The organism is Bradyrhizobium sp. AZCC 2230 (assembly GCF_036924495.1).
In the GTDB taxonomy this organism is placed as follows: domain Bacteria; phylum Pseudomonadota; class Alphaproteobacteria; order Rhizobiales; family Xanthobacteraceae; genus Bradyrhizobium; species Bradyrhizobium rifense.
This window is the reverse complement of the sequence record NZ_JAZHRS010000001.1, coordinates 5348571-5406241: the sequence shown is the minus strand read 5'-3', so window position 1 is coordinate 5406241 and position 57671 is coordinate 5348571. Positions and strand designations below refer to the sequence as shown.

General features: G+C 64.0%; 46 protein-coding genes, 1 tRNA gene and 2 pseudogenes (2 of these 49 cut by a window edge). 23 read left to right on the top strand and 26 right to left on the bottom strand.

Annotated elements, in window-relative coordinates; translation table 11 throughout:
- Positions 1-927, top strand: the 3' portion of a protein-coding gene (locus tag V1280_RS25945; protein ID WP_334530698.1) for a helix-turn-helix transcriptional regulator. Its footprint begins 33 nt before the window's first position; 927 of the gene's 960 nt are visible here — the last part of the coding sequence; the start codon falls outside the window, past its left edge; it ends in the stop codon at positions 925-927.
- Positions 928-1050: 123 nt separating this feature from the next.
- Here the strand turns inward: V1280_RS25945 and V1280_RS25940 are convergent, their stop codons facing one another.
- Positions 1051-2130 carry a hypothetical protein gene (locus tag V1280_RS25940; protein WP_334530695.1) on the bottom strand — a complete coding sequence of 360 codons (1080 nt, stop codon included), beginning with the start codon at positions 2128-2130 and terminating at the stop codon, positions 1051-1053.
- Positions 2131-2263: 133 nt separating this feature from the next.
- Positions 2264-2497, bottom strand: a complete 234-nt coding sequence (locus V1280_RS25935) for a hypothetical protein (protein WP_334530692.1) — start codon at positions 2495-2497, stop codon at positions 2264-2266.
- Between the two features lie 81 nt (positions 2498-2578).
- Here V1280_RS25935 and V1280_RS25930 point away from each other — a divergent pair, with 81 nt between their 5' ends.
- Entirely contained in the window at positions 2579-3040 is a 462-nt protein-coding gene (locus V1280_RS25930; protein ID WP_334530690.1) for a DUF6314 family protein, read from the top strand.
- A 21-nt stretch (positions 3041-3061) separates the two neighbouring features.
- Here the strand turns inward: V1280_RS25930 and V1280_RS25925 are convergent, their stop codons facing one another.
- Both V1280_RS25925 and V1280_RS25920 read right to left on the bottom strand, forming a co-directional pair.
- The gene (locus V1280_RS25925) at positions 3062-3364 is read right to left on the bottom strand and encodes a hypothetical protein (protein WP_334530688.1); all 303 of its coding nucleotides are present in this window, start codon (positions 3362-3364) and stop codon (positions 3062-3064) included.
- Positions 3365-3563: 199 nt separating this feature from the next.
- A tRNA-Leu gene (locus tag V1280_RS25920) sits at positions 3564-3648 on the bottom strand.
- A 157-nt stretch (positions 3649-3805) separates the two neighbouring features.
- Between V1280_RS25920 and V1280_RS25915 the strand changes: the two genes are divergently transcribed.
- Positions 3806-4345: a disulfide bond formation protein B gene (locus V1280_RS25915; RefSeq protein WP_334530687.1), complete on the top strand. Its 540-nt coding sequence runs from the start codon at positions 3806-3808 to the stop codon at positions 4343-4345.
- Here V1280_RS25915 and V1280_RS25910 read toward each other — a convergent pair.
- The 3 genes from V1280_RS25910 to V1280_RS25900 are packed head-to-tail and all read right to left on the bottom strand — an operon-like array spanning position 4342 to position 7887.
- Positions 4342-5073, bottom strand: coding sequence for an ABC transporter ATP-binding protein (locus V1280_RS25910; protein WP_334530685.1), 732 nt, complete (start codon positions 5071-5073; stop codon positions 4342-4344). The genes V1280_RS25915 and V1280_RS25910 overlap by 4 nt on opposite strands.
- Positions 5070-6839 carry a branched-chain amino acid ABC transporter ATP-binding protein/permease gene (locus tag V1280_RS25905; RefSeq protein ID WP_334530682.1) on the bottom strand — a complete coding sequence of 590 codons (1770 nt, stop codon included), beginning with the start codon at positions 6837-6839 and terminating at the stop codon, positions 5070-5072. Before V1280_RS25905 ends, V1280_RS25910 begins: the two co-directional genes overlap by 4 nt.
- Before the next feature lie 7 nt (positions 6840-6846).
- Positions 6847-7887: a branched-chain amino acid ABC transporter permease gene (locus V1280_RS25900; RefSeq protein WP_334530679.1), complete on the bottom strand. Its 1041-nt coding sequence runs from the start codon at positions 7885-7887 to the stop codon at positions 6847-6849.
- A 177-nt stretch (positions 7888-8064) separates the two neighbouring features.
- Here V1280_RS25900 and V1280_RS25895 point away from each other — a divergent pair, with 177 nt between their 5' ends.
- Positions 8065-8598: a MarR family winged helix-turn-helix transcriptional regulator gene (locus V1280_RS25895; protein ID WP_334530676.1), complete on the top strand. Its 534-nt coding sequence runs from the start codon at positions 8065-8067 to the stop codon at positions 8596-8598.
- A 175-nt stretch (positions 8599-8773) separates the two neighbouring features.
- Here V1280_RS25895 and V1280_RS25890 read toward each other — a convergent pair.
- The 10 genes and pseudogenes from V1280_RS25890 to V1280_RS25845 all read right to left on the bottom strand — a co-directional run.
- Positions 8774-10717, bottom strand: a pseudogene (locus V1280_RS25890) (sensor domain-containing protein); the annotation flags it as partial.
- Positions 10718-10966: 249 nt separating this feature from the next.
- Entirely contained in the window at positions 10967-12250 is a 1284-nt protein-coding gene (locus V1280_RS25885) for a glycerate kinase type-2 family protein (protein ID WP_334530673.1), read from the bottom strand.
- A gap of 206 nt (positions 12251-12456) precedes the next feature.
- The gene (locus V1280_RS25880; protein WP_334530669.1) at positions 12457-13686 is read right to left on the bottom strand and encodes an ABC transporter substrate-binding protein; all 1230 of its coding nucleotides are present in this window, start codon (positions 13684-13686) and stop codon (positions 12457-12459) included.
- Between the two features lie 237 nt (positions 13687-13923).
- A complete protein-coding gene (locus tag V1280_RS25875) occupies positions 13924-15150 on the bottom strand; it encodes an ABC transporter substrate-binding protein (RefSeq protein WP_334530666.1) in 1227 nt (408 codons plus the stop codon).
- A gap of 119 nt (positions 15151-15269) precedes the next feature.
- Positions 15270-16499: an ABC transporter substrate-binding protein gene (locus V1280_RS25870; RefSeq protein ID WP_334530663.1), complete on the bottom strand. Its 1230-nt coding sequence runs from the start codon at positions 16497-16499 to the stop codon at positions 15270-15272.
- A gap of 29 nt (positions 16500-16528) precedes the next feature.
- On the bottom strand, positions 16529-17545 hold the full coding sequence (locus tag V1280_RS25865) for a branched-chain amino acid ABC transporter permease (RefSeq protein WP_334530660.1): 1017 nt from the start codon (positions 17543-17545) through the stop codon (positions 16529-16531).
- A gap of 2 nt (positions 17546-17547) precedes the next feature.
- Positions 17548-18426 (bottom strand): branched-chain amino acid ABC transporter permease, encoded by an 879-nt coding sequence (locus V1280_RS25860; RefSeq protein ID WP_334530657.1) that lies wholly within the window; start codon positions 18424-18426, stop codon positions 17548-17550.
- A 243-nt stretch (positions 18427-18669) separates the two neighbouring features.
- Positions 18670-19383, bottom strand: a complete 714-nt coding sequence (locus V1280_RS25855; RefSeq protein ID WP_148773580.1) for an ABC transporter ATP-binding protein — start codon at positions 19381-19383, stop codon at positions 18670-18672.
- On the bottom strand, positions 19380-20177 hold the full coding sequence (locus V1280_RS25850) for an ABC transporter ATP-binding protein (protein ID WP_334530651.1): 798 nt from the start codon (positions 20175-20177) through the stop codon (positions 19380-19382). The genes V1280_RS25855 and V1280_RS25850 overlap by 4 nt, the downstream gene beginning before the upstream one ends.
- A 66-nt stretch (positions 20178-20243) precedes the next feature.
- Entirely contained in the window at positions 20244-21110 is an 867-nt protein-coding gene (locus tag V1280_RS25845) for an IclR family transcriptional regulator (RefSeq protein WP_148773582.1), read from the bottom strand.
- A gap of 128 nt (positions 21111-21238) precedes the next feature.
- Here V1280_RS25845 and V1280_RS25840 point away from each other — a divergent pair, with 128 nt between their 5' ends.
- The 8 genes from V1280_RS25840 (at position 21239) to V1280_RS25805 (ending at position 32487) form a co-directional block, all read left to right on the top strand.
- The gene (locus V1280_RS25840) at positions 21239-23335 is read left to right on the top strand and encodes a 3-hydroxyacyl-CoA dehydrogenase NAD-binding domain-containing protein (RefSeq protein WP_334530646.1); all 2097 of its coding nucleotides are present in this window, start codon (positions 21239-21241) and stop codon (positions 23333-23335) included.
- A gap of 151 nt (positions 23336-23486) precedes the next feature.
- Entirely contained in the window at positions 23487-25169 is a 1683-nt protein-coding gene (gene pimA / locus V1280_RS25835; RefSeq protein ID WP_334530643.1) for a dicarboxylate--CoA ligase PimA, read from the top strand.
- Positions 25166-26353 (top strand): acetyl-CoA C-acyltransferase, encoded by a 1188-nt coding sequence (locus V1280_RS25830; protein WP_334530640.1) that lies wholly within the window; start codon positions 25166-25168, stop codon positions 26351-26353. Before pimA ends, V1280_RS25830 begins: the two co-directional genes overlap by 4 nt.
- A gap of 145 nt (positions 26354-26498) precedes the next feature.
- Positions 26499-27689: a pimeloyl-CoA dehydrogenase large subunit gene (gene pimC / locus V1280_RS25825; RefSeq protein WP_334530637.1), complete on the top strand. Its 1191-nt coding sequence runs from the start codon at positions 26499-26501 to the stop codon at positions 27687-27689.
- Between the two features lie 194 nt (positions 27690-27883).
- On the top strand, positions 27884-29026 hold the full coding sequence (gene pimD, locus V1280_RS25820; protein ID WP_334530634.1) for a pimeloyl-CoA dehydrogenase small subunit: 1143 nt from the start codon (positions 27884-27886) through the stop codon (positions 29024-29026).
- A gap of 153 nt (positions 29027-29179) precedes the next feature.
- Positions 29180-29953, top strand: coding sequence for an SDR family NAD(P)-dependent oxidoreductase (locus V1280_RS25815; protein WP_334530631.1), 774 nt, complete (start codon positions 29180-29182; stop codon positions 29951-29953).
- Between the two features lie 256 nt (positions 29954-30209).
- A complete protein-coding gene (gene glpK / locus V1280_RS25810; protein ID WP_334530628.1) occupies positions 30210-31715 on the top strand; it encodes a glycerol kinase GlpK in 1506 nt (501 codons plus the stop codon).
- Positions 31716-31893: 178 nt separating this feature from the next.
- Positions 31894-32487, top strand: coding sequence for a GNAT family N-acetyltransferase (locus V1280_RS25805; protein ID WP_334530625.1), 594 nt, complete (start codon positions 31894-31896; stop codon positions 32485-32487).
- A gap of 119 nt (positions 32488-32606) precedes the next feature.
- Here the strand turns inward: V1280_RS25805 and V1280_RS25800 are convergent, their stop codons facing one another.
- On the bottom strand, positions 32607-33554 hold the full coding sequence (locus tag V1280_RS25800; protein ID WP_334530622.1) for a threonine/serine dehydratase: 948 nt from the start codon (positions 33552-33554) through the stop codon (positions 32607-32609).
- A 155-nt stretch (positions 33555-33709) separates the two neighbouring features.
- On the opposite strand from V1280_RS25800, the gene V1280_RS25795 reads away from it, so the two are divergent.
- The gene (locus tag V1280_RS25795; RefSeq protein ID WP_334530619.1) at positions 33710-34339 is read left to right on the top strand and encodes a glutathione S-transferase family protein; all 630 of its coding nucleotides are present in this window, start codon (positions 33710-33712) and stop codon (positions 34337-34339) included.
- A gap of 285 nt (positions 34340-34624) precedes the next feature.
- Here the strand turns inward: V1280_RS25795 and metH are convergent.
- Together metH and metF are read right to left on the bottom strand one after the other, a co-directional pair.
- Positions 34625-38477: pseudogene (metH, locus tag V1280_RS25790) on the bottom strand (methionine synthase).
- 6 nt (positions 38478-38483) lie between these two features.
- A complete protein-coding gene (gene metF / locus V1280_RS25785) occupies positions 38484-39410 on the bottom strand; it encodes a methylenetetrahydrofolate reductase [NAD(P)H] (RefSeq protein WP_334530616.1) in 927 nt (308 codons plus the stop codon).
- 400 nt (positions 39411-39810) lie between these two features.
- Between metF and V1280_RS25780 the strand changes: the two genes are divergently transcribed.
- Positions 39811-40827 carry an LLM class flavin-dependent oxidoreductase gene (locus V1280_RS25780; RefSeq protein WP_334530613.1) on the top strand — a complete coding sequence of 339 codons (1017 nt, stop codon included), beginning with the start codon at positions 39811-39813 and terminating at the stop codon, positions 40825-40827.
- 36 nt (positions 40828-40863) lie between these two features.
- Here the strand turns inward: V1280_RS25780 and V1280_RS25775 are convergent, their stop codons facing one another.
- A complete protein-coding gene (locus V1280_RS25775; RefSeq protein WP_334530610.1) occupies positions 40864-41709 on the bottom strand; it encodes a prephenate dehydratase in 846 nt (281 codons plus the stop codon).
- A 21-nt stretch (positions 41710-41730) separates the two neighbouring features.
- Positions 41731-42471, bottom strand: coding sequence for a 3-deoxy-manno-octulosonate cytidylyltransferase (locus V1280_RS25770; protein WP_334530607.1), 741 nt, complete (start codon positions 42469-42471; stop codon positions 41731-41733).
- Between the two features lie 235 nt (positions 42472-42706).
- Here V1280_RS25770 and V1280_RS25765 point away from each other — a divergent pair, with 235 nt between their 5' ends.
- The 6 genes from V1280_RS25765 to V1280_RS25740 all read left to right on the top strand — a co-directional run bounded on the left by V1280_RS25765 (position 42707) and on the right by V1280_RS25740 (position 51208).
- Positions 42707-43261, top strand: a complete 555-nt coding sequence (locus tag V1280_RS25765) for a c-type cytochrome (protein ID WP_148776842.1) — start codon at positions 42707-42709, stop codon at positions 43259-43261.
- Between the two features lie 224 nt (positions 43262-43485).
- Complete coding sequence (locus V1280_RS25760) at positions 43486-45387, top strand: ABC transporter substrate-binding protein (protein ID WP_334530602.1); 1902 nt, start codon at positions 43486-43488, stop codon at positions 45385-45387.
- Positions 45388-45401: 14 nt separating this feature from the next.
- Positions 45402-47273 carry an extracellular solute-binding protein gene (locus tag V1280_RS25755; RefSeq protein ID WP_334530599.1) on the top strand — a complete coding sequence of 624 codons (1872 nt, stop codon included), beginning with the start codon at positions 45402-45404 and terminating at the stop codon, positions 47271-47273.
- Between the two features lie 2 nt (positions 47274-47275).
- Positions 47276-48385: a microcin C ABC transporter permease YejB gene (locus tag V1280_RS25750; protein WP_334530596.1), complete on the top strand. Its 1110-nt coding sequence runs from the start codon at positions 47276-47278 to the stop codon at positions 48383-48385.
- Entirely contained in the window at positions 48385-49563 is a 1179-nt protein-coding gene (locus tag V1280_RS25745) for an ABC transporter permease (protein WP_334530593.1), read from the top strand. The genes V1280_RS25750 and V1280_RS25745 overlap by 1 nt, the downstream gene beginning before the upstream one ends.
- A 7-nt stretch (positions 49564-49570) precedes the next feature.
- Positions 49571-51208, top strand: a complete 1638-nt coding sequence (locus V1280_RS25740; RefSeq protein WP_334530590.1) for an ABC transporter ATP-binding protein — start codon at positions 49571-49573, stop codon at positions 51206-51208.
- A 6-nt stretch (positions 51209-51214) separates the two neighbouring features.
- Here the strand turns inward: V1280_RS25740 and V1280_RS25735 are convergent, their stop codons facing one another.
- Both V1280_RS25735 and V1280_RS25730 read right to left on the bottom strand, forming a co-directional pair.
- On the bottom strand, positions 51215-52069 hold the full coding sequence (locus V1280_RS25735) for a C40 family peptidase (RefSeq protein WP_334530587.1): 855 nt from the start codon (positions 52067-52069) through the stop codon (positions 51215-51217).
- Positions 52062-53435, bottom strand: coding sequence for a leucyl aminopeptidase family protein (locus V1280_RS25730; protein WP_334530585.1), 1374 nt, complete (start codon positions 53433-53435; stop codon positions 52062-52064). Before V1280_RS25730 ends, V1280_RS25735 begins: the two co-directional genes overlap by 8 nt.
- A gap of 191 nt (positions 53436-53626) precedes the next feature.
- Here V1280_RS25730 and V1280_RS25725 point away from each other — a divergent pair, with 191 nt between their 5' ends.
- From V1280_RS25725 to V1280_RS25715, 3 genes are all read left to right on the top strand, one after another.
- Entirely contained in the window at positions 53627-53830 is a 204-nt protein-coding gene (locus tag V1280_RS25725) for a hypothetical protein (protein WP_148776834.1), read from the top strand.
- A gap of 276 nt (positions 53831-54106) precedes the next feature.
- Positions 54107-55615: a metallophosphoesterase family protein gene (locus V1280_RS25720; RefSeq protein WP_334530579.1), complete on the top strand. Its 1509-nt coding sequence runs from the start codon at positions 54107-54109 to the stop codon at positions 55613-55615.
- 71 nt (positions 55616-55686) lie between these two features.
- The gene (locus tag V1280_RS25715) at positions 55687-56499 is read left to right on the top strand and encodes a tetratricopeptide repeat protein (protein ID WP_334530576.1); all 813 of its coding nucleotides are present in this window, start codon (positions 55687-55689) and stop codon (positions 56497-56499) included.
- Between the two features lie 63 nt (positions 56500-56562).
- Here V1280_RS25715 and V1280_RS25710 read toward each other — a convergent pair whose 3' ends face one another.
- Together V1280_RS25710 and V1280_RS25705 are read right to left on the bottom strand one after the other, a co-directional pair.
- Positions 56563-57537, bottom strand: coding sequence for a type II secretion system F family protein (locus V1280_RS25710; RefSeq protein ID WP_334530573.1), 975 nt, complete (start codon positions 57535-57537; stop codon positions 56563-56565).
- Between the two features lie 9 nt (positions 57538-57546).
- Positions 57547-57671, bottom strand: the final stretch of a protein-coding gene (locus V1280_RS25705) for a type II secretion system F family protein (protein ID WP_334530570.1). Its footprint extends 853 nt past the window's final position; only the last 125 of its 978 coding nucleotides appear in the window; its start codon lies off the right edge, out of view — the gene reads right to left on this strand; its stop codon occupies positions 57547-57549.

The following is a 57671-nucleotide window of genomic DNA, read 5'->3' as shown; positions in this document are numbered from 1 at the left end:
ATGCTGCCGCAGGATCTGTCCGACCGGCAGCGCTTCATCCGCTTCGCCGAGCTGTTCGAGCATTTTTCCAACACCGGCGAGCTCGACCCGGCCTCCGACGTGCCGTTTCGCGCCACGATGAACTCGATCCATATCGGTACCACCATGCTCGGCCGCTGCGACGGCAGCTTCGTCACGGTGCGGCGGGAAAAGCGCCAGGTGGTCGAGACCGGCGATGACCGCTTTTGCCTCGTGCGCAACACCGGCGATCGTTCCTCGCAGGTGGTTCATCGCGGCCGCGAATTCACCATGCGGGCGGGATCGATGGTGCTGCTCAAGCTCGACGAGCCGTTCTTCGCCGCCGATGGCGCGAGCCAGAAGCGTTTCACCAACGTGCATCTGCCGGTCGATTCACTGCGTACGATGGTCGCCGATGTCGACGACCTCGTCGGCTGCGAGCTCGAGCCCGGCGGCGCGCTGTCGCTGGTGATGGACTATAGCGACCTGTTGCTTCGTCATCCCGTGGCCGCCGACGAGGCCGGCATGGCGATCGCATCCCATTTGCTCGATCTCGCCGCGATCGGCCTGGGTGCCCGCAGCGACATCGCGGCCGCGGCACGGCGCCGGGGTCTGCGCGCGGTGCGGCTGAAAGCCGTGCTGTCGATCCTCGAGGTGCGCTTCCACGAGCCGGACTTTTCCGCGCAAAAGCTCGCCACGGCCGCCGGTCTTTCCGAGCGCTATGTCAACGAGCTCTTGTTCGAGGCGGGCGCGAGCTTCACCACCCGCCTGACCGAGCTGCGCCTGCGCAAGGCGGCCGATTTGCTCGCCCATCGCGAAGGCCGCATCAGCGACATCGCCTTCGCCTGCGGCTTCAACGATCTCTCTTACTTCAATCGCTGCTTTCGCCGCAGGTTCGGCCTGACGCCGACCGCGGCGCGGGGCAGGTGAGGGATCTCTTCCGCCGCGGTGAATGACCCCAGCTGGGTCGCGCCTCGCGCGACCGCGCGGCCAACCCATCCAATGAAATGTTCACCCGTAGCGATCGCCGTGCCAGTCGTAACTGGCGCAGACTCAGGTGGCACGGAGGAAGAATGTTGTTGGGCTTTTCCCGCCCTTGCCACTAGCCCACCGAAAATGTGGTGCCTGCGCCTGGTTGTCGGCGATCAGCATTTCGTCTGAATTGACGGGCTTGAGAACGAGATAAATGTGATCCGTTCCATGATGCGGCGTTGGTCCGCAAGTCGAGCCGACATCGCCGGCTTGCTGTCCTCCGACCGGAACTACGGTCCAGCCTCTTCCCTTCAGCTTGTTGCCGAGATCGAAGGCCAAGTACGTGTCGGCGATATTGATCTGCGCCTTCTGGAGCAGAACAGAAAGAGTGATGGCGCAACCATCCGATGGATAGATTTCGCCGTCAAAATTCAGCAAGCGCTGCGCCGCCGTGGCTTGCGCGGCGTTTAGGCTGCTGATGTCCGACCCCAGAGCAATCAGATTTGCGATCGCGTCCTTGTCTTGCGACGGTGCTGCCGCCTGAATGCCCGCATTGGCTTCGAGGGCAGCGGCCGGAGCCAAAGCGTTTGCCGCACGTGCCAACATTGCGGTGGGCCCGAAATTCCCTGCATAGCTGGGAGGGTGTTGCTGGAAGAAGCCGGTGTAGTACGCCTCCATGTCGCTGATCGATGTGTCGCCCAGAAATCGGGCCTGCTTTGAGAGCGTCGATGGTACGGAATAGTCGCCCTGCCCGAAAGCCTTCTTCCATTTTACCCCGTTTGGGGAGAATTGCACGGCTTGCAAGACGGCCGCCTGTCTCGCGATCGGTTGTGCGGCTACGTTCATACTGTATCGCGTCATTTGCTGGGAGTAGTTGTAATAAGCAAGCCATCTCCCGTAGTCGTTGATCTGATCCGCGGCACCCAGATTCAAGAAGGCACTCGTATCAAGGCCGAGCGACTCGACGAAATCGGGGCCGACTTGCGTAAGGCCGATATAGCTTCCGGTCACGCAGCGCGTGTCCCAGACCGACTCCGAGTGAATGATCGCCGCAATTGCCGCGGGATCGACTGCGAACTTCTGGGCGACATTGTTGAGCGCGGCAAGAATGTCGGCATTATTTCGTTCAGGGACGCTGGCACCCGCGACAAGCTGGTTCATGTGTGTTCTCGTGATGAAATGAACATTCAATGCGAAAATTCAACTTTAGAGTGAAGTTTTCGAAAAGACAATATGATGTCTCAGCTGGGAAGCTTGGCGAGGACGGGTGCTTTCCTTCGGAGACCTGACCGGCCTATGCGCCATTCCCGTCGACGCGCGGTGGCGGATATCGCCGCGCCAGCATCGCCAGCGGCAGGCGGCGCTCATCTGCCGGCAGCTCCAGCCAGGCCAGCACCAGCGGCCGCTTCCAGTCGCCGACGCCGAATTCCATGTCGACCCATTTCTGCGGCTCGGGCCCGTCGAGGCCGCGGACCCAGACGAAATAGCGGGGCAGGTCGTCGGTGTCCGTCGCGGGTCTCCTGGCCATCACTTGCTCACTGCCTCGACACGCATTGTCGACAGGATATAGGTAGCGGCGCGGCAAAGTCGAACTCAAGTCCAGAGGGACATGAACGGAACAGTGATCGATAGTTGGGGTGACGCCTCGGACGTCGTGACGAGGCTGGCCGGCGCCTGGTCGTTCGACCGGGTCATCGAGGGTCAAGCGAGCATGCAGGGCCTTGCGACCTTCGCGCCATTGGACGCGGAGTGCCTCGCCTATCGCGAGCAGGGACGCTTGACGCTCCAGAACGGCACCGAGCTTGAAACGGAGCGAGAGTACGTCTTCCGCAAGCGCGACCGGGGATTCGACGTCTTCTTCAAGGAGACTCCGCCACGGCTATTCCACGCGATCGAACTCGCTGCATCCGATGGCGGCGTCCTGAGCGGAAGCGCCGGCCATCTCTGCAATCTCGATCATTACCAGTCGACCTACACCTTCCGCGGAGATGGTGGCTTTGTCATTCGTCACATCGTGTCGGGTCCGCGCAAGGATTACGTGATGATCACGACCTACACGCGGATGCGGTGAGGCGCGCGGCGGACCGCGCCGTCACTGCCAAAGCTCGCAGGTCGCCACCCGGTTGATATCAGCCAGCCGCCGCTCGGCATCGCCGCGGAGGTCGAGGCTTGCCAGCAGCGTCAGCAGGCGCTGATAGGTACTCTCGGCGACTGCGACCGGCAGCGGTGCCTCGTCAAACGCCTCGACATAGCTGCCGACCAGATTGCTGAGGAGACGGCACAAGCCGCGCTGGGCGGGATCGTCCCGACCGAGCGTTTCGAGTTTATGCTGAAAGATCCGGAAGGTCCGCAAACCGTCGTGCTGTTCGGAAAGCCACGCGTGCAGGTCGTTCATATGAGCTCCTTCGAGGAAGAGGAAGAAGCTACCGGTTTATACAGGGAGGATGTGACGTTTGGGAGGGGCAGGGCGAGATGCTGCTATGCGGAGGCAGTCCGCCTTCGCCAAGGCTTCGGCGGGACAGCCTTCGCCCGCTTCGCTTTTGATGGATTTGTGCCTGGCTCGCCTAGCCGTAGCTCGCGAAGCGAGCGAAGGCTGGTGCCCCTGGCCGGAATCGAACCAGCACTCCTTGCGGAACTCGATTTTGAGTCGAGCGCGTCTACCAGTTCCGCCACAGGGGCCCTCGGTCGGTCCCGGGAAGGAGCCTCGCGAAGCCGGCGGACTATAGCCATGGAAAAAGCGGGGTCAACCCGCGCCAAAGTGATCCCTGGCGTTCTCGACAGGGGCCTGGGCGGGGGTTAGAGCCTTGAAGCCAAGCCTGATCCGAAAGAGGCCGCCGTGACGACCCAGAGTGCTGCAATACCCGCATTTCGACCGGCCGCGAGTAGCCCTGCGCTGACCGCCTCGCTGGCCGTCACCCTGATCGCGGCAGCGACGATCGCGGGGGCCTGGTTCTTCCAGCTCGTGCTGGAAATCCTGCCCTGTCCGCTCTGCCTCGAGCAGCGCTATGCCTATTATCTCGCGATCCCGCTTGGTGCGCTCACGGTTCTTGCGGCGCGGAGCGGCGCGCCGCGACCGCTGCTGCTGGCAGGGCTCGCGATCCTCGCGCTGGCGGCGCTCGCCAATGCCAGCCTCGGCACCTACCATTCGGGCGTCGAATGGGGGTTCTGGAAGGGGCCGACCGATTGCAGCGGGCCGGTGGTCAATCTCGGCAGCGCCGGCGATCTGCTGTCGCGGCTCGACACCGTCAAGGTGGTGCGCTGCGACGAGGTGCAGTGGCGCTTCCTCGGCCTGTCGCTGGCCGGCTACAATGTGCTGATCTCGCTGCTGATGGCTGTGATCGCCGCCTGGGGTTTTGTGCGGACGGCGAGCCGCTAGATTGCGCTCTCGCCTTCGTGCTGGAAGCCGAGATAGCTGGCCGCCACCGCCTCGTTCGCCGCGATATCGCTGGCCTTGCCGCTGAGCACGAACTCGCCGAGCTCCATCACATAGGCCTGGTCGGCGATCTTCAGCGCGGCCTGTGCGTTCTGCTCGACCAGCAGCACGGAGACGCCGCTGGCGCGCAGCTCGGTGATGATGCGGAAAATGTCGGCGACGATGATCGGTGCGAGGCCGAGGCTCGGCTCGTCCAGCATCAGGAGTTTCGGCGCGCCCATCAGCGCGCGGCCCATGGCGAGCATCTGCTGCTCGCCGCCGGACAGCGTTCCGGCGAGCTGCTTGCGCCGCTCCTTCAGCCGCGGAAACAGCGCATAGACCTGCTCCATCGAGGCCTTTGCCTTGCTTCTCTCGATACGGAAGGCGCCGAGCTCGAGATTGTCCTCGACATTCATGGTCACGAACAATTCGCGGTGCTCGGGCACGAGGCCGAGCCCCATCGCGACGCGGTCCTCGATGTCGAGCCGGGCGAGATCCTGCCCGGCAAAGGCGACACGGCCCTTCAATGGCAGGATGCCCATGATGGCCGACAGCAGCGTGGTCTTGCCGGCGCCGTTGGCGCCGACGATGGTGACGATCTGGTTCTCGCCGACGTCGAGCCCGACCGAGCGCACGGCCTCGACCTTGCCATAGGCGACATGCGCATCGGTGACGGACAACAGCGCGCTCATGCCGCCACTCCGAGATAGGCCTTGATCACTTCGGGATTGGTCTTGATCGTGGCAGGCGTGCCTTCCGCGATCTTGGTGCCGAAATCCAGCACCACGATGCGGTCGGCGAGATTCATCACGAAGCCCATGTCGTGCTCGACCAGCAGCACGCTCATGCCGCCGTCGCGCAGATCGCGCAGCAGTTTCGCAAGCTGCTGCTTTTCCATGTGGCGCAGGCCGGCCGCGGGCTCGTCGAGCAGCAGCAGCATCGGATCGACGCACAGCGCGCGGGCGATCTCGACGATACGCTGCTGTCCGAGCGACAGCGAGCCCGCGAGTTGATGCATCTGGTCGGCGAGGCCGACGCGCTCGATCTGGCGGGCGGCTTCCGCCAGCAGTTTTGCCTCATCGGCGCGGTCGAGACGCAGCATCGAGGCGAGCGGCCCGGAATGGCCGCGCAGATGTGCGCCGATCGCGACGTTCTCCAGCACGGTCATATCAGGCACGAGCTTGACGTGCTGGAAGGTCCTGCTGATGCCGAGCTTGACGATCTCCTGCGGCGGCGCGCGATCCACTTTCTTGCCGAGCACCGAGATCGAGCCAGATGTGGCCGACAGCACGCCGGTGATCAGGTTGAAGGTGGTGCTCTTGCCGGCGCCGTTGGGCCCGATCAGCGCGACGATCTCGCGGGCCTGGACGTCGAAGGAGACGTTGTTGACGGCGATCACGCCGCCGAATTGTTTGCGCGCCTTCTCGACCTGAAGCAGGACGCGGGATTGGCCGGCCGCGCGGGTACGCGACTCGAGCTTCAGCGAGGTGTCCGGCTTCTTGCCACCCGTGCGCTCGGGCAGGAACGACATCAGCCAGGGCCAGACGCCGCCGGGCGCAAGTTGCAGCAGCGCCACCAGCATGATGCCGAACACGATGGTCTCGACCTGGCCGGAGCCGGGCAGGAGCAGCGGCAGATAGCTTTGCAGCACCTCTTTCAGGATCACGACGATGGCCGCGCCCAACACGCCGCCCCAGACATAGCCGGCGCCGCCGACCACCGCGATGAAGAGATATTCGATGCCGGCCTGCGCGCCGAACGGCGTCGGGTTCACCGCGCGCTGGAGATGGGCGTAGAGCCAGCCGGAGAGGCCGGCGAGCACGGCGGCGTGGATGAATACCAGGAGCTTGGCGCGCGGCGTGTGCACGCCGAACGCTTCGGCCGCGACATGGCCGCGCCGCAGCGCGCGGATGGCGCGGCCGGTGCGGGAATCCAGCAGGTTCATCGTGAGCAGGGCCGAGAGGATCACGGCGACCCAGATCGCGTAATAGATCGATCCGGGTGAGAGCATCTTGAACGAGCCGATCGACAACGGCGGGATCGCCGAGATGCCGTCATTGCGACCCAAAAATTCCAGCTTGCTGAAAAGATAAAACAGCCCGAGTCCCCAGGCCAGCGTGCCGAGCGGCAGATAGTGGCCGGAGAGGCGGACCGTGACGAGACCGAGCAGCACCGCGAGCAATCCGCTGACCAGCAGCGACAGCGGCAGGGTCAACCAGGGCGACAGGCCGTAAGCCGTCGTCAGCACCGCCGTGGTGTAAGCGCCAAAGCCGACGAAGGCCGCCTGTCCGAACGAGGTCAGGCCACCGACACCGGTGAGCAGCACCAGGCCCATCGCGACCAGGGCGGTGAGGCCGATATTGTCGAGCAGCACGATCCAGAACGGCGGCATGCCTGGGACGAACGGGATCGCCGCCATCACGAGCGCGAAGATGAGAATGGGAAGCCGGCTCTGCATCTCAGCCTCAGTCCTTCTCTTCTTCGACGGCGGGTGCTGCGAGTGAGCGCAGCAGCAGCACGGGGATCAGGAGCATGAATACGATCACCTCCTTGTAGTTGGAGGCATAGAAGGACGAGAACGCTTCGACGATGCCGACGAAGAGGGCTGCGACCGCCGTGAGGGGATAGCTGACGAGGCCGCCGATGATTGCGGCGACAAAGCCCTTCAGGCCGATCAGGAAGCCCGAGTCGTAATAGAGCGTGGTGATCGGTACGATCATGATGCCCGAGATCGCGCCGATGACGGAGGCCAGCAGGAAGGCGATCTGGCCCGACAGCGTGGTGCGGATGCCGGCAAGGCGCGCGCCGAGCCGGTTGACGGCGGTGGCGCGCAGCGCCTTGCCGTAGAGCGTCAGCCCGAAGAACAGCCACAGACCGACGATGAAGGCGATGGTGATGCCATAGACCGTGAGGCTCTGGCCGGTGAAGCGCAGCGAGCCCGCGGTGAAGGCGCCGGAGAGCACCGCCGGACCGCGCTGGCCCTCGGCGCCGAAGAACAGCAGGCCCAGCCCCTGGAGCGCCAGATGGACGCCGACCGAGGCAATCAGCAGCACCAGCACCGAGGTGTGCGCCAGCGGCTGGAACGCAATCCGATACAGAAACAGGCCGATCATCGCGACGATCAGCAGCGACAGCGCGATGCAGACCGCGACCGGCGGCTTCTGGCCGGCGAAATAGAGTGTCACTGCCAGCACGATGGCCGGCAGCACGATGTTGGTGAGGACGCTGCGGACGATCAGCCGGCCATGCAGCGCCTTGCGGGCCACGAACAGGTCGAACGCGAAGGCGACGATGCCCATGGCCAGCGCAAGCTTGGCCGTGCCCGGCATCTGGCCCGAGGCCAGCGAGGCATAGGTCAGCGCGCCATAGGTGACGAATTCGCCCTGGGGGATCAGAATGACGCGGGTGACGGCGAACACCAGCACCAGCGCCAAGCCGAGCAGCGCATAGATCGCGCCATTGGTAATGCCGTCCTGCAGCAGGAACAGCATGATGGTGGTGTTCAAGACCGGACGCTCCCCCTCAACGATCCGGACCGGTCTCCGCGGTTGCGGTGGATGGTCCGTTCACAGCCATTGAAATACGCTGACGATATTTGATATAGTCCATAACAATTATCAAATATAATCTCAAGGGCGGCAAACGACCCGACCCGAATTTAGCGGGATTGCGAGCATGAGGCGATGACCGTTTCCAAAACCGCTGAAAAGTCAGCTGAAAAAGCCGCGGACGCGACCAAGAGCCGCAAGGATGCGCCCGAGGGGCAAAGCCAAGGTCTTGCCGAAGCCCTCCAGCTCGGCGAGCTCTCTGAGCAGCTCGGCTACGTATTGAAGCGGGCACAGCTCAAGGTGTTCGAGAACTTCCTGCGCTGCATGGCCTCGCTCCAGCTGACGCCGGCGCAGTTCTCGGTGCTGCTGCTGGTGGAGAAGAACCCGGGCCGTAACCAGACCGAGATCGCCTCCACCCTCGGCATCCTCAGGCCGAACTTCGTCGCCCTGCTCGACAATCTCGAGAGCCGCGACCTCTGCGCCCGGATCCGCTCCACCAACGACCGCCGATCGCACATCCTGGTTTTGACCGACAAGGGCAAGGCCGTGCTGACGCGCGCCAAGAAGCTCGTCGCCACCAAGCACGAGTCACGGTTGAACGAGCTGCTGGGGCAGGCCAACCGCGAAGCCCTGCTCGAGATGCTGTCGAAGATCGCCAACGAGTTTTGAGGGGAGCGCTCCCGTAGGAGATCAGGCGGCGGCGAACCGGTCGCGCAGCGCGGGTGCCTCGAGGGAGAGGAAGCGGCGCTCGATTTCGGCCGCGGGCAAAGGACGGCTGAACAGGTAGCCCTGCAATTTCCGTGCACCCCTCCGCGGCGATCCGCTCGAGTTGCTCGCGCGTTTCGACGCCCTCGGCTGTCGCCGTCATTCCCATCCCGCTCGCGAGTGCGGCAATCGCCCGCACGATGTTGAGCGATCCGGCATCGGTCGCGACGTCGCGCACGAAGGAACGGTCGATCTTGATCTTGTCGAACGGGAAACACTGCAGATAGGTCAGCGACGAATAGCCGGTGCCGAAATCGTCCAAGGCGATCCGGACCCCGAGCTCACGCAGCCGGTGCAGGATGGCGAGCGTCCCCTCCTTGTCCTGCAAGAGGACGCTCTCCGTAATCTCGATTTCGAGCCGGCTTGCGTCCAGCCCGGCGGATGCGAGGGCGCCGACAATGACCTCGGCGAGGCCGGCGTAGCGGAACTGCGCAGCAGAGATGTTGACGGCGACATGGAGGTGTTTCGGCCATTGGCTCGCGGTCCGGCAGGCCTGCCGAATGACCCATTCGCCGATCGGTACGATGAGGCCGATTTCCTCCGCGAGCGGAATGAAGCTGCCCGGCGCGATCAGCCCGTGCTTCGGATGCTGCCAGCGGATCAGGGCCTCGAAGCCGCTGATCTCGCCGCTCTCTGTCCTGACCAGCGGCTGGTAGTGAAGCTCGAATTCGCCGCCAGCGAGTGCCTTGCGCAGGTCGAGCTCCAATGCGCGGCGGCTTTGCACCTCTTCGTCCATGGCAGGTTCGAACAGGCGGTACGTGCCCCTGCCGTCGCTCTTGGCCCGGTAGAGCGCAAGGTCCGCATTGCGCAGCAATTGCTCCGGCGTTGTGCCGTCGGCCGGTGCCATCGCGATGCCGACGCTTGCCCCTGCGATGGTCTGCTGTTCGTCGATTTCGAACGGCGCGGCCATCTGCTCGATGATGCGCTGCGCAAGTGCGCCCGCTTCGCTCCGGTCACCGATCGGGATTTGCAGGACGACGAATTCGTCACCGCCCATGCGGGCGATCGTGTCGCTCGGACGGACGAGGCGGCCCAGACGCTCGCTGACGCCCCTCAGAAGGGCATCGCCGGCGTGATGTCCCAACGTGTCGTTCACCGATTTAAACTTGTCGAGATCGATATGATGCACGGCGAACGTCTGGTTTGACGCGAATGCCTGCGCGAGCCGCTGGTTGAGCAAGGTGCGATTGGCAAGGTCGGTCAGCGCATCGTGATGCGCCATATGCGCGATCTTCAGCTCGGCCCGGCGTTGCTCGGTGATGTCTTCGTGGGTCGCCACCCAGCCAAGATCCGGCATCGGTCGATGGCGGACCTTGAAGGTGCGTCCGTTACGCATCTCCATGATGCTGTCGACGGGCTCGGCCGAGACGACGACGCCGGTTCGCCACTTCATGAATTCGTCCCGCGTCATCGCGGGCACGCTGCCGGCTTCGAAGCGCATGTCGACGATTTCCGACAGCGGCATGCCGGGACGGACGCGCTCGGGCGGCAGCCCGTACATGTCGATGAAGTCCCTGTTGCACACGATCAGCCGGTGATCGGCATCGAAGAAGCACAGCCCGTGCGACATGTTGTTGATCGCGATATCGAACTGCAAGTTGCGCTGTTGCAGCCGCGCGCTGAGCTCCTCGCGCTCGCTGATGTCCTCATGGGTCGCCATGCCGCCGCCATTCGGCAGAGGGTGGACGGTATAGGCGATGATCCGCCCGTCCGCGAATTCCTGGACGGTTCGTTCGCTCATGACCGAGCCCTCCGTTCGGGCGCGGATATAGGCATCGGCCTCGCCGCGGATCTTCAGCCCCAGCGTGAGCCGATGCTTGATCAGATCACTGACCGGCGTGCCCGGTTGCACCTGCTCCGGCGAAAGGCGGAACAAGTCCATGTAGCGCTGGTTGCAGTAGACGACCTCACGCCTCTGGTTGAAAAGGATGATGCCGAGCCAAAGGTTGTTGACGGCCTGCTCGAGCAGCCCGCCAAGGACGAGCTGGTCGATCTCGCCGACCTGCCTGTCATGATCGTCCATGAGTCCTTGCCCTCCCTCAAGCGCGGCAGCATTAGAGCAGAATCCGGTGAATCATCGCCATGATCTGCCTCATGCGCAGGCAGCTTCCCGAAATTGCAACGAATTTCACGTTAAGAAATCTGGCGCTATCCGGGCCGGACCGCGCTTGCGTACACTTTTCGTTAAGCATACGGGGTCGGGGGCCCCAGGTTCGACAGGCGAGGAGGGTTTTGCGGCCCGGTCCCAACGCCCCGCGGAGCGGTGGTTGTCTCAGTCGACCAAAATCACGCGAATATCGTTCACGTTGGTCAGCGTCGGTCCCGGCTGCAGAAGATCGCCCGTTGCCTCGAAGAACGTCGTCGCGTCGTTGTTGTCCAGATAGGCCTGCGGCTGAAGCGCCAGCGCCTTCATCTTCGCAAAGGTCGCCGCGTCGATCAGCGCGCCGGCGGGATCGGTGGGGTGGCCGGCGCCGCCATCGGCGCCGTCGGTGTCGCCGGCGAGTGCCGCGATGTCCGGCGTGTCCTTCAACAACGAGGCTAGCGCCAGCGCGTATTCCTGGTTGGGGCCGCCGCGGCCATTGCCGCGCACGGTCACCGTGAGCTCGCCGCCGGAGAGGATCGCGACGCGCTTGCCTTGCGCGCGGGCTGCGAGAGCGAGTTTTGCGTGATCGGCGGCAACCTCGCGGGCCTCGCCTTCGAGATCGGCGCCGAGATCGATGGTCTCGTAGCCGGCGTCCTTGGCAAGCTTCACGGCGGCGTCGAGCGACTGCTTCGGGCGCGCGATCAATTCGAAATGCGCGCGCGCAAAGGCGGCGTCGCCCGGCTTGGCGCTTTCGTTGGCGGGATCGTCGAGCGCGCGGCGCACGGCATCGTCGATGGCGAGCTTGTATTTCGCGACGATCGCGCGTGCGTCCGCAAGCGTGGTCGGATCGGGCACGGTCGGGCCCGAAGCGATCGCGGACGGATCGTCGTGCGGCACGTCGGAGATCGCGAGCGTCACGATCTCGGCGGCGTTCTGGCCGGCGCGCGCCAGTCGTCCGCCCTTGATGCGCGAGAGATGTTTTCGCACGATGTTCATCTCGCCGATCGGTGCGCCCGAGCGTAAGAGCGCCTTGTTGACGGCCTGCTTCTGCGCGAAGCTGATGCCGTCGACGGGTGCGATCCAGTTCGCTGAGCCGCCGCCGGTGAGCAGCACCAGCAGCAGATCGTCAGGCCCGGCCGCGCCCGCGAGCGCGAGCGTGTCGGCGGCGCCCTTGAGGCCAGCCTCGTCAGGCACGGGATGGCCGGCCTCGACCACGCGGATGCGGCGCGTCGGCACGCCGTACCCGTGGCGCGTGGTGGCGATGCCGACGAGGCGCTCCGGTGCGAGCTTGAGCGTGTCGAGATAATGCCGTTCCGCAGCCGCTGCCATCGCGGCCGCGCCCTTGCCGGCGGCGAGGCAGATCACGCGGCCTTTGGGTACGGGCCGCAGATGCGGCGCCAGGATCGTGTTCGGATGGGCGGCGGCAACGGCGGCGTCGTAGAGCGCGCGGAGCAGGGGGCGTCGGTCGGTCATGACGATGGCCTTCGGCAAACTCGTGAGCAGACTAAGGCGACGGAGACGATGTCGCCATTGCTCTGCCTACCGCATCAGACGCCAAAGCGTAAGCAGACTTTACCATCATTCGATTGTGCAATCGCGTGATCATAATCGGCCTATGGCAAGAAAGCCCCCTGCGATCATCTCGCAGGGGGCTTGTTGTCCCCGCACAGGAATATGGGCTAGCCGCCGACGTCGGCGCTGATCACGTCGCCGAACAACTCAAACTTCTCGCCCTTGAACTTCTCAAGCTGAAGCTGGCTGATCGGCGCGAAATCGGTTGGCGAGGTGTTGATCTTCACGCCCGGCAGCAGCGCCTCGGTGCGGAAGTCCTTCAGGTTCGCCGCCTGCTTCATGATGTTCTCGCGCGTGAGATCATCACCGCACTGCTTCAGAACCTGGACCAGCGTCTGCGCCACGGCATAGCCGACGATGGTGCCCTTATCGAGCTTGTCGCCGTCGGGGAAGTATTTGCCCATGAACGCCAGGAATTCTTTCATGCCGGCATCATTGGCCCATGCGGGATCCGACACGTCCTTCAGATAATCCGCGGAGATGACATCCTGACCGTTTTCGAAGCCGGCCGGCTTCATCACGCTGCCGACGGAGGCCGAGACGTTGTTGAGGAAGTGCAGCGGTTTCCAGCCGACCTCGGCGACCTTCTTGATCGCCTGGGCTGCGAATTTCGGCGTCGTGATGTTCATGAAAACGTCGGCGCCGGTCGATTTCAGCTTCACGATATGGTTGTCGATGGTCGGTTCGGAGGTCTCGTAGCTCTCTTCCGCAACGATCATCGAGGACGCCTTGGCGCCGAGACCGTCCTTCAGGCCCTTGACGTAGTCCTTGCCGTAATCGTCGTTCTGAAAGAGCACGGCGATCTTGGCGTCGGGCTTGTTCTTCAGCAGCCACTTCGCATAGATCTGTGTCTCGCTCTGGTAGTTGGGCTGCCAGCCCATGGTCCAGGGGAAGTTCTGCGGATCGTTCCACTTGGTGGCGCCGGTCGCGACGAACAGCTGCGGCACCTTCTTCGAGTTCATGTATTTGTGGATCGCCGAGTTCGGCGGCGTGCCGAGCGAATTGAAGATGAACAGCACTTCGTCGCTCTCGACCAGCTTGCGCGCCTGCTCGACCGTCTTCGGCGGCGAGTAGGCGTCGTCATAGCTGATGTAGTTGATCTTGCGGCCGTTGATGCCGCCTTCCTCGTTGATCTTCTTGAAATAGGCGGCCTCTGTTCGCCCGATGATGCCGTAGGCGGAGGCCGGACCGCTGTAGGGCATGATGTTGCCGATCTTGATCTCGGTGTCGGTCGCGCCGGTATCGTATTTCTTCTGGGCCGATGCGGTGGAGGTCGCGGCTGCAATGAGCGCGAGCGCCAGTGACGCGGCCGCAAGCTTGCCGGTGACAGCGGGCATTCCAATCTCCCTATTTTCTTGGTGTGTGCGCTCCTTTTTTTGCCCTGATTGTTTTTGGCGACGCGGCTGCAATTCAATACGATTTACCTGATGGCTTCAACAGAAAGCCCCTGCGATGGCGTCGCAGGGGCTGCTCCTTTAGTAGTCAGGGCCGCCGCAGATTGTCATGTGCGACTGCGAGAAGGTGCGACCGCCTGAAATTGCTTTCATGTCTCGCAGCTATTTTGAGTTGATTGCCTAATGACCGAGGTCACTTGAGATGATTTCGCCGAACAATTCCCAGGTCTTGCCCTTGAACCGCATCATCTGGAGCTGCTCGATCGGTGCGAAATTGTCGGGCGCGGTGTTGATCTTGATGCCGGGCAGCAGCGTGTCCGGCGCGAAGTCCTTCAGGGACGCTGCCTGCTTCATGATGTTGTCGCGGGTGAGGTTGTCGCCGCACATCTGCAGCACCTTCACCATGGTCTGGGCTGCGGCATAGCCGAACACCACGCCGGCATCGAGCTTGTTGGCCTTCGGATCGAACTGCGCGAGGAAATTATAGAACCTCTTCATGCCCTCATCGGCGTTCCATTGCGGGTCGGAGCCGTCCTTGGTGTAGCTCGCCGACAAAATGCCCTGCGAGATCTCGAAGCCCGCCGGCTCGATCACGCCGCCGACGGAGGCCGAGACATTGGAGATGATGTGCATCGGGTGCCAGTTGATCTCGGCCGCCTTCTTGATCGCCTGCGCCGCGAATTTCGGCGTGGTGATGCTGATGAAGATTTCGGCGCCCGCGGCCTTCAGCTTCACGACGTGCTCGTCGATTGCGGGCTCAGAGGTGTCGTAAGGCTCCTCCATCACGATCATCGAGGCCTTGTCGCCGAGCCCGTCCTTCAGCCCCCTCAGATAGTCCTTGCCGAAATCGTCGTTCTGGTAGAGCACGCCGATCTTGCCATCCGGCTTTTCCTTCAAAATGTACTTGGCGTAGATCCTGGCTTCGCTGGCGTAGCTGGGCTGCCAGCCCATCGTCCACGGGAAGTTCTTCGGATCGTTCCACTTCGAGGCGCCGCTCGCCACGAACAATTGCGGCACCTTCTTCTCGTTCATGTATTTGCGGATGGCGCCGTTGGTGGAGGTGCCGAGCGAGCCGAAGATCAAGAGCACATTGTCGCTCTCGACCAGCTTGCGCGCGTGTTCCACCGTCTTCGGCGGCGAATAGGCATCGTCATACGAGATGAACTTGATCTTGCGGCCGTTGACGCCGCCCTCGGCATTGACCTTGTTGAAATAGGCTTCCTCGGCCTTGCCGATCACGGCGTAGGCCGAGGCCGGGCCGCTATAGGGCATGATGTTGCCGATCCTGATTTCAGTATCGGAAGCGCCGTTGTCGTAGGACCTCTGTGCCAGCACGGGATTGCTCATCGCAGTGCACAACGCGAATGCGGCCGAAAGCACCGCAACCTGAAATCGAACGACAGCCATTTTTCTCCTGCCTCAACTGGATCGGCGTCGCATTGAACAAGATTGATGCACGACGTCAACAAAAAGCCCCCGCGATTGCGCGCGGGGGCTTTTCGACCTTGGACTCTGGCGTCAGCGCGTCACTCGGGGGCGACGTCGCCGTTCAGGATGTCGCCGAACTGTTCCCACTTCTCGCCCTTGAACCGCTGCATCTGCAGCTGGCTGATCGGGGCGAAGTCGTTCGGTCCGGTGTTGATCTTGACGCCGGGCAGCAGCGTGTCCGGCGTAAAGTCCTTCAGGCTCGCGGCCTGCTTCATCAGGTTGGCGCGGGTGAGATCGTCGCCGCACTGCTCCAGCGCCTTGGCCAGCGTCTGCGCGGCACCGTAGCCGTAGACGACGCTGGAATCGGTCTTGTCGGCGCCGGGCATGTACTTGTCGAGGAATTCCACCCACTTCTTCATGGCGGCATCGTCAGCCCAGCGCGGATCCGCGCCGTCCTTGGCATAGGCCGCAGACAGCACGCCTTGGGAAGCCTCGAAGCCCGCCGGCTTCATCACGCTGCCGACCGAAGCCGACACGTTGGTGATGATCTGCAGCGGCTTCCAGCCGAGCTCGGCGGTCTTCTTGATGGTTTGGGCGCCGAACTTCGGCGTCGTGTAGATCAGCAGCACGTCGGGATTGGCGGCCTTGATCTTGACGATGTGACCGTCGATCGACGGCTCGGAGACCTCGTAGCTCTCTTCCAGGATGATCGCGGACGACGCCTTGGCGCCAAAGCCGTCCTTGGTGCCCTTGAGGTAGTCTTTGCCGAAATCGTCGTTCTGATAGAGGATCGCGACCTTGGCGTCTGGCTTCTCCTTGAGCAGCCACTTCGCGTAGATCTGCGCTTCGCTCTGGTAGGAGGGCTGCCAGCCCATGGTCCAGGGGAAGTTCTTCGGGTCGTTCCACTTGGTCGCGCCGGTGGCGACGAACAGCTGCGGGATCTTCTTGGCGTTGAGATATTTCTGGATCGCGCTGTTCGAGGGCGTGCCGAGCGGGTTGAACACGGCGAGCACCTCGTCGCTCTCGACGAGCTTGCGGACCTGCTCGACGGCCTTGGGCGGCGAATAGCCATCGTCATAGGTGACGTAGACGATCTTGCGGCCGTTGATGCCGCCCTTGTCGTTGATCATCTTGAAGTAGGCTTCTTCGGTCTTGCCGATGACGCCATAGGCCGACGCCGGGCCGCTGTACGGCATGATGTTGCCGATCTTGATCTCGGTATCGGAGGCGCCGGTGTCGTATGTCTTCTGAGCGAGTGCTGCGCCGGAGGTGAGGGTCGCGACCGCCGTTACGAGTGCGGTGGTTCGCAGTGTTCTTCCGAAAAACAAATTTGGTCTCCTTCTTTAATTGAACGGTTTCAGTTTTTTCTGAGCTTACCGGCGAGTTGCTGGCCCAGGATCGCGACTTGCCTTGCGCCATGCGGCACCAGGTAGATGACGAGGAACAGGAGCACGCCGAACACGGCGCCGGAGAGGCCCTTGGAGATGCCCTCCGCGATGTTCGGCACGAAGATGATGAAGGCGGCGCCGACGATCGAGCCGGGCAGCCAGCCGACGCCGCCGACGACCATGCCGAGGAACAGCTGGATCGCGAGCGTGATGGTGAAGCTGTCGGGCGCGACGAATTGCACCGCGATGGCGCTCAGGCCGCCGGCGACGCCGGTGATGGCCGCGGAGACGCCGAAGGCCAGCGTCTTGTACAGCGCGACGTTGACGCCCATGGCGGAGGCCGCGATCTCGTTGTCGCGGATCGCCATGAAGGCGCGGCCCGAGCGCGAGCGCAGCAGGTTGACCGAGAAGATATAGATCGCGAGCACGACCACGAGCGTGAAGTAATACAGCCACATGTCCTGCGACATCGGCAGGCCGAACGGCGCGTCGGGCTTGGTGACGACGAGGCCCTGCACGCCGCCGGTCCACTTCTCGAGGAAGTTCAGCTTGAGCAGCTGCGGCATCGCGGTGGCGAGCGCGAAGGTCGCAAGCGCGAGGTAGACGCCGGAGAGCCGCAGCGCCGGCTGGCCGAACAGGAAGCCCGCGCCGAAGCAGACCACGGCCGCGACCGGCAGGCAGAGGAAGTACGGGATGTTGAACTGCTCCATCATGACCGCGGTGACGTAGGCGCCGATGCCGTAGAACGCGCTCTGGCCGAGCGAGAACTGGCCGCTTCCGCCGGTCAGGATGTTCAGCGCCAGCACGGCGAGGCCCAGATACAGGAGCTGGGTCAGCTGGAAGATCACGAAGTTCTTGGCGAACACCGGAACGGCGATGAGAAGCAACAGCACCACCACCGAGGTGCCCGTGCCCAGCGTCATGGCCCGCTTCGGAACCGCCTCGACGGCCGGGGCTTCCGTGACGACGTCTTCTACAGCGCTCATGATCAAACTCGCTTGACGATGTGCCGGCCGAACAGACCAGCGGGTTTGACGACCAGGACGGAGATGATCAGCGCGAGCGCGATCGGAAGTTTCAGCTCGTTACCGACGCCGGGGATGTAGGTGCCGGCGAGGTTCTCGAAGATGCCGACCAGGAAGCCGCCGACCACCGCGCCGAACGGGCTGGTCAGTCCGCCGAGCACGGCCGCGGCGAAGCCGTAGATCAGCACGCCGCCCATCATGTTGGGCTCGAGGAATACGACCGGGGCAATCAGCATGCCGGCGATGGCGCCGATGGCGGACGCCATGCCCCAGCCCAGCGCAATCATCCAGGAGGTGTTGATGCCGACCAGGCGTGCCGATTCAGGCACCGATGCGGCCGCCCGCATCGCGAGGCCGATCCGCGTGTACTGGAAGAAGAAGTAGAGCCCGATCAGCAGCAGCACGGTGACGCCGATCATGCCGGCCTGGTGGGTCGAGATCAGCTGGCTGCCGAGGAACGGCGAGGAGCCGAACGGGGTCGGATATTGCTTGATGGTGAAGTCCCAGATCAGCCCGGCCGAGGAGTTGATGATGGCGTAGAGCGCGATGAAGCCGGCGACGTTGGTCAGGACCGGTGCCTTGGCCAGCGGCTTGAACAGGATCCGCTCGATCGCGATGCCGCCGACGAAGGAGAGCGCCAGCGCAATGATGAATGCGCCCCAATAGGGAATGCCCCATTGCATCAATTGCCAGGAGATGAAGGTCGAGAACATCGCCATCTCGCCCTGCGCGAAGTTGAGATGGTCGATCGCCTGGTAGATCATGACCACCGCGAGCGCCATGCAGGCGTAGATGGCGCCCGTGGCAATCCCGGCCAGCACCTGGTTGGTGAAAAGCTCCATCGTGCCGGCTCCTAGAGTATGACGGCTTCGGGTTGAACTGCGGCGGCGTCGGCGGTCCACCTCTCCCTTTGGGAGAGGTCGCGCCGTAGGCGCGGGTGAGGGGTTAGGGTCTCACGGCGGAGCTGCGGCCCCTCACCCGGATTGCACTGGACGATGCTTCGCATCGCCAGGCGCAATCCGACCTCTCCCCGCTGGGGAGAGGTGGAGCGAGCGCGTGGATACATCGTTGCCATCATCCGCTCCTCAGTAACCAAGATAGGATTTGCGGATTTCTTCGTTGTTCGCGATGTCCTTGGCATTGCCCGACATCACGATACGGCCGGTCTCGATCACATATGCCTGGTCGGCGAGCTCGAGTGCGAGCTGGGCGTTCTGCTCGACCACCAGGATCGACACCTTGTCCTCGCGGTTGATCTTGCCGAGGATGCCGAACAGGTCGCGCACCACCAGCGGCGCGAGGCCGAAGGACGGCTCGTCGAGCAGCATCAATCGCGGCCGCAGCATCAGCGCGCGCGCAACCGCGAGCATCTGCTGCTCGCCGCCGGAGAGCGTGCCGGCCTGCTGGGTGTGGCGCTGCTTCAGAACCGGGAAATGCGCATACATGCGCTCGATGTCGGAGACGATGCCGGCATTGTCCTTGCGGGTAATGGCGCCGAGCTGGAGGTTCTCCTCCACCGTCATGGTGGTGAAGGTGCCGCGGCCCTGCGGCACATGGGCGATGCCGAAGCGCACGATGCTCTCGGTCGATTTGTTGTTCAGCGGCTTGCCGTCGAACTCGATGCCGCCGGTGGAGCGCACCATGTTGCAGATCGCGCGCAGCGTCGTGGTCTTGCCGGCGCCGTTGGCACCTAACAGCGTCGTCAGCGAGCCTTCGCTGAGCGAGAAGGACAGGCCATGGAGCGCCTGGACCTGGCCGTAATAGGCGCGCAGGTCCTTGACGTTGAGCAGCGTCGTCATTGGTCCTTGCTCCCGAGATAGGCCTTGATGACGTCGGGATCCGCCTGCACCTGGGCGGGCGTGCCTTCCGCGAGCTTCTTGCCGAAATTCAGCGCGACGACGTGGTCGGCGATCGACATCACGAGGCCCATGTGGTGCTCGACCAGCAGCACCGTCATGTGGCGCTCATCCCGGATTTTGCGGATGAGGTCGCCGAGGACGTAGACCTCTTCGTGATTGAGACCACCTGCGGGTTCGTCGAGCAGCAGGATCTTCGGGTCCGCCGCCAGCGCCCGCGCCAGTTCGACGCGCTTCTGTGTGCCGAAGGGCAGGCCGGAGACGATGGTATGGGCGACGTCCTCGAGGTCGAGATAGGCGAGGATTTCGTGCACCTTCTTGTTCACGCCGGTTTCGCTGCGACGAATCCAGGCCAGCCGCAGCGAGTCGCTGATGATGTCGCTGGAAGTGCGGGCATGCGTGCCGACGCGGACATTGTCCATGACCGACAAATTCGGAAACAGCGCCACGTTCTGGAAGGTGCGGCCGATGCCGATCTCGGCGATCCGGTGCGGCGGCCGCGTCAGGATGCTCGCGCCTTCCATCAGGATGTCGCCGGACGACGGCTGGTAGAGGCGGGAGAGGCAGTTGAAGAGCGTGGTCTTGCCGGCGCCGTTGGGGCCGATCAATCCGAGGATCTGGCCCTTGTGCATGTCGAAGGACACACCATTGAGCGCGACGATGCCGCCGAACACGACGCTGACGTCGCGAACGGCGAGCAGGGGCGATGTCCCCTGCGCGAGCTGTGCCTGCGTCATGTCGTCTCGCCCACGGACGTCAGTGGGCAATGGTGCGATGCGAACCGCTCCCGATGATGACTAAGGCTATCTGAATCCCTCGGCCACACGCGCAACTTTTCCTCCTGATTTCAGCTTTTTGCTGACTTCTTTTTTGGATTGCGGCATCAGACCCCCAAGTGCCGCTTCGATGTTCCTTACCATCGCCAGCAGTCGCGGTCCAATGTCGTTGATCAAACGCTCTTCCGTGAAGCGGAATGCGGGTGCACCGCAATTGAATGCGTAGGGACCGGTTCCGTCGTTGAGCTTGAGCGCGACGCCGGCGGCGCCGATGTCGTCGTGCCAGTCGCCGACGGACAGCGCGAAACCGTATTTCGCGACCGTCTCGCCCGAACGTTCCAGTCCGTCGCGCATCTTGGGCCAGCGGCTGCCGTAATGTTCGCGCAGGATGCGCGTCACTTCAGCGCGATCCTCGTCGCCCAGCGCCCAGAAATACGCGCGACCCATCGCGCTGGTTGCAATCGGCACGCGGGAGCCGACGTCGAGTTGAACGCCGACCGTCTCGCTGCCACGGCTTTGCCCGAAATAGATCATGCTGTGGCGGTCGCGGCCGCCGATTGCGACGGCGCCGCCGGTCGCGCGCATCATTTCCTCGCGAAACGGCTCGGACAAATGCCGAACGCCGAGATTGGCCAGCGCCGCGTATCCGAGCGCCATCGCGGCCGGCGCCAGCTGGTACTTCTCGAAACGGGGAACCGGCGTCAGATAGCCGAGCTTCGTCAGCGTGTAGGTCAGCCGCGAAACCGTCGGCTTCGGCAGGTTGGTGCGGGAGGCAATCTCCTGATTGCCGAGAAGTCCGTCGCTGGGTTGGAATGCTCGCAATACGTCAAGCCCGCGGGAAAGCGCGACGACGAAATTCCGATCGGTCGCGGTCTTCTTTCCTGTACGCTTCATCCCTGATCTGCTCTTGCGCGGAGTCGTTGACAAGCCACGTGCTTCAAAATAACCCTGCCGTCAAGATGCGGAATTAAATTCCGCACCGCGAAATCGAACAAAAGTAAATCCCACCAAGGAGGGAAACCGTGAGCGAAGTGGTCAAGCTTGAGCGTCATGACGAAGTCGGGATCGTCACGGTCAATAGCCCTCCGGTCAATGCGCTGAGTGCCGCAGTCCGCGGCGGTATCCTGGAGTGCATCAAGGCCGCCATCGCCGATCCCGCGATCAAGGGCATCGTTCTGACCTGCGCCGGCCGCACCTTCATTGCCGGCGCCGACATCACCGAATTCGGCAAGCCGCCGAAGTCGCCGGGCCTCAATGAGGTGCTCGCCGAGATCGAGAACTCGCCGAAGCCGGTCGTGGCCGCGATCCACGGCACCGCGCTCGGCGGCGGCCTCGAGGTCACGCTGGCCTGTCATTTCCGCGTGGCTGTCAAAGAGGCAAAGCTCGGCCTGCCCGAGGTGAAGCTCGGCCTTTTGCCCGGCGCCGGTGGCACCCAGCGGCTGCCGCGTGCGGTCGGGCCGGAGCTTGCGGTCAAGATGATCGTCGGCGGTGATCCGATTTCCGCTGCCGAAGCGCTCAAGAACGGCCTGATCGAGGAGATCGTGGAAGGTCCCGCCTCCGGCGGCGAAGCCTTCGTCCGCAAATTGCTGGCCGAGAAGCGCCCGCTGCGTCGCCTCCGCGACGACGATTCCAAGATCGCGGCCGCCAAGGCCGATCGTTCGATCTTCACCAATGCCGTTGCCGCCATGACCAAGAAGTCGCGCGGCCTGGAAGCGCCGTTCGCGGCGGCCGATGCCGTGGGTGCAGCGATCGACCTGCCGTTCGATGAAGGTCTGAAGAAGGAGCGCGAGGGCTTCCTCAAGCTCGTCGCCAGCGACCAGTCCAAGGCGCAGCGCTACGCCTTCTTCGCCGAGCGCGAAGCCGCCAAGATCGCGGGCGTGCCGGAAGGCACCAAGTCGCGCCCCGTTAACCGTGTTGCCATTCTCGGCGCCGGCACCATGGGTGGCGGCATCGCGATGTCGTTTGCCAATGCCGGCGTTCCCGTCACCCTGATCGAGACCGGCGAGGAGCAGCTCAAGCGTGGCCTCGGCATCATGCAGAAGAACTGGGAGGCGACCGCCGCGCGCGGCGGCATCCCGGCGGATGCGCCGGCCAAGCGCATGGCGCTGATCAACGGCGTGGTCGGCATCGAGAACGTCGGCGACGCCGATCTCGTCATCGAAGCCGTGTTCGAGACCATGGCGGTGAAGCAGGAAGTGTTCGGCAAGCTCGACCAGTACGTCAAGCCGGGCGCCGTGCTCGCCTCCAACACCTCGTACCTGAACATCGACGAGATCGCGAAGGCGACCAAGCGTCCGCAGGACGTGCTCGGCATGCACTTCTTTTCGCCGGCCAATGTCATGAAGCTGTGCGAGATCGTGCGCGCCGACAAGACCGCGCCGGATGCGCTGGTGACTGCGGTGAATATCGCCCGCAAGATCGCAAAGGTGCCGGCCGTGGTCGGCGTCTGCGACGGCTTCGTCGGCAACCGCATGCTGGCCCAGCGCGGCAAGCAGTCTGAAAAGCTTTTGTTCGAAGGCGCGCTGCCGCAGCAGGTGGACGCTGTGGTGACGAAGTTCGGCATGCCGATGGGTCCGTTCGCGATGGGCGATCTCGCCGGCCTCGACATCGGCTGGCGCTCGCGCAAGGACCGCGGCATCAAGTCGGAGATTGCGGACGCGCTCTGCGAGGCCGGCCGCTTCGGCCAGAAGACCGGCAAGGGCTACTACAAGTATGAAGCCGGCTCCCGTTCGGCGCTGCCGGATCCGGAGGTCGAGAAGCTGATCGACGAGACGCTGCTGCGTCTCGGCCGCAAGAAGCGAATCGTCAGCGACGACGAGATCCTCGAGCGCATGATGTACCCGATGATCAACGAGGGCGCGAAGATCCTCGAAGAGGGCATCGCGGCGCGCCCGTCCGACATCGACGTGGTCTGGCTCTACGGCTATGGCTGGCCGATCTATCGCGGTGGCCCGATGTTCTGGGCCGACACCGTCGGTCTCAAGCACATCGCCGACCGTCTCGCCTTCTACGCCAAGGAGACCAACGACCCGAGCCTCGAGCCCGCGCCGCTGCTGAAGAAGCTCGCGGCCGAAGGTAAGACGTTCGCCTCGCTCGCTGCGGCGTCGAAGGCGGCTTGATGGCCGCTGGCGCGTCTATGGGTGTCATTCCGGGATGGCCTGAAGGGCCAGGCCCGGAATCCATTTCACCTTTGAACGTGCCGCCCGATGGATTCCGGGCTCGCGACTTCGTCGCGCCCCGGAATGACGGCTAACTTGGTTTAAGGAAGCAATGACCCATCCCGGCGAACAGTTTTACCCCGAGGGCGTGCATTGGGACGACACCATCGTCCAGGGCACGCTGCCTGACCTGCTCTCGACGGCCGCCGCGACTTACGGCCCGCGGACCGCGCTGGAATTTCGCGATCGTCCGATCACCTATACCGAGCTCGCCGCCATGGCCGAGCGCGCGGCGGCTGCGTTCCTGCGTGCGGGCTGCGGCAAGAACACTTCCGTTGCGCTGTTCCTCGGCAATACGCCGGATCATCCCGTCAATTTCTTCGGTGCGTTGAAGGCCGGCGCCCGCGTCGCGCATCTCTCGCCGCTCGACGGCGAGATCGCGCTGACACACAAGGTCTCGGACTCCGGCTCGCGCCTGCTGGTCACCTCGAACCTCCAGGCCCTGTTGCCGACCGCGCTGAAATTTCTGGAGGAGGGGCTGATCGATCGCCTGGTCGTCTGCGAGGACGACAATTGGGGTAAGGTCGGCACGCCGCAGGCGGCAATCCCTGATGATCCCCGCATCGTCACCTTCAAGGCCTTCGTCGAGGGCGCGCCGCTGCCGGCGCAATGGCCCGCTGTTGCGGTCGATGACGTCGCGCTGCTGCAATATACCGGCGGCACCACCGGTCTGCCAAAAGGTGCCATGCTGACGCACGGCAATCTCACCTCGGCGGTCTCGATCTACGACGTCTGGGGCAAGCCGGCACGTGCGGCGCGCGGCGACGCCGTCGAGCGCGTGATCTGCGTGCTGCCGCTGTTTCATATCTATGCACTCACCGTCGTGCTGCTGTCCTCGCTCAGCCGCGGCAATCTGATCTCGCTCCATCAGCGTTTCGATGTCGAAGCCGTGATGCGCGACATCGAGGTCAAGCGCGCGACCTATTTTCCGGGCGTGCCGACGATGTGGATCGCGATCGCTGCACTTCCCGATCTCGACAAACGCGACTTCTCCTCGCTTGCCGCCATCGGCTCCGGCGGCGCGCCGCTGCCGGTCGAGGTCGCGAGCTTCTTCGAGCGCAAGGTCGGCAAGAAGCTCAAGAGCGGCTGGGGCATGACCGAGACCTGCTCGCCCGGCACCGGCCATCCGCCTGTCGGTCCCGACAAGCCCGGCTCGATCGGCCTGATGCTGCCCGGCATCGAGCTCGACGTCGTCTCGCTGGACGATCCGGCCAAGGTGTTGCCGCCAGGCGAAGTCGGCGAGATCCGCATCAAGGGCCCGAACGTCACCAAGGGCTATTGGAACAAGCAGAAGGAAGTCGCGGAGTATTTCTCCGACGGCCGCTTCCTCACCGGCGACATCGGCTATGTCGACATCGACGGCTATTTCTTCCTGGTCGATCGCAAGAAGGACATGATCATCTCCGGCGGCTTCAACGTCTATCCGCAGATGATCGAGCAGGCGATCTACACCGTTCCAGGCGTGCACGAGGTGATCGTGCTCGGCATTCCCGATCAGTATCGCGGCGAGGCCGCAAAGGCCTTCATCAAGCTGAAGCCGGAGGCAAAACCGTTCTCGCTCGGCGAGCTGCGCGCGCAGCTCGCCGGCAAGGTCGGCAAGCACGAATTGCCGGCGGAGGTCGAGTTCGTCGATGATCTGCCGCGCACGCCGGTCGGAAAGCTGTCGCGCCACGAATTGCGCCAGCAGCAGAAACCATCGCAATCCACCCAACACGCATCAGGAGGTCGCTCTTGACCGACGCCGTCATCGTTTCCACCGCCCGTACGCCGATCGGCAAGGCCTATCGCGGCATGCTCAACGCCACCGAGGGCGCGACTCTGCTCGGCCATGCCATCGGCGAGGCCGTTGCGCGCGCAAAAGTCGATCCGAAGGAGATCGAGGACGTCGTGATGGGCGCAGCGCTGCAGCAGGGCGCGACCGGCGGCAACATCGCGCGCAAGGCGCTGCTCCGTGCCGGTCTGCCCGTCACCGTCGCCGGCACCACCATCGACCGGCAGTGCGCCTCGGGCCTGCAGGCGATCGCGCTTGCCGCGCGTTCGGTGATCTTCGACGGTGTCGAGGTCGCGGTCGGTGGCGGTGGCGAGTCAATCAGCCTCGTGCAGAACGACAAGATGAACGGTTTTCACGCCCAGGACCCGGCGCTGCTCAAGATCAAGTGCGAGGTCTACATGCCCATGATCGACACCGCCGAGATCGTTGCCAAGCGCTACGGCATCTCGCGCGAGAAGCAGGACGAATATTCGCTCGAGAGCCAGCGCCGCACCGCCGCTGCCCAGCAGGGTGGCAAGTTCAAGGACGAGCTCGCGCCGATCACCACGCAGATGGCGGTCACCGACAAGGCGACGGGCGCCGTCTCCTTCAAGGAGGTGACCTTGTCGCAGGACGAGGGCCCGCGTCCCGAGACGACCGCCGAAGGCCTCGCCGGGCTGAAGGCTGTTCGCGGCGAAGGTTTTTCCGTCACCGCCGGCAACGCCAGCCAGCTCTCCGACGGCGCCAGCGCTAGCGTGATCATGAGCGACAAGGAAGCGTCCAGGCGCGGCCTCAAGCCGCTTGGCGTCTTCCGCGGCTTCGTCTCCGCCGGCTGCGAGCCGGACGAGATGGGCATCGGCCCGGTCTTCGCCGTGCCGCGCCTGCTCAAGCGTCATGGCTTGAAGGTCGACGATATCGATCTCTGGGAGCTCAACGAAGCTTTTGCCGTGCAGGTGCTGTATTGCCGCGACAAGCTCGGCATCGACCCTGAAAAGATCAACGTCGACGGCGGCGCGATCGCGGTCGGCCATCCCTACGGCATGTCGGGCGCGCGCCTGACCGGCCACGCTTTGATCGAAGGCCGCCGCCGCAAGGCCAAATATGCGGTCGTCACCATGTGCGTCGGCGGCGGCATGGGCGCTGCCGGCTTGTTCGAGGTTTTGCAGTAGTAGTTCACCGTCGTCCTGGCGAAAGCCAGGACCCATACTCCGCAGCCGGAGTTTTGGGCACACACGGAAATTGCCTTCGCAAAACGAAGGCCGGTGGTAATGGGTCCTGGCTTTCGCCAGGACGACGAGGAAACAGGAGGATCCGATGGATCTCGCATTCACGAAGGAAGAGCAGGCGTTTCGCGAGGAAGTGCGTTCATTCTTCCGCGACAACGTGCCGCCGGACACGCGGCGCAAGCTGGTCGAGGGCCGCCACCTCTCGAAGGACGAGATGGTGACTTGGTGGCGTATCCTCAACAAGAAGGGCTGGGGCACCAGCCACTGGCCGACGCAGTATGGCGGCACCGGGTGGACCTCCGTGCAGCATTACATCTTCAACGAGGAGCTGCAGTCCTATCCGGCGCCGCAGCCGCTCGCCTTCGGCGTCAGCATGGTCGGCCCGGTCATCTACACCTTCGGCAATGAAGAGCAGAAGAAGAAGTACCTGCCGCGCATCGCCAATGTCGACGATTGGTGGTGTCAGGGCTTCTCTGAGCCCGGCTCCGGCTCCGACCTCGCCTCGCTCAAGACCAAAGCCGAGCGCAAGGGCGACAAGTGGATCATCAACGGCCAGAAGACCTGGACCACGCTCGCCCAGCACGCCGACATGATCTTCTGCCTCTGCCGCACCGACAATAATGCCAAGAAGCAGATGGGCATCTCCTTCATCGTGTTCTCGATGAAGTCGAAGGGCGTCACCGTGCGCCCGATCCAGACCATCGACGGCGGCGTCGAGGTCAACGAAGTCTTCTTCGATGACGTCGAGGTGCCGGTCGAGAACCTGATCGGCGAGGAGAACAAGGGTTGGGATTACGCAAAATTCCTGCTCGGCAATGAGCGCACCGGCATTGCGCGGGTCGGCGTCTCCAAGGAGCGGCTCCGCCGTATCCGCGATCTGGCCTCCAAGGTTGAATCCGGCGGCAAGCCGATCATCCAGGATGCTGCGTTCCGCGAGAAGCTGGCCGCCTGTGAGATCGAGCTGAAGGCGCTCGAGCTGACGCAGCTGCGCGTCGTCGCCGACGAAGGCAAGCACGGCAAGGGCAAGCCCAATCCGGCCTCCTCGGTGCTGAAGATCAAGGGCTCCGAGATCCAGCAGACCACCACCGAGCTGCTGATGGAAGTGATCGGCCCGTTCGCGGCTCCTTACGATGTGCATGGCGATGACGGCTCCAACGAAGCCATGGACTGGACCGCCCAGATCGCGCCGAGCTACTTCAACAACCGCAAGGTCTCGATCTACGGCGGCTCCAACGAGATCCAGCGGAACATCATCGCCAAGGCAGTGCTGGGATTGTGATGCTCTCTCCTCTCCCTCTCCCCGTTCTTACGGGGAGAGGGTTGGGGTGAGGGGCCTCTCTCCGAGCAAAGATCGCCGAGAGAGCGGCACCCCCTCACCCGGATCGCAAGAGCGATCCGACCTCTCCCCGCAAGCGGGGAGAGGTGAAGAGGCACCCCGCGCAACGCAGACATTTGTGACTTGAGGAAACAGAGATGGATTTTGATTTGACCGAGGAGCAGCGGCTCCTGAAGGACAGCATCGACGGCCTGCTGACCGATTCCTACGATTTCGAGAGCCGCAAGAAGTACATGAAGGAGAAGGGCGGCTGGAGCAAAGCCGTCTGGGGCAAGCTCGCCGAGCAGGGTCTGCTCGGTCTGCCCTTCGCGGAGGCCGATGGCGGTTTCGGCGGCGGCGGCGTCGAGACCATGATCGTGATGGAAGCGCTCGGCAAGGCGCTGGTGCTTGAGCCCTATCTCGCGACCGTCGTGATCGGCGGCGGCTTCCTGCGCCATGCCGGCACCGACGCGCAGAAAGCCGCGCATGTGCCGGGCATCGTCGACGGCAGCAAGACGCTGGCGTTCGCCCAGCTCGAGAAGAACTCGCGCTATGATCTGTTCGACGTCGCCACGACGGCGAAGAAGAAGGGCGACGGATGGGTGATCGACGGCGAGAAGTTCGTCGTGCTCAACGGCGAGAACGCCGACACGCTCATCGTCACCGCGCGGACCAAGGGCAACCGCCGCGATACGACCGGCATCGGCGTGTTCCTGGTGCCGGCCAATGCCAAGGGCGTGACCAAGAAGTCGTACCCGACGCAGGACGGCCTGCACGCCGCCGACATCACCTTGACGGGCGTCGAGGTCGGCAGCGATGCGGCGATCGGCAATCCCGATGACTCGCTGGCTCTGATTGAGCGCGTGGTGGACGAAGCCCGCGTCGCGCTCTGCGCCGAGGCGGTCGGCTTGATGGATGAATCGCTCAAGACCACGGTCGAGTACATCAAGACGCGAAAACAGTTCGGCGTCGCGATCGGCTCGTTCCAGTCCCTGCAGCACCGCGCCTCCGACATGTTCGTCGCGGCCGAGCAGGCGCGCTCGATGTCGATGTTCGCGACCATGGCGGGTGATTTCGAGGACGCCAGGGAGCGCTCCAACGCGATCGCCGCCGCCAAGGTGCAGATCGGCAAGTCGCTGAAATTCGTCGGCCAGCAGGCGATCCAGCTCCATGGCGGTATCGGCATGACCATGGAGGCGAAGATCGGCCACTACTTCAAGCGCCTGACCATGATCGAGAACACCTTTGGCGACACCGACTACCACCAGCGCCGCGTCGCGGATGCGGGTGGGTTGGTCTGATAGTTCCATCGTCATTGCGAGCGAAGCGAAGCAATCCAGAATCTTTCCATTGAGACAGTCTGGATTGCTTCGTCGCCAGCGCAAAATTGCTTCGCAATTTTGTCGCGGGCTCCTCGCAATGACGGAGGTCGTTGAAGCAGCGGAGCAACAACAATGAAAAACACCCCGTTCGATCTCACCGGCAAGGTCGCCGTGGTCACCGGCTCCAGCCGCGGCATCGGCCGCTCCTCCGCGGAGCTGCTCGCAAAACTCGGCGCCAAGGTCGTGGTGTCCTCGCGCAAGGCGGACGCCTGCAAGGAGGTCGCCGACGGCATCAATGCGGCCGGCGGCGACGCCACCGTCATCCCCTGCAACATCGCGCGCAAGGCCGAGGTCGAGGCGCTGATATCGGGCACGATCAAGCATTACGGCCAGATCGACATCCTCGTCTGCAACGCTGCGGTGAACCCGTATTACGGCCCGCTGCTCGACATCACCGACGAGGCCTTCGACAAGATCATGGGCTCGAACGTCAAGAGCAACATCTGGCTCTCCGCGCTCGGGATCCCGCAGATGGCGGAGCGCGGCAACGGCTCCGTCGTCATCATCTCCTCGATCGGGGGCTTGCGCGGCTCGACCGTGATCGGCGCCTACGGCATCTCCAAGGCCGCCGACTTCGCGCTGTGCCGCTCGCTCGCCGGCGAGTGGGGCCCGAAGGGCGTCCGCGTCAATTGCATCGCGCCGGGCCTGGTCAAGACCGATTTCGCCCGCGCGCTGTGGGAAGACGAAGCCAACCTCAAGCGCCGCACCGCGACCACGCCGCTGCGGCGTATTGGCGAGCCCGACGAGATCGCCGGCGCGGTTGCCTACCTCGCCTCGGACGCCTCGAGCTTCATGACGGGACAGACCATCGTCATCGACGGCGGCGTCACCACGGCGGCGGTGTAGAGCGGTCTACTCCCTCGCCCCGCTCTTGCGGGGAGAGGGTTGGGGTGAGGGGCTGTCTCCACGAATGCGGCTGGAGATGAGTTCGCGGAGGGTCCCCCTCACCCGGAATTCAAGCTGGGCTTGAATTCCGACCTCTTCCCGCAAGCGGGGCGAGGTGAACGAAGGCGGCTCCGCTGGTATTGACCTTCCGCCTCCAATCCGCTCCCCTTGGCGCGACACAATGACCCGTCACCGGGAAACACCAAGGTAAGCTTCCATGTCTTTCGTCCTCGCCATCGACCAGGGCACCACCTCCTCGCGTGCGATCGTGTTTCGCAGTGACATCTCGATTGCTGCTCGCGCGCAGCAGGAGTTTCCGCAGCATTTTCCGGCCTCGGGCTGGGTCGAGCACGAGCCGGAGGACATCTGGACCTCGACCGTGATGGTGTGCCGCGACGCGATCGAGCAGGCCGGCATCACGGCGAAAGATATCGCCGCGATCGGCATCACCAACCAGCGCGAGACCACCGTGGTGTGGGACCGTGCCACGGGACAAGCCGTGCACCGCGCCATCGTCTGGCAGGACCGCCGCACGGCCGATATCTGCGCGAAGCTCAAGCACGACGGCCGCGAGCCGTTGATCTCGCAGAAGACCGGCCTGATCATCGATCCCTATTTCTCCGGCACCAAGGTCGCCTGGATCCTCGACCACGTCCCCGGCGCACGTGGGCGCGCCGCCCGCGGCGAGCTGATGTTCGGCACCGTCGATTGCTACCTGCTGTGGCGCCTCACCGGCGGCAAGGTCCACGCCACCGATGCCACCAATGCCTCGCGCACGCTGCTGTTCAACATCCACACCGGCCAGTGGGACGACGAGCTCTTGGAGATCATCGGCGTGCCGCGCTCGATGCTGCCCGAGGTGAAAGACTCCTCGGCCCATTTCGGCGAGAGCACGCCGGATTTGTTCGGCGGCGCGATCGCGATCTCCGGCATCGCCGGCGACCAGCAGGCCGCGACCATTGGACAAGCCTGTTTCCGCCCGGGCATGATGAAGTCGACCTACGGCACCGGCTGTTTCGCCCTGCTCAACACCGGCACCACGCCGGTCGTCTCCAAGAACAAGCTGCTCACCACCATCGCCTATCAGCTCGGGGGAAAACGCACCTACGCGCTCGAAGGCTCGATCTTCGTCGCAGGCTCGGCGGTGCAATGGCTGCGCGACGGCCTCGGCATCATCAAGCACGCGGCCGAAACCGGGCCGCTTGCGGATCAATCCGACTCCATGCAGAGCGTCTATCTCGTCCCGGCCTTCGTCGGCATGGGTGCGCCCTACTGGAATCCGCGTGTCCGTGGTGCGCTGTTCGGCCTCACCCGCAACACCGGCCCTGCCGAGCTTGCGCATGCCGCGCTGGAGAGCGTCTGCTACCAGACCTTCGATCTCTGGGCCGCGATGCGCGCGGACTGGCCGAGCTCGGAGGTCGCCAGCGTCGTGCTCCGCGTCGATGGCGGCATGACCGCGTCGGACTGGACCATGCAGCGCCTCGCCGATCTCCTGGATGCGCCGGTCGATCGCCCCGTGATCCAGGAGACCACCGCGCTGGGTGCGGCCTACCTCGCCGGCCTCCAGGCCGGCGTCTATCCCGAGCCGACCAAGTTCGCCGACAATTGGCGGCTCGAGCACCGCTTCAAACCGAACATGAGCCAGGCCACGCGCGATCGAAAGCTCGCCGGCTGGGCCCGCGCGGTGAAGGGCGTGCTGGCGAGCGACGAGGGCGAGGAGTAGGCGTACTCTCCGCGAGTCGTCCCTGCGAACGCAGGGACCCATACCGCGAGGTCTATCGACGGCGGGCGGAGCCAATCCCGAACGACCAATCTTCGCCATGCGCTCCGCTTGTCCGGGACGACAATGGAGTGCGTCGCGCCAGCCTGAAGTCTCTCGCGATGAAGTGGAGTAAGCACGAATGATCCTCCCCGACGGATATTCCGACATCCCCGGCGGGAAGATCGCCGCAGTCGTCACCCATCTCGACATGACGGCGCGCCCTCCGCACCGTGACGATCCACCCGGTGCATGGACCCTGCGCAAGATCGACGCGCCCGCGCTTGATTGGTACCGCGATCTCCACCGCCGCGTCGGCGAGGACTGGCTGTGGTTCTCTCGACTGCGCATGCTGAATGCAGAGCTCGCCGCGATCATCCACGACGCGCGCATCGAAATCTATGCGCTCGCCCTGGACGGCCGCGACGAAGGCCTGCTGGAGCTGGATTTCCGCGAACCCGGCGAATGCGAGCTGGTCTATTTCGGCGTCACCGCCAGCATGATCGGCACCGGCGCCGCGCGCTTCCTGATGAACCGCGCGCTGGAGCGTGCTTGGTCCGGCGACGTGCGCCGCGTCTGGCTGCACACCTGCACCTTCGATCATCCGTCGGCCGTGGCGTTCTATCAGCGCTCCGGCTTCATCCCGTTCCGCCGCCAGATCGAGGTGGCGGATGATCCGCGGCTTGACGGTACGGCACCGCGAACAGCCGCACCGCATGTGCCGATCATTGAGTAATGCGCGGCTGTTTCCACACACGTCATTGCGAGGAGCTCTTGCGACGAAGCAATCCAGGCTGCCCCCGCGGAAAGATTCTGGATTGCTTCGCTACGCTCGCAATGACGGAGTGTGGGCCGCTAGCTGTCGAACTTCACGGCCGTGGTGTTAGCACCGCAGACCAGCACCGCGACACGCTCGCCTGCCGACGGACGATAACGGCCGGAGAGCAGCGCGGCGAACGCAGCGGCACCGCCGGGCTCGGCGACGAGACGCAGGCTCGACCATAGCGCGGCCTGGGCCTGCCGGATCGCGTCGTCGCTGACCAGGACGACCCGCTCGACATGGGCGCGCGCGATCGGGAACATCAATTCACCGACGCGCCGCGGCGCGAGGCTGTCGGCAGCGACGCCGCCGGCCGGCGCGTCGACCGGCGCTCCTGCCGCGAGCGCGGCGTGCAGGGTCGGCGACTGCTCCGGCTCGATCGCCACGATGCGCGTCTGCCCTTCGTACCACGCCGCGATGCCGCCGATCAGTCCGCCGCCGCCGACCGCGACCAGCAGCGTGTCGATGCCGGGCGCGTCCTGCTCCAGCTCCAGGCCGACGCTGCCCTGGCCGAGCAGGGTCTCGGCCTGGTCGTAGGCGTGAACGGCAAGCGCGCCGGTCTGCGCGAGATGCGCTTCGCTGGCGGCGAGCGCATCGGCGTAGCGGCTGCCGGCGATCACGAGTTTTGCGCCATAGCCCCTGATCCGCTCCGCCTTGGCCGGCGAGGTGATGTCGGGCACGAAGATGGTGGCGGGAATGCCGAGCCGTTGCGCCGCATAGGCGACCGCCGCGCCGTGATTGCCGCCGGAAGCGGCGACGACACCGGCTTGCGGTACCTGCCGCAGCAGCAGATTGGCAAAGGCGCCGCGCGCCTTGAACGATCCGGAATGCTGCAGCATCTCGAGCTTGAGTGTGACGGGCGCTGCCGGCAGGCCGAAATCGGCGAGGTCGGCCTGGATGAGCGGCGTACGCCTGATGTGTGGGCGGATGACGGCCTCGGTCGCCGCGATCCGCTCCCGATTGATATCTGATGTCGCTGTCATGATGCCGTCCTTGATAGCGTATTCGGGCGACGCTGTCGCGGCGCCGTTGCATTCGGCGCAATGCTGCATGTCCAGGATTGTCCTTGCGCCACTGCGATCTCATCGTGGAAACTGATCGGCCCTGCCTTGCCCAACGCCAGAGAAGAGCGAGAACCATGTTCCTGATCGGCCAATATGATTCCCCCTTCGTCCGCCGTGTCGCGATTGCGCTGCGGCTTTACGGGCTCGCTTTCGAGCACAGACCGTGGTCGACCTTCGGCGATGCCGACAAGATCGCGCCGTACAATCCCTTGCGCCGGGTGCCGACGCTGGTACTCGACGACGGCGAAGCGCTGATCGAGAGCACGATCATCCTCGACTATCTCGACGAGCTCGTCGGCGCGGAGAAGGCGATGCTGCCGCGAAGCGGCGCCGATCGTCGCCGGCACTTGCGCATCTGCGCGCTCGCCACCGGTCTTGGTGACAAGGCCGTCAGCCTGCTCTACGAGCGCGTGCTGCGGAAGGAGCAACTCGCGCTGTGGGTCGAGCGCTGCCAGGCGCAGATCGGCGACGTGCTCGCCGTGCTGGAAGCCGAGCGCGCCAAGGTGACGACGCCGTACTGGCTGGAGAGGCGCATCGGCCATGCCGACGTGGCGGTCGCCTGCGTCACCCGCTTCACCCGCGAGGCGCATCCGCAATTGTTCGACACGGCGCGCTATCCGGCTTTGTCAGCACATGCCGATCGCTGCGAGGCGCTGGCGCCGCTCAAGGAGATTGTCCAGCCGCTGGCGCCGCCGCAGGGGTAGGTGCGTCATTGCGAGCGCGGCTCTCGCCACGCGTCATTGCGAGGAGCCCTTGCGACGAAGCAATCCAGAATCCCACCGCGGAGCGATTCTGGATTGCTTCGCTGCGCTCGCAATGACGGTGTTGAAGCAGTTGCGCTCGACGGGCACGCCACCCGATCCTGCCTTGATACAGGTGTTTTGCCCGACGGAGCAAGCGATTTTCGGTAAGGCCGAAAATCCCTCAAGCCTTTCAACCCCATCCCTACTGTGCATGGGGTTGTTTTTGCCTTTCGAGTTCGGGGACGCCTACCCCGCCCCCGCGCGCTTCTTCTGCCAGACCAGATGCACCGCGCAGTTGCAGCCCGGCGGATGCGAGGCGAGGTCCTTCGACGTTTCGTCGTTCGCAGGTGTCGCCGCAAAAGCCTTGTCGGCGTCCTCGCGCGACGGGATGTAGTTCAGCACCGGCGCGAGCCAGCGTTCGGTCTCTGCCACCGTCATGCCCTTGCGCGCAGCGTAGTCCTCGACCTGGTCGCGCTCGATCTTGCCGACGCCGAAATAATAGCTCTCGGGGTTCGCGAAATAGAGCCCGGAGACAGACGAGCCCGGCCACATCGCAAAGCTCTCGGTTAGCTTCACGCCGGCGGTGGCTTCCGCATCGAGCAGCTCGAACAGCGTCGCCTTCTCGGTGTGATCGGGCTGCGCGGGATAGCCGGGCGCGGGGCGGATGCCCTGATACTTCTCGAGGATCAGATCGTCGGTCGAGAGCGCCTCGTCCGGCGCATAGGCCCAGAACTCGCGGCGCACGCGGGCATGCATGCGCTCGGCAAACGCTTCGGCAAGGCGATCGGCCAGCGCCTTGCACAGGATCGAGGAATAATCGTCGTTCGCCATCTTGAAGCGGTCGGCGACCGCGTCCTCGCCGATCCCTGCGGTGACGACGAAGCCGCCGACATAGTCGGGCACGCCCGCGGGCGCGATGAAGTCGGCGAGCGCCGCGTTGAAGCGGCCCTCGCGCTTCTCGAGCTGCTGGCGCAGCGTGTGCAGCGTCGCGATGCTCTTGGTGCGGCTGTCATCGGCATAGAGCACGATGTCGTCACCTTGCGCATTCGCCGGCCAGAAGCCGACGGTCGCGCGGGCCCGGAACCATTTTTCCTTGACGATCAGGTCCAGCATCTTCCGCGCATCGTCGTAGAGCGAGCGCGCGACTTCGCCGACCTTGGCATCGTTGAGAATCGCGGGGAAGCGGCCGGCAAGCTCCCAGGTCTGGAAGAACGGCGTCCAGTCGATATAGGGCACGAGCTCGGCGAGATCGTACTCGTCAAAGCTCCTGGTCCCGAGGAAGGTCGGCTTCACCGGCTTGTTTGCGGCGAAGTCGACCGTGACAGCGTTGGCGCGTGCGGTCTCCAGCTTCAGCCGCTTCTTGTCGGCCTGCGCGCGGAAATGCGCATCGGAGATCTTTGCGTATTCGGCGCGCACGTCGGCCGCATAGGCCTCGCGCTTCTCGGGGCTGAGCAGCGACGACGCGACACCGACCGCGCGGCTGGCATCGTTGACATGCACGACGGGGCCGGCGCGATAGCTCGGGTCGATCTTCACCGCCGTATGCACGCGGCTCGTGGTTGCGCCGCCGATCAAGAGCGGTAGCTTCAACCCTTCGCGCTGCAATTCGCCGGCGAAGAATGCCATCTCGTCGAGCGAGGGCGTGATCAGGCCGGAGAGACCAACGATGTCGGCCTTCTCCGCTTTCACCGTCTCGACGATCTTGGCCGCCGGCACCATCACGCCGAGATCGATCACCTCGTAATTGTTGCACTGGAGCACGATGCCGACGATGTTCTTGCCGATGTCGTGGACGTCGCCCTTGACGGTCGCGAGCACGATCTTGCCGGCCGACGAGGAGCCTTCCCGTGCCGATGCCGTTGGCAAGATTGCGCGCCTTTTCTTCCTCCATGAACGGCATCAGCCAGGCCACCGCCTGCTTCATCACGCGGGCGGACTTCACGACCTGCGGCAGGAACATCTTGCCGTCGCCGAAGAGATCGCCGACCACGTTCATGCCGGCCATCAGCGGCCCCTCGATCACGTCGAGCGGACGCGAGGAATTCTTGCGGGCCTCTTCGGTGTCCTGCTCGATGAACTCGGTGATGCCGTGCACCAGCGAATGCGACAGCCGCTTCGCCACCGGCCATTCGCGCCAGGCCAGGTCAGCTTCCTTGGTCTGGGTCTTGTTGCCGCGGAATTTTTCCGCGAGCGCCAGCAGGCGTTCGGACGCGCCCGCGTCGCGGTTGAGGACGACGTCCTCGCAGACCTGGCGCAATTCGGGATCGATGTCGTCATAGACGATCATCTGCCCGGCATTGACGATGCCCATGTCCATGCCGGCCTTGATGGCGTGATACAGGAACACCGAGTGCATGGCCTCGCGCACCGGCTCGTTGCCGCGGAACGAGAATGACAGGTTGGAGACGCCGCCCGAGATGTGCGCGCCCGGAAGGTTCTTGCGGATCCAGCGCGTCGCCTCGATGAAGTCGACGCCGTAATTGTTGTGCTCCTCGATGCCGGTCGCGATCGCAAAAATATTCGGATCGAAGATGATGTCTTCCGGCGGGAAGCCGACGCGGTTCACCAGGATGTCGTAGGCGCGCTTGCAGATCTCGGTCTTGCGCTTGAACGTGTCGGCCTGGCCGACCTCGTCGAACGCCATCACCACGACGGCCGCACCGTGGCGGCGGGCGATCTTGGCTTCGTGGATGAATTTCTCCTCGCCTTCCTTCATCGAGATCGAATTGACGACCGGCTTGCCCTGCACGCATTTCAGGCCGGCTTCGATCACCGAGAACTTGGAGGAGTCGACCATCACGGGGACGCGGGCGATGTCGGGCTCGGCGGCGACGAGGTTGAGGAACGTGACCATCGCGGCTTCCGAGTCCAGAAGACCCTCGTCCATGTTGACGTCGATGATCTGCGCGCCGTTCTCGACCTGGTCGCGTGCGACCTGCAGCGCGGCGGTGTAATCACCATTGGTGACCAGCTTGCGGAAGCGGGCCGAGCCCGTGACGTTGGTGCGCTCGCCGACGTTCACGAACGGAATCGCGTCGGTCAGAATGAAGGGCTCGAGGCCGGAGAGCCTCAAGTGCGGCTCGATCTCCGGCACGATGCGCGGCTTGTGCGGGGCGACGGCGGCGGCGATCGCCGCGATATGATCCGGCGTGGTGCCGCAGCAGCCGCCGACAATGTTGACGAGGCCGGCGCTGGCGAACTCGCCGACCAGGCGCGCCATGTATTCTGGCGTCTCGTCATACTGGCCGAATTCGTTGGGCAGGCCGGCATTCGGATAGGCGCAGACCAGCGTATCGGCGACGCGGCCGATGTCAGCAATGTGCGCGCGCAGATCTTCCGCGCCGAGCGCGCAGTTGAAGCCGATGGTGACGGGCTTTGCGTGCTGCACCGAATGCCAGAATGCTTCCGGCAACTGGCCGGACAGCAGGCGGCCGGATTTGTCGGTGATGGTGCCCGACACCATCACGGGCATGTCGATGCCGAGCTCTTCGGTGATCTCGGCGATCGCATAGAGCGCGGCCTTGGCGTTCAGCGTATCGAAGATGGTCTCGACCAGTAGCAGGTCGACGCCACCGTCGATCAGGCCGCGGATCTGCTCGCCATAGGATTTGCGCAGATCATCGAAGGTGACGGCGCGGTAGCCGGGATTGGCGACATCAGGCGAGATCGAGGCGGTGCGGTTGGTCGGTCCAATGGCGCCCGCGACGAAGCGCGGCTTGCCGTCCTCGGCCGCGACACGCCTGGCGGCGTTGCCGGCGAGGCGGGCACCTTCGCGCGCCATCTCGTAGACGATGCCGGTGAGGTCGTAATCGGCCTGCGCGATCGAGGTCGTCGAAAAGGTGTTGGTCGCGACGATGTCGGCGCCGGCGCGCAAGTAAGCGGCGTGAATGTCCTCGATTGCCTGCGGCTGGGTCAGGATCAACAGATCGTTGTTGCCGCGCAGGTCGCGATGGAAATTCTTGAAGCGCTCGCCGCGAAACGCGGCCTCGTCGAACTGCAGGTTCTGGATCATCGTGCCCATGGCGCCGTCGAGCACGAGGATACGCTCGCGCGCGGCGTTGATGAGGGCGGTTCGCTTGGGCGAGGTGGATACGGTCATGGTGCTTTACGCCGCCTTCTGCGCGCTCTTGGCGCGGATGCCGAGCAAATGGCTGATCGCGAACACGAGATCGGCGCGGTTCATGGTGTAGAAATGGAAGGTGTCGACGCCGTTCTTGGCGAGCTTCTGCACCTGGCCGGCCGCGACGGTTGCGGCCACCAGCTTGCGGGTCTCGGCATCGTCATCGAGGCCCTCGAATTTCGCGGCGAACCAGTCCGGCACGGTGGTGCCGGCGCGGGTGACGAAGGCTCTCGCCTGCTTGAAATTGTGCATGGGCATGATGCCCGGCACGATCGGGATATTGATGCCGCGGGCGCGGACGCGGTCGAGATAGCGGAAGTAGAGGTCGTTATCGAAGAACACCTGGGTGATCGCGCGCGTCGCGCCGGCGTCGACCTTCGCCTTCAGCGTATCGATATCGGCGTCGAAGTCGCGCGCTTCGGGATGTTTTTCGGGATAGGCAGACACGCTCACTTCGATGTCGGCGTGCCGCTTCTTGATCCCGGCGACGAGCGCGTCCGAACTCTGATAGCCGTCGGGATGGGCAGAGTAGGGCGTGCCGATGCCGCCGGCGGGATCGCCGCGCAGGCCGACGATGTGGCGGACGCCGACCTCGTGGTAGCGGTCGACGATCTCGTCGATCTCGCCGCGCGAGGCGCCGACGCAGGTCAGATGCGCGGCCGGCAGCAGCGCAGTCTCTCTCAGGATGCGGGAGATGGTCGCGTGGGTGCGCTCACGGGTCGAGCCGCCAGCGCCGTAGGTCACCGAGACGAATTTCGGGTCGAGCGGGGCCAGCCGGTTGATGGTCTCCCAGAGATTCCGCTCCATATCTTCGGTCTTGGGCGGAAAGAACTCGAAGGAGATCGCAGGCCGCTTTGTGGCGAGGTGCCCGTCTTGCCCGTCGTTGTAGGCAGGCGTCGTCAAATCGGTCATGGCACCACTCACTCCAGGCCCTCGCCAGCGGTCTGGCGACGGCGGTCGGGTCTAGCTTGGGAGACGCTAAGATAGGGCAAAGGCGGCCCTCTCGACAGCCCATCAAGGATGGGAAATGGCCCACTTTTGTGGTGTTAATGTCCAATATTGCGGTGTAGAGGAAAAGGGTGGGAAGCAGCCTAAAGAGATAAATAGTGAAGTAATATCAAATAAATAATTCCATCTAGGCAGTCGAAAACATTGACCTGTGTTGGGTGGGCAGTGTGAGTTTTATGTTACGCGACCTCGGTTCGTCCCAACGCTCCGCTCTTGCCGCGCGCGCGACCTCTGCGCTCGCACACGCCAGACCTGCGCTGTTGGCCCATTGCCGCCGCGCGGCCCTCGACTACGTTAGCGCGCCATGATCCCGCTTTCAGTCCTCGACCTCTCCGTCGTCACCACAGGCACAAAGCCCGCCGCGGCGCTGCGCAACAGCATCGATCTGGCGCGCCATGTCGATCGGCTCGGCTATGTCCGCTACTGGCTCGCCGAGCACCATAACCTCGCCTCGGTCGCGAGCCCGGCGCCCGACGTGATGATCGGGCAGATCGCTGCGGTGACGAAGCACATCCGCGTCGGCTCCGGCGGCGTGATGCTGCCCAACCACGCGCCGCTGGTGGTGGCCGAGCGCTTCAAGATGCTGGAGGCATTGTTTCCCGGCCGCATCGATCTCGGCCTCGGCCGTGCCCCCGGCACTGACGGCGCCACGGCCTATGCACTCCGCAGCCGGCTCGACCGCCGCGAGGGCGACGATTTTCTGGAGCGGCTGCACGAACTGATTTTGTGGGAGACCCGCGAATTCCCCGCAGGGCACCCCTACCACAACGTCGTCGCGATGCCCGACGACACCAAGCTGCCACCGATCTGGCTGCTCGGCTCCAGCGACTATTCCTCGGAGCTTGCTGCGCAGGTCGGCATGGGCTTCGCCTTCGCGCATCATTTCGCGTCCCACGATGCGATCGATGCGATGGTGCATTACCGCAATCGCTTCCAGCCCTCAGCCTGGAACGCGAGCCCGCACGCGATCCTTGCGGTCGCCGCGATCGCTGCCGACACTGATGAGGAGGCCGAGAGGCTCGCGAGTTCTTTCGATCTCAACCGCCTGCGCCGCGACCGCGGCCAATATCTGCCGCTGCCGAGCGTCGAGGAGGCGCTGGCCTATCCCTATACGGATTCCGAGCGCGTCTCGATTGCGCGCAACCGCTCGCGCTTGTTCGTCGGCAATCCGGCGACGGTGCAGAAGAAGCTTCAGCCGCTGATGGATGCGAGCAAGCCGGACGAGTTGATGGTCATCACGGCCGTGTACGACCATGAGGCGCGCAAGAGGTCGTATTCGCTGCTGGCCGAGGCGTTCGGGCTGGCGAAGCAGGCAGCCTAAGTCCCGGCTCGCGCTTCGCGCGTCCGGGACACGAGACTATTCCATCGTCGCGCGGAACGGGTGACCCGGATACACGCCGACGATACGGAACTCGCGCGAGAAGAATTTCAGCTCCTCGATCGCAAACGCGAGGCCCTTGTCTTCAGGGTGACCGTCGACGTCAGCATAAAACTGCGTGGCGAAGAAATTGCCGTCGACCATGTAGCTTTCGAGCTTGGTCATGTTGACGCCATTGGTGGCGAAACCACCGAGCGCCTTGTAGAGCGCGGCAGGGAGGTTGCGCACCCGAAATACAAAAGTGGTGACCAGCGGGCCCGAACCCTGCGCGGCCCATTTCGGCTCGCGCGCCAGCACCACGAAGCGCGTGGTGTTGTGGGCCTCGTCCTCAATGTCCTCGGCAAGAATGTCGAGGCCGTAGATCTGCGCGGCCAGGCGTGAGGCGATCGCGGCGACGGTCTTGTCCTTGCGCTCGGAAATGTCGCGGGCGCTGCCGGCGGTGTCGGCGTGCACGATGCCCTTGATGCCGAGCTTGCGGATGATGCGGCGGCACTGGCCGAGCGCATGCACATGGCTCTCGACGGACTTGATGTCGGACAGTTTTGTGCCCTTGATCGCCATCAATTGATGCCGGACCGGCAGAAACCATTCGCCGACGATGAAGAGGCCGGAAGCCGGCAACAGATGATGGATGTCGGCGACGCGGCCGGCGACCGAATTCTCGATCGGGATCATGCCGAGATCGGCCTCGCCCGAGGAGATCGCCGACAGCGCGTCCTCGAAGGTGGCGCAGGGCATCGGCTCGGCGTCGGGATAGGCCTCGACAATGGCGATATGGGAATTGGCGCCAGGTTCGCCCTGGAATGCGATTTTCAGCTTGCTCATGACGGGCCTTGTAGCAGCGGCTCAGGATTTGGAAAGGATGCCGCGGGCGGTCTCGAGGTCCGCCGGCGTGTCGACCCCGCGGGGCACGGTATCGACGATGGTGAAGTCGATGCGCATTCCGGCCTCCAGGGCCCGGAGCTGCTCAAGTTTCTCCTGCAGCTCCAGGGGCGAGGGCGGCAGCGAAACGTAGCGCTCCAGCGCGGCGCGGCGATAGGCATAGAGGCCGATATGGTGGTAGCGCGGTCCGTCTCCGGTCGGCGCGGTGGCGCGGGTGAAATAAAGTGCGCGCATCCGCTTACCCCCAAGCGAGGTTCCGATCGCCTTGACGACGCTCGGGGCGAGGTCCTCCTCCTCGGTGTGGATCTGCGAAGCCAGCGTGGCGATGTCCACAGCCGGGTCTTCCAGCGGCGGCAGCACCTCGCGGATATTGTCGATCGTGATCGTCGGGAAATCGCCCTGGAGATTGACCACGATCTCGGCCTTGCGGTCCGGATCGAGCTTCTGCATGGCCTCGTGGATGCGGTCGGAGCCTGAGGGGTGCTCCGCGCGCGTCATCACGGCCTCGCCGCCATGGGCGGTCACGACTGCGGCGATTTCCGCCGTGTCGGTTGCCACCGCGACCCGGCCGATGCCAGCGGCCTCGGCGCGCCGCATCACATGCACGATCATCGGCAGGCCCGCGATATCGGCAAGCGGCTTGCCGGGCAGGCGGGTAGCGGCCATGCGGGCCGGGATCAGCACCAGGATGCGGGGGGCGGTCATTGGTTCAAGCGACTGGGTTCAAGGGCCTGGAAACGGGACGTTTTCCGCACCGAGAAATGGGGTGGGGATGGGCTGAAAGCCGGGTCGCTTATACGGGTTGCCAGACCCCGGGCAAACCGATATCTCAATGGCAAAACTCGGGGAAACAATAAGGAACGTTTTTGATTCTCCCGAGGCTCGTCCTGGCGGTCGCACGGCCGCTTATTCCTTCTTGCGGTGTGGGGCCTGGCCGGAAATGGACTCTTTCGAACTCAACAAGATCATCGGTGCCGTGCTTGGCACCTGTCTTATTCTGCTGGTGACGAGCTTCACCGCCCAGGCGCTGTTCTCGCCGAAATTTCCGGAAAAGCCCGGCTTCGAGATCGCCGTGAAGGAAGTGGCCGGCGACAAGGAGGGCGGTGCTGCCGCTGCCGCGCCTTCCGAGCCGATCGAAAAGCTGCTTCAGACCGCCTCCGTCGAGAAGGGCGCTTCTGCCGCCAAGAAGTGCGGCGCCTGCCATACCTTCGAAAAGGGTGGCCCGAATCGGGTCGGCCCGAACCTCTTTGGCATCGTTGACGACCATCGCGGCGAAGGCCGCAACGGCTTCAACTTCTCGGCCGCGATGAAGGCCAAGGGCGGCACCTGGACCATTGACGAGCTGAACAAGTTCATCGCCAACCCGAAGGGCGACATCCCCGGCACCGCAATGGGCTTTGCCGGCATCCCGAAGGATAGCGAGCGCGCCGACGTCATCGCCTATCTGAACAGCCTCTCCGACAGCCCGAAGCCGCTCCCGACTGCGGCGAAATAAGGCTCTCGAATAAGGCCCTTGGATCTCGATCTCAGATGTGCGGCCAGGCCTCAAAGCCTGGCCGTTTCCGTATTCGGGCCTCGCGGCGTTGTTATCGGGGCGTTTGGCCGCATCTGACAGGCCGCCCGGCCTTCGAAGATGAGGAAAAAGCAACATATTCCGTCGAAACCTCGCCTATATTGAGCACTTAAAGGGGTAACCTCCTTCAAGACTGGGATGTTGATTTGGCCATTACCCGACGCGATCTCCTGCTCACCGGCGCCGCCGTTGCTGCGCTTCCCGCCTTCGGCTCCGTGGCGGGTGTTCCCGTCGTCGGCACGGCAGAGGCGCAATCGGCGGGCGAGGTGCCTTGGCGCCACGCGTTGTCGCTGTTCGGCAACGTCAAATATCCGGCCGACTTCAAGCGCTTCGACTACGTCAATCCTGATGCGCCCAAAGCGGGCGTCGCTCGCCAGATCGCCGTGGGCACCTTCGACAATTTCAATATCGTCGTATCAGGGGTGAAGGGGCAGGTCTCCGGTGCCGTCGCATTCATCTACGAATCCCTCACGACGCCTTCGCTCGACGAAGTCTCGACCGAATACGGCGCGCTGGCCGAAGCCGTGAGCCATCCGGACGATTTCTCCTTCGTCATCTATCGTTTGCGGCCACAGGCCAAATGGCATGATGGCAATCCGGTCACCGTCGAGGACGTGATCTTCTCGCTCGATTCCTTCAAGAAGCACCACCCGATGTACTCAGCCTATTACAGCCATGTGGTGAAGGCGGAGAAGGTCGGTGAGCGCGACGTGAAATTCGTATTCGACGCGCCGGGGAACCGCGAACTGCCGCAGATAGTCGGGCAGCTCACGGTCCTGCCCAAGCATTGGTGGGAGGGAACGGACCCGCAGGGCCGCAAGCGCGATGTCTCGGCGACCACGCTCGAAGTGCCGCTTGGCTCCGGCCCCTACAAGGTCAAGGAATTCGTGGCCGGACGCTCGATTGCGTTGGAGCGCGTCAAGGATTATTGGGGGCGCGACCTCGCCGCCAATGTGGGCCGTAACAATTTCGACGAGCTGCGCTACGAGTATTTCCGCGATGCCACTGTCGCGATCGAGGCTTTCAAGGCCGATCAGGTCGATTGGCGCACCGAGAACAGCGCCAAGAACTGGGCGACAGCCTACGATTTCCCGGCTGTGACCGAAAAGCGCGTGATCCTCGAGGAGTTCGCCAATCGCAGCTCCGGCGTGATGCAAGCCTTCGTGCCGAACCTGCGCCGCGCCAAGTTCAGCGACCCCCGCGTTCGCCGTGCGCTCAACTACGCGTTCGACTACGAAGAGATGAACAAGCAGCTCTTCTATGGTCAGTACAAGCGCGTCAGCAGCTATTTTGATGGCCTCGACGAGCTTATGGCGACGGGATTGCCGCAGGGAAAAGAGCTCGAAATCCTCGAGACGATTCGGGCCCAAGTCCCGCCCGAAGTCTTCACGACGCCCTACACAAATCCGGTCGGCGGCACTCCGGAAGCCGTGCGCGACAATCTCCGCGAGGCGCTGCGCCTGTTCAAGGAGGCCGGCTACGAGGTGCGCGACCGCAAGCTGATCGACGTCAAGAGCGGCACCCAATTCTCTCTTGAATTGCTGAACCAGGATCCGAGCTTCGAACGGGTCACGTTGTTCTACAAGCCGTCGCTGGAACGGCTGGGCATTGCGGTGAGCGTGCGGACGGTCGACCCGACCCAATATGAGAACAGGACTCGCGAGTGGGATTTCGACGTCGTCACCAACTCCTGGGGCGAGTCGCAGTCGCCGGGCAACGAGCAGCGTGAGTTCTGGTCGTCGAAGACGGCCGACATAGCCGGCTCGCGCAATATTGCCGGCATCAAGAATCCGGCGATCGACAAGCTGATCGAGCGGCTGATCTATTCCAGGGATCGCGATGATCTCGTCGCCGCAACCAAAGCGCTGGACCGCGTGCTGCTGTGGAATCACTATGTCGTGCCGCAGTGGACCTACACGAAGGTGCGCACTGCGCGCTGGGATCGCTTCGGTCGGCCGGCGGAATTGCCCAAATACGGCCAGTCCGGCTTTCCATTCGTCTGGTGGTACGACGCAGACAAGGCGGCGCGGATCGCAAAGAAGTCGTGAAGGACATTTCCCGCATGGCGCAGCTTTCACGCCGGCATGTGCTGGTCCTCGGTGTTGGCGGCGCGTTCAGCACTGCCGCACTCCACAGCGCGGCGGCGTCCGAGGGGCCCGCCGAAGTCCACGGCATCTCGGCCTTCGGCGATCTCAAATATCCAGTCGACTTCCACCATTTCGGCTACGTCAATGTCGACGCGCCGAAGGGCGGCGCGTTCTCGCTCATCCCCTCGGTGCGGGCCTACAACCAGTCCTATTTCACCTTCTCTTCGCTCAACGCCTACATCCTGAAGGGCGAGGGCGCGCAGGGCATGGACATGACCTTCGCGCCGTTGATGGCGCGCGCCAATGACGAGCCCGATGCGATGTACGGGCTTGCGGCGAAATCGGTGCGGATCTCGCCGGACAAGCTGACCTACACCTTCACGATGCGTCCCGAGGCCCGTTTCCACGACGGCTCGAAGCTCACAGCGCATGACGTCGCCTTCTCGCTCACCGCGCTGAAGGAGAAGGGCCATCCGCTGATCGTCGTGCAGCTCCGCGATTTCGTGAAGGCCGAGGCGCTCGACGACGCCACCGTGGTCGTCACCTTCGCGCCGAACCGTGCACGCGATGTGCCGCTCTATGTCGCGAGCCTGCCGATCTTCTCGAGGGCGTATTACGCCGCGCGCGCGTTCGATGAATCGACGCTCGATACGCCGCTGGGCTCCGGCCCCTACAAGGTCGGCAAGTTCGAGGTCAACCGCTACATCGAATACGAGCGTGTCAAGGACTGGTGGGGCGCCGACCTGCCGGTCTGCCGCGGCAGCTATAATTTCGATACGGTGCGCTACGAATTCTACCGCGATCGTGATGTCGCCTTCGAAGGCTTTACCGGCAAGAATTATCTATTCCGCGAGGAGCTCACGTCGCGCATCTGGGCGACGCGTTACGATTTCCCAGCAGTGAAGGACGGCCGCGTCAAGCAAGAGCAGCTGCCGGACGAGACGCCGTCGGGGGCGCAGGGATGGTTCATCAATCTCCGTCGCAACAAGTTCGGCGATCCGCGCGTGCGCGAAGCGCTGATCTACGCGTTCGACTTCGAGTGGACTAACAAGTCGATCATGTACGGCGCCTATGCGCGCACGCACTCGCCGTTCCAGAACTCCGATATGATGGTATCCGGCCCGCCTTCGGCTGAAGAGCTCGCACTGCTGGAGCCCTTCCGTGGCAAGGTGCCCGACGAAGTGTTCGGCCAGCCTTTCGTGCCGCCGGTGTCGGACGGCTCCGGACAGGATCGCGCTCTGCTGCGCAAGGCGAGCGAGTTGCTCAACGAAGCCGGCTACGTCGTCAAGGACCGCAAGCGGGTGCTGCCCAATGGCGAGCCGTTCACGATCGAATTCCTAAACGATGAGCAGTCGATCCAGCCGCATCACGGGCCTTACTTGAAGAACCTCGCGACGCTCGGCATCGACGCCACATTCCGTCTGGTCGATGCCGTGCAGTACCGCGCGCGACTTGAGGATTTCGATTTCGATATGACGATCGAACGCTTCTCGATGTCGGCGACGCCTGGCGATGCGATGCGGGCGTTCTTCTCCTCACAGGCGGCCAAGACCAAAGGCTCGTACAATCTCGCCGGCATCTCCGATCCGATCGTCGACGCGCTGATCGACAAGATCATTGCCGCCCAGACCAGGGCGGAGCTGACCACGGCCTGCCGGGCGTTCGACCGCGTCTTCCGCGCCGGGCGCTATTGGGTGCCGCAATGGTATGCGAACTTCCATCGCGTCGCCTATTGGGACCAGTTCAGCCATCCAGAGAAGGCGCCGAAATATGCGCAAGGCGTCGGTGCGCCCGAGAACTGGTGGTTTGACGCGGCCAAGGCCGCCAAGCTCGAGCAGGCGAAGTAGTCATGAGCGCCTATATCGCCCGCCGCATCCTCCTGATGATCCCGACGTTGCTCGGAATCCTCTTCGTCTCGTTCATCGTCGTGCAGTTCGCGCCGGGCGGTCCGGTCGAACGCGTGATCGCGCAGCTTTCCGGCGCCGACACCGGCGGGACCTCGCGCATTTCGGGCGGCGGCGACTTTGCGCAGCGCGCGCCGGGGCAGCTGGGCGCTGGTGGCGATGCCATCAACTCCAAGTATCGCGGCGCGCAAGGCCTCGACCCTGACTTCATCAAGAAGCTGGAGAAGCAGTTTGGCTTTGACAAGCCGGCACCGGAGCGCTTCGCATTGATGGTGTGGAATTTCGCCCGCTTCGATTTCGGCAACAGCTATTTTCGCGATGTGAGCGTGCTCCAGCTGGTCAAGGAAAAGCTGCCGGTCTCGATCTCGCTCGGCATCTGGCTGACGTTCCTGACGTATCTGATCTCGATACCGCTCGGCATCCGCAAAGCGGTCAAGGACGGAACGCGCTTCGACACCTGGACGTCGACCGTGCTCGTGCTCGGTTACGCGATTCCCGGCTTCCTGTTCGCGATCCTCCTGATCATCCTGTTTGCCGGCGGCTCGTTCTTCAACTGGTTCCCGCTGCGCGGGCTGACGTCGGACGGCTGGTCGCAATTTCCCTGGTACTGGAAGATCATCGATTACTTCTGGCATTTGACGCTGCCGCTGATCGCGATGGGGCTCGGCGCGTTCACCACCATGACGTTCCTGACCAAGAACTCGTTTCTCGACGAGATTCGCAAGCAATACGTGATGACCGCGCGCGCGAAGGGCTGCAGCGAGAACCGGGTGCTCTATGGTCACGTCTTCCGCAACGCGATGCTCATCGTCATCGCGGGTTTTCCCAGTACCTTCATCCACGCCTTCTTCTCGGGCTCGCTTCTGATCGAGACCATCTTCTCACTGGACGGGTTGGGGCTGCTCAGTTTCGAGAGCGTTCTCAACCGCGACTACCCCGTGGTGTTCGGCACGCTCTTCATCTTTTCGCTCGTCGGCCTCGTGGTCAACCTCATCTCTGACCTGGCCTATATGTGGATCGATCCGCGGATCGATTTCGAGGCGCGGGAGGTCTGATGACGCTGGCCGCTCCCACCCCGATCGAGACCACTGCAAAGTCGCCGCTCGGGGACGTCGTGCCGATCACGCGCAAGCCGTTCGTGCCGTCGCCGCTCAACAGGCGGCGCTGGCAGAATTTCAAGGCGAACCGGCGCGGTTACTGGTCGTTCTGGATCTTCATGATCCTGTTCGTGGTGTCTCTGTTCGCCGAGCTGATCGCCAATGACCGGCCGTTCCTGGTCAAATATGACGGCCATCTCTATTGGCCGGCCTTCGTCACCTATTCGGAGACGACCTTCGGCGGCGACTTCGAAACGGCGGCCGACTATCGCGATCCCTATCTGCAGAAGCTGATCAAGGACAAGAGCGGCAGCATCGTCTGGCCGCTCATTCGCTACTCCTACGACACCCATAATCTCGACCTGCCGACGCCGGCGCCGTCGCCGCCAACCTGGATGTTGACGGAGGCGCAATGCAAACCTGTCGTCGAGAAGAAGGGCCTCAAGAGCTGCCGCGACCTCGAATACAACTGGCTCGGCACCGACGATCAGGGCCGCGACGTGGTGGCGCGGCTGATCTACGGCTTCCGCATCTCGGTGCTGTTCGGCCTCTGCCTGACCATCGTTTCCTCCGTCATCGGCATCGCCGCCGGCGCGGTGCAAGGCTATTTCGGCGGCTGGATCGACCTGTTGTTCCAGCGTTTCATTGAAATATGGACTGCGATCCCGTCACTCTATCTGCTGCTGATCCTGTCGTCGGTGCTGGTGCCCGGCTTCTTCGTGCTTCTCGGCATCCTGCTCTTGTTTTCCTGGGTGTCGCTGGTCGGACTGGTGCGCGCGGAATTTTTGCGCGGGCGGAATTTCGAGTACATCCAGGCGGCGCGAGCGCTCGGCGTGTCGAGCTCCGTGATCATGTTCAAGCATTTGCTGCCGAACGCGATGGTCGCGACCATGACGTTCCTGCCGTTCATCGTGTCGAGTTCGGTGATGACGCTGACGGCGCTGGACTTCCTCGGCTTTGGGCTGCCGCCCGGCTCGCCGTCGCTCGGCGAGCTGCTGTCGCAGGGCAAGTCGAACGTGCAGGCGCCATGGCTCGGTTTCTCCGGCTTCTTTTCGGTTGCGATCATGCTGTCGCTGCTGATCTTCATCGGCGAAGCCGTGCGCGACGCTTTCGATCCGCGCAAGACGTTCAAGTGAGGGCGTGATGGACGCGATCAACCAGCCTTTGCTTGCAGTACGCGATCTCTCGGTGGCCTTCCACCAGGGCGGCAACACGACGCTTGCGGTCGACAAGGTCTCGTTCCAGATCAAGCGCGGCGAATGCGTCGCGCTGGTCGGCGAATCCGGCTCCGGCAAATCGGTCAGCGCGCTCTCGATCCTGAAACTGCTGCCCTATCCCAGCGCGTCGCATCCCTCTGGCAGCATTCGCTTCAAGGGACAGGAGCTGATCGACCAGACGGAGCGAGAGATGCGGGAGATCCGCGGCAGCGACATCTCCATCATCTTCCAGGAGCCGATGACCTCGCTCAATCCGCTGCACACGATCGAGGCGCAAATCGGCGAGATCATCCAGCTGCACAATCCGACCAGCAACGCGCAGGCGCGCAAGCGCACGCTGGAACTGCTGACGCAGGTCGGCATTCCAGAGCCGGAGACGCGACTGAACAGCTATCCGCACCAGCTCTCCGGCGGCCAGCGCCAGCGCGTGATGATCGCGATGGCGCTCGCCAACGAGCCGGATTTGCTGATCGCGGACGAGCCGACCACGGCGCTTGATGTCACCGTGCAGGCGCAGATCCTGGCGTTGCTCGCCGAAATCCGTTCGCGGCTCGGCATGAGCCTGCTCTTCATCACCCACGATCTCGGCATCGTGCGCCGCATCGCCGACACCGTCTGTGTCATGAAAGGCGGTGTGATCGTCGAGCAGGGGCCGGTCGAGCAGGTCTTCAAGACTCCAAAACATCCCTATACGCGCGATCTGCTCGCGGCCGAGCCGAAGCCGGATCCGGCGCCACCGCAGCCGGATGCGCCGGTGGTGATGTCGGCCGATGATCTCAAGGTGTGGTTTCCGATCAAGCGCGGCCTGATGCGCAAGACGGTCGGCCACATCAAGGCGGTCGATGGTGTCAGCGTTGCCGTGCGCAAGGGCGAGACGCTCGGCGTCGTCGGTGAATCCGGTTCGGGCAAGACCACGCTCGGACTGGCGCTGATGCGGCTGATCTCGTCGAACGGGCGGATCGTATTCCTTGGAAAAGATATCCAGGGCCTGCGCTTCAAGGAGATGCGGCCGTTCCGGCGCGACATGCAGATCGTGTTCCAGGATCCGTTCGGCTCGCTCAGCCCGCGCATGTCGGTCGCCGACATCATCGCCGAAGGCCTTTCCGTGCATCAGCCGAAGCTGTCGCGCGAGGAGCGGGAGGCGCGTGTCGTCAAGGCGCTGGAGGATGTCGGGCTGAAGCCGGACACCCGTTACCGCTACCCACACGAATTCTCCGGTGGCCAGCGCCAGCGCATCAGCATTGCGCGCGCGGTGGTGCTCGAGCCGGATTTCGTCGTGCTGGACGAGCCGACCAGCGCGCTCGACATGCTCATTCAGGCGCAGATGGTCGATTTGCTACGTGAATTGCAGCGCCGGCGCGATCTCACCTACATGTTCATCTCGCACGATCTGCGCGTCGTCGCCTCGCTCGCCAGCCATCTCATCGTGATGCGCGGCGGCAAGGTGGTCGAGGAAGGCCAGGCCGCGGAGCTGTTCAAGAATCCCAAGACGGATTACACCCGTGCGCTGTTCGCGGCGGCGTTCCGGATCGAGACGACAGGCAACGGGGCGGTCGCGACGTAAGTCCGGTCAGAGCCGCTTGATCGCGACGACTTCGCTGCCGGCCGCCTTGATCCGCGCAATCGCCGGCTCGATGGCTTCGACCACCGTCGCCATGTGATGCGCGTTGGCGTGAACCACCGTGCTCCCATCGCGCGCGATGGCGACATGGCCCTTCCAGAAGATCAGATCGCCGCGCAGCAGACTGTTTCGTTCATGCGGCTCCAGTGCGCGGCCGAGTCCGGCCTGCTGCATGTCGCTGTCGCGCGGGCAGCCGGTGCCGGCTGACGTCAGCGAGATCTGGACCAGGCCGGAGCAGTCGATGCCCAAACTGCTCTTGCCGCCCCAGAGATAGGGCGTGCCGACGAAGCGCTCGGCGACCGCGACAAAGTCCAGCTCGCGATGGTCGAGCGGCGCGAGATGGGTGTTCGGCAGGAATGTGCCCTCGCGCGTGACGGCGAAACTGCCGTCCTCGCGGGCGATCGCGAGCTTCGATCCCAGCACCAGCATGTCGACCGGTGGCAGCTTGATCGAGGGACCGGGGAAGGCGAGCGTCCGCAGCGCGCTGACCTTGTGCGTCAGCGCGGCCACAGGCTTCATCAGCGTCGCGTCAGGCAGCCAGCCGACATAGCCATCGCCGCCGAGCTGGCCCCAGGCCCAGCCTTCGCCGTTGCGGTCATAGACCGTGACGCGCTCGCCGCGCAGCGCTTCCGTCATCAGCATCGCGTTCGACGATGGCTGTTCGCGCATCGGCGCGATCGGCGCGACCACCTCGAATTCCTCGCCCGTGACGAAGCGATCGGCTTGCACCTTGCCTTCGAGATATGCCGCGGCGATGTCGCCGCGTGCCGGTGTCAGCCTTGGATCGTGTCTTGGATCATGCATAGCGCTCGCTCAGCACCTTGTAGATGGCACGGGCGGCCTGGCATTCGCCGCCCTCGGGACGCGCCGGCTTGGCCGACGGCGTCCAGCCATAAATATCCACGTGAAGCCAGCTCGTGGCGTGCTCGACGAAGCGCTGCAGGAACAGCGCGCAGGTGATCGAGCCGGCAAAGCCGCCGGAAGGCGCGTTGGTGATGGTGGCGGTCTTGGAGTCCAGCCAGGCATCGTAGGGTGGCCACAGCGGCATGCGCCACAAGGGATCGTTCTCCTTCATCGCGCAGCGCGCGACGTCGGCGGCCAGCGTCTCATCATTGGTGTAAAAGGGCGGTAAATCCGGCCCCAGCGCGACGCGCGCGGCGCCGGTCAGCGTGCCCAGATCGATCAGCAGTTCGGGTTTCTCCTCGTCGGCCAGCGCCAGCGCGTCGGCGAGCACCAGCCGGCCCTCCGCGTCGGTATTGCCGATCTCGACGGTGATGCCCTTGCGGGAGGTGAAGATGTCGAGCGGGCGGAAGGCATTGCCGGAGACGGCGTTCTCGACGGCCGGAATCAGCACGCGCAGGCGCACCTTCAGCTTCGCATCCATCACCATGCGCGCCAGCGCCAGCACGTTGGCGGCGCCGCCCATGTCTTTCTTCATGATCAGCATGCCGCTCGACGGCTTCAGATCAAGCCCGCCGGTGTCGAAGCAGACGCCCTTGCCGACCAGCGTCACCTTGGGATGGCCGGGATCACCCCAGATGATGTCGATCAGCCGCGGCGCACGATCCGAGGCCATGCCGACGGCGTGGATCAGCGGAAAGTTCGCTTTGAGATCCTCGCCGATGGTGCAGGCGTAGTTTGCGCCGAATTCAGCGGCGAGCTCTTGCGCGGCCGCGGCCAGCTCCTCCGGCCCCATGTCGTTGGACGGTGTGTTGATGAGGTCGCGCGCCAGCATCGCGGCATCCGCCATGCGGTCGATCTCGGCGGGGTCGACGCCGTCAGGCGGTACCAGCCGGACGTCGGGGCTATCAGCCTTGCGGTAACGGGCGAAGCGGTAGCTGCCGAGCGCGAAGGCGAGCGCCGCCAGTCGTGCATCGTGCGGTGCATTGGCAAATCGATAGGTGCCCGGCGGCAGCAGGCCCGGCAATGCGCCCGGCCGGAACGGATCGCGCGATCTGGCGCCGTCGTCCTCGAGGCCGAACAGCACTTGCGCGATTGTCCCGTCGGGCGCGGGCAGTGCGAGATAGCCGCCCGGCTTGGCGGCAAAGGCGCTCGCGGTGGCGAACTGGCGTTGCGCCGGCGGGAGCGTCTCGCGCACGGCATCCCAGCTCGATTTGGTGACGAAGGTGATCGGGGTGGCAGTGGTGGACGTCTCGAAGACGGAAGGCATTGGCGGGTCCGCAAGGTCATTCGGTTGGAGGAGACTTCGCAGAGTTTTGCGGTGGCTGCAATCGGCATTGCGGTCACTGCGCAGTGAGCCGCTACTCGCAGAGAAGCAGCCATGCTAGGTTCCGGCAGCGGTTGCCAGATTGCGCAGAGAACGCCGGCGACCGAAGACGAAGCGTGCCGGGAGGAATTGCAATGGAAGTTGTGTGGGGCGTGATCACATTCATCGGCCAGGCCATCGAGGCCGTCTTTGGCTATGTCGAGCATCACCACTGGGTCTTCGCGTTCCTCGCCGGCGGCTACGTCTTCTATCTCCATGATCGATCGATCCATGCGCGGTTCGATGCGCTCGACAAACGCATTGACGAGATCCGCAAGCGTCTCGCCATCGAATATTGATCGGCCCAGCGAAACTATCTGCTGATTGCGCGCGTATGTGGCTTAAGAACTGCCGTTCACGAGCGGGTTGCCGCAGGGCTTTACTAGCGCTGCGGTTGTGGCATTATTGATGAATATTTTTTAGGTTGTACCACGCGCGACTGCACGTATCGAGCGCAGGGGCGCCGCTTGAATCTCGGTTGATGCCGATCCGGGTTGATATCTGACTGCACTCTTCGTCGAAGGCATTTCCCTCAATCGTTTGGGCGACGCAGCATTCGCAATGAGCGGCGCAACATGGATAGATCGTTTGTCATTGCGCAGATATCCGACCTTCATCTGGACGGGTCAGGCCGGCTGCTTGCGACGATCGAGGCCCTTGCCGAGGCGCTGCGCGAGCGGATGGCGGACTTTTCGGATGTGACCGACCGCATCCTGCTGATCACAGGCGATCTCGTGAACGACCCGACACCGCGTGCGCTCGACGAAGCGCTCGCGGTCATCGCATCCTTCCGGCAGACCGGCCTGTTCACCGACATCCAGGCGGTTGCCGGCAATCACGACGTCAAGCGTCCTAGTCAGCGCGGCGGCCGGCACGACGCCTACGACTATCTGCACCTGCCACGCACCTCGAAGAGCGTCTATTACCGCCAGGGCGGTCTCGATTTGGTGCTGCTCGACTCCAACAGGGCGAGCCTGACGACACTCGCCAGCGGCAACATCGATGAGCAGGCCTACAATGCAATGGTCGCGCAATCGGCCCGGCTGAGCGTCGAACTCGCGGGCAGCATGGGCTCGTCGGGACGCGCCGATTATTCCGAGCCTGCGGAAAATCTGGTGCGCGTGCTGGCGTTGCATCATCATCCGCTGCCGCAGGCGACCGGCGAGGGCAAGCGGTTTCTCGGGGTTCCGGACGAGCCGCTGATGTATCTCGCCGCGCCCGCGACCTTTCTCGAAGCCGCCACCTCGCTGAACGTCAGTCTGGTCCTGCACGGGCACCGGCATGTCGAGGGGCTCACTCGCTATTCGATCCCCGACCCGCGTGCACTCCGGAGCGGCGGAGAGGATTTCTGGCGCACGATCTATGTGCTCTCCTGTCCGTCCTCCACCGGGCAGGGCGGCGACGACGCCGGCTTCAACGTCGTCCATTTTGGCGCGGCGTCCGACGCCGAGCGGCCCGAGTACCGCTTCGCGATCGCCCGCTATTCGCGGCCGCGCAATGATGGCGCCTTCAGGCCGCTCGATTCGAATCTGCCGGACGGCGTCGTCAGGCTTCCTGTGGGGCGAGATCTGTCCCGCGATCCCGCTGTCCAGTCCGTGATCGAGATCGCCTCATGCGCATCGTTGAAGCGGGATCAGGTCCTGGCACTGGCGCGTCGGCTATTGTCACGCCGCGCCTTCTACGATGACGGCGGGCAGGACTGGGCGGACATTCTCTACACCTACCTCGTCACTTCTCATGCCTGGGCGGATCTCTCCGGCAGGTTCGCGAAGTCGGCACAGGCGCCCGACCTCGCGGCGCTGGCAGACGTGAAGAGGCTGCTCCGTCAGTTGATCGGACAATCTGCCGACACGCTCGGCATCGATCGCGCCGCGCTCGACGAGTTCCGCGCCGACCGCCTGGTCAATCGTGACGGCCTTTCGCGCCGGTGGCCGTCGTTGCCGCGCGACGCTGCCGACATCGAGGGGAGGACGCAGCAGCGGCTGCAATTGCTGCGGGACCTGAACGACCAGATGAAGCTGCTCGGCCTGGATCTGGGCCTGGGCGGCGAGATGCCGCCACAAGGCGGTGGTCCGCCGCGTTAACCGGCCATTAGGGTTAACAGTCTATTGCTGGCGCGTTCGGCTCGATCAATCGGCTCGAGAGTCAAGGCGTCATGCGTCAATGGTTCCGTCCTGCACGGCTTCTTGCCTCTGCCTCGCTGATCGCGCTGGCGGCCGCGAGCCTCGGCGGCTGTACGGCAATGTCAAAACTCTCCGATGTTACCGGCTCGATCGGTCCGAAGGCGGAAGCCGCCCCGGCCGATCCCGCGCGCGCCATCGAGACCTATAGCGAGCGCTACCGCGCCAACCCCAAGGATCCCGACGTGGCGCTGGCCTATGGCCAGGCCCTGCGTGCCAACGGCCAGCGCGCCCAGGCCGCCGCGGTGCTCGAACAGGCGACCATCGCCAATCCCGGCAACAAGCAGCTGCTTGCCCAATACGGCCGCGCGCTCGCCGACAACGGTAATTTCCAGCAGGCCTTCGACGTGCTGTCGAAGGCGCATTCCCCTGACAATCCGGACTGGCGTCTGCTCTCTGTGCAGGGCACGGCGCTCGACCAGATGGGCCGTCACGAAGAGGCGCGCAGTTATTATGCGAGCGCGCTGAAGATTGCGCCGGGCGATCCCGGCGTGCTCTCCAATCTCGGCCTGTCCTACATGCTGTCGCGGGACCTGCCCAAGGCGGAAGAGGTGCTGCGAGAGGCCTATGCTTCACCGCGTGCGAGCTCCCGGGTACGACAGAATCTCGGCCTGGTGGTCGGCCTTCAGGGCCGCTTCACTGAAGCCGAGACCATCGTGAAAGCGGACCTGCCGCCGGACCAGGCCGCGGCCAACGTCGCGTATCTCAAGGAAATGTTGAACCGCAACGATGGCCCGCGCGATGCGTCGAAGCGGACGCCGGTTGCTTCGCTCAGCCAGCCCGACTGATCCGACCCGAGCTTCCGATCCCGAAATTGATTGCGGACCGCATGCGGTCCGCAATCTCCGGCGTCAGTGCAGCTCGGAGATCTTGATGCCGGTCGGTCCGAGAATGACGACGAACAGTACGGGCAGGAAGAACAGGATCATCGGCACCGTCAGCTTCGGCGGCAGTGCAGCGGCCTTCTTCTCGGCTTCGTTCATGCGCATGTCGCGGTTTTCCTGCGCCATGACGCGCAGGGATTGGCCGAGCGGGGTGCCGTAGCGTTCCGCCTGCTGAAGCGCAAGACACACCGACTTGACGCCTTCGAGCCCGGTGCGCCTTGCCAGGTTTTCGTACGCGACCTTGCGGTCCTGCAAATAGGACAGCTCGGCGGTGGTCAGGGTGAACTCCTCCGACAGGGCGATCGATTGGCCCACGATTTCGGTCGCCACTTTCCGGAACGCCATTTCCACCGACATGCCGGATTCGATACAGATCAGCAGCAGGTCGAGCGCATCGGGAAAGGCGCGCTTGATCGAGAGCTGACGCTTGGAGATCGCGTTCTTCAGGAACAGCATCGGCGCCTGGAGACCGCCATAGGCGGCGCCGACGCACATGCCGATCTTGATCGGCATCGACTTCTCCATATGGGCGATCAGGAACACGTAGACGACCGAGCCGATGAACAGCACGAGCGGGGCCACCATGCGGGCAAACAGGAACGTCACGTAAGGCGCCTGGCCGCGATAGCCCGCCATGATGAGCTTGTCGCGCGCGGCTTCCTGCGCCAGCCATTTGGTGAGGTTGAAGTCCTCGACGACCCTGGAGACGAGCTGCTTCGGCGTCTGGCGCAGCGAGACCTTCTCGCTCTTGTTGAGGCGTTCGCGTTCGCGCTGCCGGATCCGTTCGCGTTCGCTCGCCACCGCCTTCATGCGCTTGGAGAGGCCTTCGCCGGCGAACAGCGGCATCACCAGCGTATAGACCGTGGCGCTGGCGGCGATGGCCGCCAGCAGCATGGTCATGAAGTGCGGATCATGCAGTTTCGTAACGAGGAAGTCGACCATACGGCACCATCAGAAATCGAAATTGATCATCTTCTTCATCACCATGATGCCGACCGACATCCAGACGACGCAGCCGACCAGCATGAGCTGGCCGGTGGGATGGGTCCACAGCATCGAGATGTAGCCGGGCGTCG

Bases quoted from the DNA above. Each gene is read 5' to 3' on its own strand.
- V1280_RS25740 (WP_334530590.1), top strand. From the start codon at position 49,571: ATGGACGCGATCAACCAGCCTTTGCTTGCAGTACGCGATCTCTCGGTG.
- V1280_RS25765 (WP_148776842.1), top strand. From the start codon at position 42,707: ATGGACTCTTTCGAACTCAACAAGATCATCGGTGCCGTGCTTGGCACC.
- V1280_RS25905 (WP_334530682.1), bottom strand. From the start codon at position 6,839: ATGCAGAGCCGGCTTCCCATTCTCATCTTCGCGCTCGTGATGGCGGCG.
- pimD (WP_334530634.1), top strand. From the start codon at position 27,884: ATGGATTTTGATTTGACCGAGGAGCAGCGGCTCCTGAAGGACAGCATC.
- V1280_RS25855 (WP_148773580.1), bottom strand. From the start codon at position 19,383: ATGACGACGCTGCTCAACGTCAAGGACCTGCGCGCCTATTACGGCCAG.
- V1280_RS25780 (WP_334530613.1), top strand. From the start codon at position 39,811: ATGATCCCGCTTTCAGTCCTCGACCTCTCCGTCGTCACCACAGGCACA.
- V1280_RS25710 (WP_334530573.1), bottom strand. From the start codon at position 57,537: ATGGTCGACTTCCTCGTTACGAAACTGCATGATCCGCACTTCATGACC.
- V1280_RS25875 (WP_334530666.1), bottom strand. From the start codon at position 15,150: ATGGCTGTCGTTCGATTTCAGGTTGCGGTGCTTTCGGCCGCATTCGCG.
- V1280_RS25925 (WP_334530688.1), bottom strand. From the start codon at position 3,364: ATGAACGACCTGCACGCGTGGCTTTCCGAACAGCACGACGGTTTGCGG.
- V1280_RS25805 (WP_334530625.1), top strand. From the start codon at position 31,894: ATGATCCTCCCCGACGGATATTCCGACATCCCCGGCGGGAAGATCGCC.
- V1280_RS25725 (WP_148776834.1), top strand. From the start codon at position 53,627: ATGGAAGTTGTGTGGGGCGTGATCACATTCATCGGCCAGGCCATCGAG.
- V1280_RS25800 (WP_334530622.1), bottom strand. From the start codon at position 33,554: ATGACAGCGACATCAGATATCAATCGGGAGCGGATCGCGGCGACCGAG.
- V1280_RS25860 (WP_334530657.1), bottom strand. From the start codon at position 18,426: ATGGAGCTTTTCACCAACCAGGTGCTGGCCGGGATTGCCACGGGCGCC.
- metF (WP_334530616.1), bottom strand. From the start codon at position 39,410: ATGACCGATTTGACGACGCCTGCCTACAACGACGGGCAAGACGGGCAC.
- V1280_RS25735 (WP_334530587.1), bottom strand. From the start codon at position 52,069: ATGCATGATCCAAGACACGATCCAAGGCTGACACCGGCACGCGGCGAC.
- V1280_RS25750 (WP_334530596.1), top strand. From the start codon at position 47,276: ATGAGCGCCTATATCGCCCGCCGCATCCTCCTGATGATCCCGACGTTG.
- V1280_RS25815 (WP_334530631.1), top strand. From the start codon at position 29,180: ATGAAAAACACCCCGTTCGATCTCACCGGCAAGGTCGCCGTGGTCACC.
- V1280_RS25885 (WP_334530673.1), bottom strand. From the start codon at position 12,250: ATGACCGACCGACGCCCCCTGCTCCGCGCGCTCTACGACGCCGCCGTT.
- V1280_RS25745 (WP_334530593.1), top strand. From the start codon at position 48,385: ATGACGCTGGCCGCTCCCACCCCGATCGAGACCACTGCAAAGTCGCCG.
- V1280_RS25880 (WP_334530669.1), bottom strand. From the start codon at position 13,686: ATGCCCGCTGTCACCGGCAAGCTTGCGGCCGCGTCACTGGCGCTCGCG.
- V1280_RS25895 (WP_334530676.1), top strand. From the start codon at position 8,065: ATGACCGTTTCCAAAACCGCTGAAAAGTCAGCTGAAAAAGCCGCGGAC.
- V1280_RS25795 (WP_334530619.1), top strand. From the start codon at position 33,710: ATGTTCCTGATCGGCCAATATGATTCCCCCTTCGTCCGCCGTGTCGCG.
- V1280_RS25940 (WP_334530695.1), bottom strand. From the start codon at position 2,130: ATGAACCAGCTTGTCGCGGGTGCCAGCGTCCCTGAACGAAATAATGCC.
- V1280_RS25935 (WP_334530692.1), bottom strand. From the start codon at position 2,497: ATGGCCAGGAGACCCGCGACGGACACCGACGACCTGCCCCGCTATTTC.
- V1280_RS25715 (WP_334530576.1), top strand. From the start codon at position 55,687: ATGCGTCAATGGTTCCGTCCTGCACGGCTTCTTGCCTCTGCCTCGCTG.
- V1280_RS25720 (WP_334530579.1), top strand. From the start codon at position 54,107: ATGGATAGATCGTTTGTCATTGCGCAGATATCCGACCTTCATCTGGAC.
- V1280_RS25910 (WP_334530685.1), bottom strand. From the start codon at position 5,073: ATGAGCGCGCTGTTGTCCGTCACCGATGCGCATGTCGCCTATGGCAAG.
- V1280_RS25730 (WP_334530585.1), bottom strand. From the start codon at position 53,435: ATGCCTTCCGTCTTCGAGACGTCCACCACTGCCACCCCGATCACCTTC.
- V1280_RS25930 (WP_334530690.1), top strand. From the start codon at position 2,579: ATGAACGGAACAGTGATCGATAGTTGGGGTGACGCCTCGGACGTCGTG.
- V1280_RS25775 (WP_334530610.1), bottom strand. From the start codon at position 41,709: ATGAGCAAGCTGAAAATCGCATTCCAGGGCGAACCTGGCGCCAATTCC.
- glpK (WP_334530628.1), top strand. From the start codon at position 30,210: ATGTCTTTCGTCCTCGCCATCGACCAGGGCACCACCTCCTCGCGTGCG.
- V1280_RS25850 (WP_334530651.1), bottom strand. From the start codon at position 20,177: ATGACGCAGGCACAGCTCGCGCAGGGGACATCGCCCCTGCTCGCCGTT.
- V1280_RS25845 (WP_148773582.1), bottom strand. From the start codon at position 21,110: ATGAAGCGTACAGGAAAGAAGACCGCGACCGATCGGAATTTCGTCGTC.
- V1280_RS25770 (WP_334530607.1), bottom strand. From the start codon at position 42,471: ATGACCGCCCCCCGCATCCTGGTGCTGATCCCGGCCCGCATGGCCGCT.
- pimC (WP_334530637.1), top strand. From the start codon at position 26,499: ATGGATCTCGCATTCACGAAGGAAGAGCAGGCGTTTCGCGAGGAAGTG.
- V1280_RS25865 (WP_334530660.1), bottom strand. From the start codon at position 17,545: ATGAGCGCTGTAGAAGACGTCGTCACGGAAGCCCCGGCCGTCGAGGCG.
- V1280_RS25755 (WP_334530599.1), top strand. From the start codon at position 45,402: ATGGCGCAGCTTTCACGCCGGCATGTGCTGGTCCTCGGTGTTGGCGGC.
- pimA (WP_334530643.1), top strand. From the start codon at position 23,487: ATGACCCATCCCGGCGAACAGTTTTACCCCGAGGGCGTGCATTGGGAC.